A 57,671-nucleotide genomic window follows, 5' to 3' on the forward strand; every position below is an offset into this window, starting at 1 on the left:
TACAACAAATACTAGAAACAGCAATAGGAGGAATGCCTTTGACTAATACAGTAGAGGGTCGCGAGAGGTATGCTGTTCGAGTGCGTTACCCACGAGAATTGCGCAATGATCCTAAAGCATTGAGAAATATTTTAATTCCTACTCCCACCGGAGCACAGATTCCCTTAGGCCAATTGGCTGAATTGAAATACACCCGAGGTCCTCAAATGATTAAAAGTGAGGATACTTTTTTGGTAGGCTATGTTTTATTTGACAAAAGAGATGACTTTGCAGAAGTGAATGTGGTAAATGATGCACAGGCCTATATTCAGGAGAAGATTGATAACGGAGAACTTAAAGTTCCTGCAGGTGTCAGTTATAAATTTTCAGGTAATTATGAAAATCAAGTGCGAGCGGTAAAACGATTGGCTATTGTTATCCCAATCAGTTTACTCATTATTTTCCTCTTATTGTATTTTCAATTTAAAACGGTGATTGCATCAACTATTCACTTTTCAGGCGTATTTGTAGCCTTTGCAGGTGGATTTATCATGATTTGGCTTTATGGGCAACCATGGTTTATGGATTTTGCGGTATTTGGAGTAAACCTGCGGGATTTATTTCAAATGGGCACCATCAACTTAAGTGTGGCAGTTTGGGTCGGATTTATTGCTTTGTTTGGAATTGCCACAGATGATGGTGTTTTGATGGGTACTTATATACATCAGGTTTTTGAAAAGAATAATCCTCAGACAGTCAGCGAAGTGAAATCTTCGGTAATGGAAGCGGGTTTAAAAAGGGTAAGGCCAGCCATGATGACCACAGCAGTTACTATAATTGCTTTATTTCCTGTATTAACATCTACAGGTAAAGGTTCAGATATTATGGTGCCAATGGCAATCCCAATTGTGGGTGGTATGATCATACAGATCATGACCATTTTTGTAGTACCCATTTTGCAGGCGCAATGGAGAGAATCTGTTGTAAAAAGAAATATGAAAATAAAAGACGATGAGAATTGATATCATAAAGATTCGATATATGAAAAGACTAGGGATTTTCATTTTGTTAGCCATATTTTCAATCATTAAAAATGATGAAATAAAAGCGCAATCTATTGAGGTTTATTTGCAGATGGCAGCAGAAAACAATCCTCAATTACAATCTGCTTATGCAGAATTTGAAGCGGCATTACAGCAATCGCCACAAGTGGCATCATTGCCTGATCCTACCTTAACCATAAGTGCCTTTGGACGCATGATAGAAACTCGTGTGGGCAGGCAAGAAGCTCGTTTTAGTTTTATGCAGATGTTTCCTTGGTTTGGGACCTTAAATGCAAAGAAGAATGCAGCTGATCTGATGGCAGAATCTGAATTTTATAAATACTTGGATCAAAGAAACGAGCTGTTTTATCAAATAAAATCGGCATATGCAGAAATATATGCTTTGGATAAAACCATTGATTTGCAAAATGAACAGCTTAAAATTCTAGATTCCTACAAAGAATTAACGCTTAGCCAGTATAAAAGTGCCAATGCTCCAATGGTCAATGTGGTGAAGATTGACATTAAGCAAGATGAATTACAGACTGAAATTGAATTGTTGAATGAAATGAAACATACAATTCAATCACAATTTAATTTATTGCTTAATAGAGATGTGTTAGAAGAAATCCAGATACAGGATACTATAATTTTTGAGACGACAGCTATTTTAAACAGTGGAAATTTTATGGATCACCCTGCTGTGGAAGCTTTTTCGATGCGTCAGGCTTCCTATGAAAGTCAACAGACTATAGCAAAAAAAGAAGGTTTGCCGATGATTGGCTTAGGTTTAGATTATTCCATTATTTCTCGCAGAGATGTTGCCAACCTGGAAGGTAATGGTCGTGACGCAATTATGCCCATGCTGACACTCACTTTACCTATTTATCGAAAAAAATATAAAGCATCAATAAAACAAGCGGAGCTAATGGGTGAAAGTGTTGAAAAGGCACAAGCCGGGCTTTTAAACGAATTAAAAAGTGATTATGAAGCGGCTAAATATGATTTATTGAAAGCCGAAAAGAGGTTGAATTTATATGACAGACAGACCCAAAGTGCTGAAAGGGCATTGAATCTTTTATTATCAGGTTTTAGCAATTCAATCAATACTTTTGATGAGGTATTGCAAATGAATCAGGATTTACTCGATTATCAGATACAAAAAATTGAAGCAATAAAGGCTGGCTTAACAGCTGAGGCAAGAATTGATTATTTATTTTCTAAGAAAGAAGATTATGCAAACTAAATATAAAAACATATTGAAAATTATTGGTGTACTGGCTTTAGGTATTTTATTGGGCTGGTTGCTATTTGGTGGTTCATCATCGAACGAAAAAAAAGAGCATACTCATTCCGAAGTTGAAGAAAACACAACCTGGACATGCTCTATGCACCCTCAAATTAAAAGGAATGAGCCAGGAGATTGTCCTATTTGTGGTATGGACTTGATTCCAATGTATGAGATGGGTAACGAAATGGATCCAGCAAGTTTTGAAATGAGCGAAAACGCTATGAAATTGGCTAATATTCAAACCATTACCGTGGCTAAAGGAGAGTTAAGTCGAAAAATCAGGCTCAATGGTACAATTGAGATAGATGAGCGAAATTCTTATACACAGTCTACCCATATTCCGGGCAGAATTGAAAGATTAAACATAAATTTCACAGGAGAAAAGGTGAGAAAAGGTCAAAACTTAGCTATTGTTTATTCTCCTGAACTAGTAACAGCGCAAGAAGAATTATTACAAGCGCAGAGCATGAAAGATACATATCCTGAGTTATTAGATGCAGCCATAGAAAAGCTTAGACGCTGGAAAATTGGTCAAGATCAAATCGATAGAATTTTACAGAATGGAAAGGCTTTGGAAAATTTTCCAATCCAGGCAGATATTAATGGAATAGTAACTGAAAAAATGGTTGAACTAGGAGACTATGTAGAAAGAGGTATGCCTATATATGAAATATCAGATCTTTCCACAGTATGGATTATGTTTGATTTGTATGAAGAGGAATTGAAATGGGTAAAAGAGGGTAGTGAAATTGAATACAGTGTAAATGGATTACCTGGACAGACTTTTCAGGGTACCATTAGTTTTATTGATCCTTTGCTGGATGCTCAAACCAGAGTAGCTTCTGCCAGGGTGGAGGTAGCCAATAAAGATGGCGTTTTAAAGCCTGAAATGTTTGTTTCAGGTGTAGTGCAAGCCAAACAAGCTGCGGACAAAGAGAATATTGTAATCCCTAAATCATCTGTACTGTGGACAGGTGAAAGATCAGTTATCTACGTAAAAGAAGATGGAGCTTTTAAAATGCGTGAAGTTACGTTGGGTGCATCATTAGGTGATTCTTATGCTATAAAAGAAGGTCTTGAAATAGGAGAGGAGATAGTTTCGAATGGTACTTTCACCTTAGATGCTGCTGTACAGCTTTCTGGAAGACCAAGTATGATGAATAAGGGAAGAGAAGTGGAGGAACGATTTGAGATTTCTAATGAAGCAAAATCCGAATTGAATCCGCTGTATACAAAATATTTTGAACTTAAAGATGCCTTAACGCAAGACGATTTTCAAACTGCTATGACAAAAGCAAAAGAGTTGAAAACGGTCTTTGAGGAAATTGATATGACAGCATTTCAGGAAGATGCTCACGAAAAATGGATGGACTCTCATGAAACGATGAAGAAAGTGCTGGAACATATTCATCACCATAATAATATTGAAGATTTACGGAAAAATTTTATTGCCTTATCGGATTGGATGATTCAATTGACAGAAATTTTCCATCCGATTTCCGAGACCCTTTATTTACAACATTGCCCGATGGCAGATAATGATCAAGGAGCGGATTGGCTGAGCAAAGAGGAGGAAATTGTGAATCCGTATTTTGGGGAAAGCATGTTGGGTTGTGGAGAGGTAGTGGAAAAAATTGAAAAATAGAATGTTTCTTTATTTTATATAGATGAAGTGTTTTTTTGTAAAAAAAATAGTTAAATGGATAATTTTTTAAATAACTGGGGAGAGGCGGCTTATACTTCTATCGGATTTTTTTGGATGGCTTTATGGGCCTTTGTATTAGGATATGCCATTAGTAGCTTAATTCAAATTTTTGTTACTGAAGAAAGAATGCAGAAAAGTATGGGCGCAGATAATAGCAAAAGTGTATTTTTAGGGACTTTCTTTGGCTTCATCAGCAGCTCCTGTAGCTTTTCTGCCTTAGCTACTTCAAAATCATTATTTCAAAAAGGAGCTAGCTTTATTTCTTCCATTGCCTTTTTATTAGCATCAACAAACTTAGTTATAGAGTTAGGAATCATTATTACTGTATTTCTGGGCTGGCAATTTGTTGTGGGCGAATATGTAGGAGGAATATTACTGATTTTAATCTCCTGGCTTTTAATACGAATTATCAATCCTAAAAAGCTTATTGAGAAAGCCAGAAAAAATTTAGATAATTCTAGCGATGATGATGATTCAGAAGTGAAGCCACTTCAGAAAAAGCTAAAGTCAGCAGAAAGCTGGGCTAAAGTAGGAAAGCAATATGGGATGGAATGGAAAATGGTGTGGAAAGATGTAACCGTTGGATTTACCATTGCTGGTATTGTTGCAGCATTTGTTCCAGATTCTTTTTTTCAAACCTTATTTATTAATTCTGGTGAAGGACAAAGTTCATTTTCATTTTTTACATTATTAGAGCACGTTATTGCAGGACCAATTGCAGCATTTTTAACCTTTATTGGGTCTATGGGAAATATTCCATTGGCTGCATTACTTTATGGAAAAGGAGTGAGTTTTGCAGGAGTTATTGCATTCATTTTTAGTGATTTAGTGGTGTTTCCGGTGCTAAGAATCAATGCAAAATATTACGGTTGGAAAATGTCCTTCTTTATTTTGTTTTTACTTTTCACCTCGCTGGTTGTTACATCATTAGTATTACATTATGGTTTCAATCTTTTTGATATGTTACCTGATCCTGCTGCAGGGAAAAGCATTACGGATAAAGACCATTTCCAATTGGATTACTCTTTTTATTTGAATATAGTATTTTTAATTATTTCAGGTGTTCTGGTTTATTTGGGATTCTTCAAGGGAAAAGATATTATGCATCACAAAGAGATGGCCCCTAAAAGTCCTCTTTTAGAAAAAGTCCTTAAATGGGTTGCATTCGCTAGTTATTTATGGTTAACGGGTGGTATTATAGTAAAATACTTTGTACTGTAAATGAGTTAATATAAACCAATTAGTTTTTAGTAAACTAAAAATGATACCTGATTTAGAATATTTATTGACCAATTAGTAGTAACTTTGTAACTATTGTAAATAAAAATAAAATGAAAAATTTAATCTTAAGTTTAGTAGTGTTTGCAGTCTTAACTGCAGGCTGTTCACAAGGCGAGAAATCAGAAAATCAAACTGCAAAAGACGAACCCAAAGAAGAAAAAGTAATGCAAGCTTCAACTTCTGATATAAGTTCAGAGCAATTGAAAAGTATTTTATCTTCTTATTTTAGTGTGAAAGATGCATTGGTTAAGACAGATGCAATGGAAGCTAAATCTGCATTGGCTAAACTTTTAGAAAGTTTGGATGCTGGAATGGAACAAATGAAATCCTTAACTAAGCAAATGCACGAAAAAGAAAATGTAGAGGAGATTCGTTCCGACTTTGATGATTTGAGTCAACAAATTTACGTTTTGGCAAAAGAGAATGCGAACAGCAGGGATCAAAAAATATATAAGCAATATTGTCCGATGGCATTTAACAATGAAGGTGCTTTTTGGTTAAGCGCTCAAGAAGAAATTCGTAATCCTTATTTTGGGGATAAAATGCTGAAATGCGGTAAAGTTCAGGAAGAGCTTTAATAATTACTTTGGAACCTGATAGGTTAAGGAAGTATTAGAAAAACGAAAGTTGCAGATGTGACTTTTGTTACGAAAATAGAAATAGATGTAGCAACATTTTTTTCTATCTTTACGTTTTAAATTCAGAAATAGATAAATAAAAAATAAGATGGCAAGTACTGTAGAAATAACTGATAGTAATTTTGAAGAAATATTGAAATCAGATCAGCCAGTTTTGGTTGATTTCTGGGCAGAATGGTGCGGACCTTGTAAAATGATTGGTCCATTAGTGGAAGAGTTAGCTGGAGATTATGACGGCAAAGCAGTAATCGGAAAAGTAAATGTTGATGAAAATCCAAATATGTCTGCTAAATTCGGTATCAGAAGTATCCCAACTTTATTAGTATTTAAAGGGGGAGAAGTAGTTGATAAACAAATTGGAGCAGTTCCTAAGCAAGTTTTAGCTGATAAGATTAATGCTCAAATGGCATAATTTATCTTAAACATTAAAAAGTTATGAAGACTGTCTTAGAAATAGGGCAGTCTTTTTTATTTTATTGAGTTTTAAAGTATCGCTATAAGGTTTTTAAATTAGATTATTTTTATTTGTCAGCGTATTAACATCAAATTTGCTTTAAAATCTAGCTCTCATTTTTGTGAAAACGGAAATGTTTGCATTAAATTCGTCCATCATTTTTAAGAAGAAAAACATGGAGTTAAAAGATATAGCATCAGTAACAGGTAAAGGTGGTTTATATAATGTTGTAAAACCTTCCAGAACAGGCGTAATTTTAGAATCACTAGATGAAAAGAAGCAAAAGTTAGTAGCTCATGCTCATGATAAGGTTTCTATTCTGGATGAGATATCAATTTATACCACTGATTCTGAGGGAAATGTGCCCTTGCAGAAGATTTTCAATACTATGCACGAAGAATTTGGAGATGATTTAGGTATCGATAATAAATCTTCAAAAGAAGAAATAATGTCTTTTTTGAAGCATATTTTACCTAATTATGATGAAAATCAAGTTTATCCATCGGATGTGAAAAAGTTAGTCACTTGGTATAATGCAATTTTAAAAGAAGCCCCCGAAGTCTTAACTGCGAAAAAGGAAGAAGAGAAAAAGTAAATAGATATTAAGCAAATTAGATCCGTTCAGATAATAAAGTCTGGACGGATTTATTGATTAAAATGAACTTAAACAAATAGCTTTTCATTCAATTTTCTAACTTCTTTCCATTCTAGTGTTTCTCCTTTTGAAAGTGCTTTATAATGTGTTTTGAAGTAATCGATACAGATTTCTTGAAAAACTTCTGGGGCAATAGTTGAAGAATATATTGGGCGGAAACAAGGACTTTGATAACGCTCTTTTTTGTTCAGCTTTTCACCTTTTAAGCGTAAAATCGGAGCGGTGTCTGTAAAATTTTCAGCTTCCCATTTCTTACCGCTTTCTTCTATTTCATTTAGTTGATTACAAAGCTTTTCCATACTGATTCTTGGAAAGTGCCTGCGGGTAGTATTTATCCACGTGGTGTATTTAAACTCCAATTCATATCGGTTTTCAGGATAAATACTCATAACAATATCTGCTGTCGGACTTTCACTGTAAAGCGCATAATAATGTATTGGTTGTTCAGCATATACAATGTGAAGCCTAATATTATCAAACGTTTTTTGCTCACTGATTTTATCAAAATGACTTAATACTAAATTGTACTCCTCGGTTTCTGGAATTTCCTCCATTGATAAGTCTATTAATTGACTGAAAGCCTCTAAAAAATGAAGATACTTTGGTACGCATGCTTCCATTTCTTTTTCTGCAATATCTGGTGCGCCAAATGGAGGATAAAATAATTTGGCTTCCTCTTCATTTAACCAGCAAACGAGTTTTAGCGCTTTTTTCCAATCAGAAAAATTAAAATTGATTTCTCTAAAATCACCTATTTGAGCCATTTCAACTAATAGATCATAATGCTCTAATGCTTCCTTTGGATTAAAAATAGCCCAAACACCTAGAAAACCATCAATATCATAATGATTATTGCTGACATAATTTTTATTCAATTCGGGTAGATTTTTACGAATAGCTTTTAAGACAATTTCTGTGCTTGTGTCTGCCTTACAGTTGTCAGGAACTGGAGCTCCTCTCCAGTGAGATAAATCAAATCCTTGCGGATGATGGGCATCTACTACCAAAACCTCATCAGGATATTTCTTGATATCGTAAAAAGGGATGAATGTTTTATTAGCCATAATTGATATTTTTTTAAGTAAATAGCATTTCCAAAATATAAGACTTTGGAAATGCTATAATGAGTCCTTAGAACTTTGCAGTAAATCTACAGTAAACATGGGCAGGAGCTTGCACAAAATAGGCCATTTCATTACCAGCAGGAGCACCATCGGTATAATATTGTTCATCAAAAATATTGTTGTATTCTACCTCAAAAGTGTAATGCTTGGCAAAAGAAGTAGTCGCTCTTAAATTGGTTACAAAATAAGCTGGAAGTACAAAATCTTCATTATTAGTAAGTTCTGTATAGCTTTTGCCTGCATATCTTCCATGAACTCCTAGTCTTAACCAATTTGTAGCCTCAAATTGTACATTGGTATTAAACAATACTTCCGGACTGTAAGGTGTTTTAATATCGGTGTAAGTTTCAGATCCGCCTTCTGGAGTGTAACTGGAAATAATACTTTGCATAAAAGTGGCATTACCTGTTATATTCCATTTTTCGGCAGGAAGAATTCTCCAATCTAATTCAATTCCAGTTCTATAAGAATCCTCCTGATTTTCGTAAAGCTGCAGGAAATATTGTGGAATAAATTCACCGATTGGAGCAATTTCATTTTCGAAATCCATATAGAAACCATTAATGTTGGCTTGAAAATGATCTTGATTTAGTCGATATCCTAATTCATAATCATTGACAAATTCTGCCTGCACGGAATTTTGGTCCTGTAATAAGTCTATATTTCCCTGATTGATTTGCGTATCTCCTAAGTAATCTCCTCTGTTAGGCTCGCGACCACTTCTACCAAATGAAACATAAGCATTACTGTTGCTATTGATTTGATAGGTTACCCCCAACTTTGGATTGATGAATTGCCAGTTGTAAGTAGGGATAGTTCTGTTTTCCCCTAGAAAATCAACATCCGGTTCCATTTGCAAGCTCACAAATCGCACTTGAACATCAGCAAAAGCCGTAAAATTACCCAATTCATAAGAGCCTTTTGCAAAAGCACTTAATTCATTTTTTACAGATTTATCCTGATAATAAGGGGTTGTATAGTTAGGTATAATTTGCTCAATATTCTCTCTTAAAAATGTATAAGCATGAATACCAGTACTCCAGTTTAAGTTGCCTACTTCTTCATTGTAGTAACTCATAGCTCCGTAGTGATCATTATAAAGTGGGTAGTTAATTTGAGTAAAGGTTCCTGCATCATCATATCCATAAGGAAAATCACCACCTGCTCCTCCGTAATATACCGAACTCGTTAAGCTTTTTTCTGGACTGAAGAAGTGAGAATATTCAACTTGTAATAATGACTGTCCAAAATCGTCAATATCATTCGGATTATTTACATTGGTTTTAGGGTCTTGTCGTATTAAAGAAATAGGTACAGGACTGTATGCTAAATCATTTTTTGTTTTGCCAAGAAAGCCAGTTACTTTCACCACATCCTTATCACCAAAATAGCCTCCGCTGAAAAACATTGAATAGGAGTCTGTTCCTGAATGGTATCTATAACCGTCACTGTATGTTTTACTCATACGAGCATAAAAGGCAGTTTTGTTATCTAGTAAACCAGTTTTCACCTCTGCGCTACCCTGCCAGGTATTAAATGACCCACCTAGAATCGAAACAGTGCTTTCTGCTTCTTTTTGATTAATATTCATGGATTCGTAACTTATTGAACCTGCATAGGATGCCGTTCCATTTGTGGAAGTTCCAACTCCCCTTTGAATCTGCACAGATTCAATGCTATTGGTGAAATCAGTGAAATTTGAAAAATACACTCCTTGGTCCATCATATCATTTAAAGGCACGCCATTCAAGGTAATATTGATTCTCTTTTGACTTATACCTCTCAATCGCATACTTCCGTAGTTGGTGAAACGTGTTCCAGCATCAGAATTTACCTGAATAGAGGGAGATAAAGTTTCTAGAACGAACGCTCCGTCTTGCCCGTTAAACACTTGGTTAATTTCAGCTTTATTGAGTGTTTTTTGGGTAATGGGAGCTTTTGATTCTGCCCTTATGGCTTTTACAGTAACTTCCTCTGAAAGCATTGCACTTTCCTCTAGCGTGAAATTTATATTGAGGTTTTGATCTATTGTTACTTCTCTACTGATTTCCTGATAGCCTACATAGCTTATATTGACCTCATAAGTTCCGTCAGGCACTTCAGTAATTAGATAATCGCCATTGACATCAGTTGCTGAACCTTTGTTAATAGAAGGTATAAACACATTGGCTCCCAAGAGCGGATTATTTTGCTGATCCGTAATCTTACCTGAAATTGTGTTTTGAGCAAGAACACTACTGGTTAGAGCTAAACTAAGTAATAGTAAAGCAGTGCATTTGAATAAATTGTAAAACATGATTTTTGTAAATTGTAAGTTTAACATGTGAGAAGTGGGGTATTTACTTCTCTTAGTTTTCCTTAACCTAAATCCCTTCGACCGCATTATCGGCATCAGGTTCATTGGGTATAATCTCAGCCCGTTGTATTAAGGCACCCCTGCTCCGAAGAGCAATATTTTTATAAATACTTATTACTGTATAATGAATTGTGATTTGATAAAGTTTCTTCTTCTATCAGTTTTTGAGCTTTCAGCCAATTTGTGAAATCTGCCCATCGTTCGTCTTCCATTAGTCCCCATGTTCCATTTTTATTGGTGTAATAAGGATTAATGGCTTTTTGACTTTCTAATAGAAAAATTTCGTCTTTTAATTCTTCTTGCGCTCCAGCAGCAGCTAAAATCTTTACTGCGTCTTTGGGATTTTTCTGAGCAAAAAGAAAGCCTTTTGCTGATGCTTTTAAGAAATTTGAAATGGCCGTTTGTTTACCTTCCAACACTTCAGGATGCACAACCAAAACAGGAGAGTATCCATAAGGGATATCATATTCATCTAAGCGAAAAGCATTCAGTTTGATACCTGCTCTTTCGGCAAGAATTCCTTCCCAGGGCATAAAAACCCAGGTTGCAGCTGCTTTTTTGGCAAGTAAGGTATTCCAAATTCCTAATTTGTCAGGATTGCTTTTAGTAAACCGACCTTTCCCTCCATCTTTTTTGACCATGGCTTCTACAATGTGATCTTCGAATCTGGCATTGTAAGAGGCGTAAATTTTACCATCTAAATCTTTCATTTGCTGGATTTCACTATTAGCTAAACTTACAATTGCGCTTGCATCTGTCTGGAGAATAGCTGCTACAGCTTGTAGATTTGGTTTGTTTTCAAGCGTTTGATAGCTGATGACAGATTCTGATGGCGTAATTCCTAGTTCAACGGCCTTTTCTTCTACTAATTTGGCTGGTGTTTTTTCATAGTTGTCTTCTTCCGGTGAACGGATTTCAACTTTTATACCTGCTTCATCATAAAAACCCTTTGCTTGGGCTACAAAGAAGCCAGTATGATTGGTATTGGGAGTCCAATCCAATGCTAATCTGATTAATTCCATTGTAATTTGATTAAAGTTCAAAATTCCTACGCTCGCATTACCGAGATCAGGTTCAGGGTATACTCTCAGCCCGTTATGTTAAGGCACCCCTTATTGATGATGCAAGTATAAGGTGGAATAATTAGGAATGCAAATGATTATCTTAAACTAATTTGTTTTTCAACTATTTTAACTGCCGCTTCCAATCTCTTTTCTTTTCCAGAAATGATGGAATATGCAAATCCATAATCCTCCAATTCTTTTTGATAGCGTCCAAAGAGTTCTTCTCTCAAATTTGGATTCTCTCGTAAGGGGTCTTCTTCCCAGGGTAGGTCAGGGGCACAAAGTAAATAGTAATCATAGGGTTTTTGAGATAATTTTTCCAGAACGAATGGATGACAATCTCCATATTTTACTTCATACCAGACTTTCATCATGATTAAATCTGTATCGCAGAAAAGAAATTGAGTGGCTTCTCTAGCTTTTTCTTCCTCTGCTTTCATCATACCTTTGCTGATTTTCAGCAAATCAGCTTTCTGATACTGAATTCCATTTTCTTCCAGATATTTTCTCCCATATTCAGGAACGTAGGGTTCGTTAAAAGACTTAGCCAAACCTATTGTTAAGGTGCTTTTTCCGGTGCTTTCTGGCCCTATAATGGCAATTTTTTTCACGCGTATTTAGTATGATATAGTTTACGCCAATTGATATATCCTAGTGCGGCAATAATTACATAAGCAGCCATAAGCAAAGAGGTTAAATATAATTCTCTCTGAAAATAAATGTAAATAGCTACCGCATCAATTACTATCCAATAGAGCCAATTTTCTAGCACCTTACGAGTTACCAATAAAGTAGTTAAGACACTAAAAATAGTGGTGAAAGAATCCAAATAGGGGAGTTGGGCATTGGTATTCTCAATTAAAAAATAGCCTAATCCAAAGGTGAAAAGTATACCCGTAACAATGAAAAGGCCGTGTTCTTTCCCTTTCATCCTAGAGATTGGTAAATCTTTTCCTTTTCTATTGGGATTTCGCCAATGCCACCAACCGTAAATAGTAGTGCCTAGGTAATAAATATTCAAGCCCATTTCGGCATAAAGCTGTACCTGATAACAAATTACGAGATAGATGCTGACACTTACCAAGCTGGCGTACCAGCACCAAATCATTTCTTTGGCTGCAAAATAAATATATAATATGCCAAAAAAAACGCCAAATCCTTCTAGCCAACCCATATTAAGAAGGCCATAGTACAATTCCTTTAAAATGTCCATTTGTTATATTCTATGAGTATTCTAAAACTCATACCACAACTTACTATTTGGTATTGATTATCAATCCAGAAAGTAATTGGGATGAAATTTTCTTAATTAAGCATCTAGTTAGCTCTATTTAATTCCTACGCCTGCATTATCAGGATCAGGTCCAGAGTATATTCTCAGCCCGTTATTTTGAGGCACCCCTTAATTGATGGCTTAAAGTTAAGAGAATAAGCGAAGAAGAAAAAACGTTTTAATTTACTCTTTTAAACGTTTCTTTAATTTAACAGGGTTTTTGTTTTTTTTCATTCTTAAATTCAGCATTTCAACAACCAAAGAGAAAAATATAGCAAAATAGATATATCCTTTTGGCACATGCGTATGAAGCCCTTCAGCAAATAATAAAACACCAATTAGTAATAAAAATGATAGTGCTAGCATTTTAACTGTTGGATGACTATTCACAAAATTGCTGATTCTAGTAGCAGCTAGTAACATAATTCCGATGCTGATCACTACCGCTATAATCATAATAATGATTTCATCGACTAAACCAACTGCAGTTAAAATGGAATCAAATGAGAATACAGCATCTAACAATATGATTTGTAAAATTACGGAAGTAAAGCTGTTGACTTTGGTTTTTGATTTTACATCGACTTCCTCTCCTTCTAATTTATGGTGGATTTCAATTGTACTTTTATAGATAAGGAACAATCCTCCTGCCATCAGGATGATGTCTCGATATGTTAGTTCAAATCCATAAATTGTAGTAAGCGGTTCGGTGAGGCCGATTAGCCATGATACTGCAAATAACAAAGCAACTCTCATCACTAAAGCTAAGACCAATCCTAACGTTCTAGCTTTTCCTTGTTGACTTTCAGGGAGCTGATTACAGAGTATAGATATGAAAATAATATTATCTATACCTAATACCACTTCCATGAGGGTTAAGGATAATAAACTGATTAGTCCGTCTGCTGTTAAAAGTGCTTCCATGTTGATTTAAAAAATTTATGTAAATATAATAAAAAGAAGATGGTTATTCGTTATAACATTCTAATTCAATGGAATTTTGACCTGAAACTTGCTTCCTTCATCTAGTTGGCTTTCAACTGAGACCTCTCCTTTCAAACGTTCAATTGCTCTTTTTAATATAAATAAACCTAATCCAGTTCCACTTGCATTTTCGTTGGCTTTGTAAAACATATCAAAAATTTTGGATTGATGTTCAATTGCAATCCCTTGTCCATTATCATGAACTATGATGAAAATGAAATCTTTACGTTTAAAAATTGAAATATCAATCTTGGACTGTTCTTTTTTTGGATCCAAATATTTGATACTATTCTCTATTAGATTTTGAAGAATGGTGTTGATAATATACCATTCGGATTTAAAGTAGAGATTACTTTCTATGTCAACTGTAAATTTAATTCTATTGTAATTAGGTAAATAAGAATAAGCAGAGATACAATTATCTACTATTTCATAAAAATTAATGAGGGAAAGCTTAATTTCTCGATAATTTAATTCTGTAATGTTGATAAGCTCCATCACGATCATATTTAATCGTTTAATTTGATGGTCGTACATTTTGAAGAAATTTCTGGCTTCTGGGTCTTTTATATCCTTATTTGCCAGATCGCTTAAGCCCAAAAGAGAAGCAATTGGCCCTTTTAAATCATGAGATACACGATAGAAAAAAGAGTCTAATTCAGTGTTTTTCTTTTCAATGATGAAAGCCTTTTCTTTTTCAATTACAGCATCTTTCTCTAAATCATCCATTTGAGAGATTACTTCATATCCATTCACTAGCGTTTGAATATATTTATTATTTTCCTCCTCTTTAAATCTTACGTATTCTTCTAAATGGAAAAGGGCCTTCGAGGTGTTAACGGGTTTATAGCATTGAAAAAGCAATTGATGGCATTCGAAAAGGCTATTTTTAAAGTTGTTTTTTGTCGCTATTTCAATTGCTTTCTCAAGCAAATCTATTGCTTCCTGGATCTTACCTATCTGAAAATAAACTTTTCCAAGTTTTTCCATACACTCAACTTTACCCGATTTGATATCGGTGTGAGAAAATAGATTTAATGCTTTGGTGAAATTTTCTTCAGCGGTTAAATACTTTCTAGCTTTTAATTTAATTTTTCCAGCTAAGAAATAAGCTTTAGCTAATTTTTCTTTTTGTAGTAATTCTTCTTTGAGTTTTATACATTTCGTAATCCAATGGGCTGCTTTAGAAACCTTATCAGTTTTTAAATTGATGCCTGCTAAGCTCAAATAAATATCGCTAATTAGGTTTTTGTTTTTATAAGCTGTCGCTTCTTCTAGAGCCTTTTCATATACTGAGAAGGCATTTTTGTAGTCTTGAAATTCTTCATAGATATTTCCAAGTAAACACAGCGCCTTAGAATGATTGCCAAAATTTTGAATATTTTCGTAGTGCTGTACAGCATCCACTAGAAAGGGAAGTGCTTCACTAAACTTCTCTTGGTCTTTAAAAATAGTCCCTAAATTATAGCTTGAATCCGCAATTCCACGTTTATAGCTAATTTTATTAGAAATTGATTGAGCACGCTCAGCTAATGATTTGGCAGTTGCAAATTCAGTATTCTTCCTTTGCAATAAAGAAAGTTGATTTAAAGCATCAGCGTGAATAGCATTTTTCTCCTTAATTTTCTGAGATTTAAAGAGTGCTTTTTCAGTTAAACTAATAGCACTAGGAATATTTTCATTTGAAATTGTACGAGCCTCACTCAGTATTTTTTCAATTTCTTCAATAAGGTTATTAGTTATTTTCAAGCATCTTTATTTAGTGGTTCTATTCTAAATATACTATCTAATATTGAAATCGTCATCATTTTCAGATGAATCTTCGAAATTGATCATACTGCTTAACAGGTCTTTAAAGCTATGACCTTTAGCTAATGCGTGTTTGCTCAATAAACTATATTCAGCCATTCCATGTAAAGCAAATTCCATCATAAAGTACGTTTCTTTTTCATTTAATTTTTTATGATTGCCTTTTACCAGATCCTTCAGTCCTGGAATGCTGTCTAGCTTTTTACGATATTCGTTTTCAGTATCATCATGCAACAGGTCTATTTTCTTGCCATCATTAAACCATTTACTTATAGGTTTATATGGGTTTTTCTTTTCTCTATCTTTTCTAAGTTCTTCAGGATTAGAAAAATATTGGTCAAATTGTGAACGAATTGCCTTTCCCACTAAAGTTTGTGCAACAATGCCTGGACCTTCTTGCTCTCCTTCATAAACAAGTTCTACTTTACCCGTAATGGCAGGCACAACGCCTGAGAAATCAGACATTCGAACATATACTTTAGCTTCATTATTGATTAAAGATCTGCGCTCTGCAGCACTGACCAAGCTTTCGTATGCAGAGATAGTTAATCTTGCCGAAACACCACTCTTCTCATCTATATATTCACTATTTCTAGCTTCTATTGCTATTTGCTCGATTAAATCTTTTGAAAGCTCATTTAGTTCTACTGCCTCATTTTGCTCATCTTTTATGGCAGCTTCTTGAGTAGTAATTTTTCTTCCAATCTCGATGGATTCTGGATAATGTGTTATGATTTGTGCATCAATTCTATCCTTCAATGGAGTAATGATACTTCCTCTATTTGTATAATCTTCAGGATTGGCAGTGAACACAAATTGTAAATCAAGTGGCAATCTCAATTTAAAACCTCTGATTTGAATATCTCCTTCTTGTAAAATATTAAAAAGTGCCACTTGTATTCTGGCTTGCAAATCTGGTAATTCATTGATGACAAAAATACCTCTGTGAGATCGAGGAATCAAACCATAGTGAATTACGCGTTCATCAGAATAAGGTAATTTTAAAGTGGCTGCTTTAATCGGATCAACATCCCCAATCAAATCCGCTACAGAAACATCTGGCGTAGCTAATTTTTCAGTGTAGCGCTCATCACGATGCATCCAGGCAACAGGTGCCTCATTTCCTTTCTCTTCTAGAATGTCTGTAGCTTGCCTAGAAAGTGGTTGCGTAGGATCGTCATTCAATTCTGTTCCTTTCAGAACAGGTATGTATTCATCAAGCAAAAGGGTCATCATTCGTGCGATTCTTGTTTTTGCCTGCCCTCTTAATCCTAATAAATTGATATTATGACGAGAAAGAATTGCTCTTTGAATATCAGGAATTACAGTATCTTCATATCCCCAGATGCCTTCGAACACATTTTCTCCAGCTTTCATTTTCTTGATGAGGTTTTCTCTTAATTCCTCTTTTACAGCTTTAGGCTGATAACCGCTTTCCATTAATTGTTTAAGCGTAGTAATTTTTAATTTATCTTGAGAAGTGAGTTTTTCGTAGCTCATAAATCTATTTTCAGTATCTTTTTTTTCTGTTTCTTTTATAGTCTTCAAACACCAAATTGCCTAATCCTTGTAAGCTGCTATAATATGCATTTCCATTATTTACAGTGGTGAATTCCTTTACAAATTCTTGTAAATAAGGGTCAGAGGCAATCATAAATGTGGTGATAGGAATTTTCAATCTTTTGCACTGTGCTCCCAGATTGAGTGTTTTATTTAATATTTTCGGGTCAAGCCCAAAGCTGTTTTTATAATATTTTATGCCTTGCTTCATACAAGTTGGTTTTCCATCTGTAATCATAAAAATCTGTTTGTTTTTATTTTTACGTCTTCTCAACAAATCCATTGCCAATTCTAAACCAGCTATGGTATTGGTGTGGTAAGGGCCAACTTGTAAATAAGGCAAATCTTTAATTTGAATTTGCCAAGCATCGTTTCCAAATACGATAATATCGAGTGTATCTTTTTTATATTTTTTGGTAATGAGCTCAGCCAGAGCCATAGCCACTTTTTTTGCAGGAGTAATTCTGTCTTCTCCGTACAATATCATGGAATGAGAAATATCTATCATCAAAACCGTAGAAGTCTGAGTTTTGTACTCACTTTCTACAACTTCCAAATCATCTTCCGTGAGCATAAAATCACCTAATCCATGATTGATTTGGGCATTCCTTAAAGAATCCGTCATAGAAATTTGATGCAATAAGTCACCAAACTCATAATTTCTTTTGTCAGTGCCGGTTTCTTCCCCTAGTCCTGTGAAATTGGTTTTATGTTCGCCTTTGCCTGATTTTTTGAGTTTACCAAATATCTCTTCCAAAGCACTTTGTCGAATATTTTGTTCTGCTTTCGCAGTAATTTCAAATGATCCGTCTGGTGTTTTATCCGAAATAAACCCTTTATTTTTCAAATCCTCTATGAAATCGCCCATTCCATATTGTCCATCTGTGATGTTATATTGTTTATCAATATTAGTCAACCAGCTTAGCGCTTCGCTGACATTACCTCCCGTAATGATCAATAATTCATTAAATACTTTAAATAATTGATCGAAGGTAGTATCCGATAAATCTTTATGGGCTAAATATTTTGTAAATCTGTAACCTAACATATGAGTCCTTAACTAAATAGAGAAGCCGAATGTTACCGTAATGCGCTTATATTTGTAACATTAAATATAAGGGTATTTTTATGACTTCAGTTAGAAGATTTTTTAATCTGTAGGGTAGCGATGAATAAATCTCTACAAAATATGATGTGAAAACTCTTGATTTAAATGTTGTGAGAGGCTAATTTCTTGAAAGCCTTTTTCCATTAAATTATGGTGAGCCATCGTAACTACTCCTTTTAACGAGCAAATACTTGTGATGCTAACGGTTTTCACTTCACCTCTATCCATCACCATATCATTGTTCAAATCGCCAGAACCTGCACTTTGATGAAATTCTCTAATTGCTTCAACCGAATAATTTTTATTTTCATTTAACCATATTTGAAACCATTCATTTCGATTTTGAATAGATTTTTTGGTGTAAAGTTGAGCTGAAGCCCAAATATGGGGTTTTTTAGGATCCATTTCTTCCAGAAAAGTTTTTTGGCCATCCCATTTGAATTGCAGAATTTTCAATTCAGGATCATGAAAAAGCACAACCATTGTGAAAGGTTCAATATTTGTGAAATCGTAATTTTTAAAGAATTCATCTGGTTTTATGCATTCTATGGCTTCCATCACCACTAAACCTCTGCTTATTTTATAAGGAGGATTAAAATCATGAGGTTTATTTACTCCGTTTAACAAACAAACACTTATTCCATTGTCAGATGTGGCTATCCAAGTTCCGCCAGCTTTAGGGTCTTGTGGGAATACAATATTTTTTCCTTCAACATGATGGTAAGAAGGGAAACCTGAGAGTGCTCTGTCAGGACTTTCATCGCGGTTAGTGGTTAAAATATATTGATCTTCGGAAAGTGGTAAATATGTTAATGTACACATAATTTTAAATAAGCTTTCGAATGATACTAAATAATCAAATTTTTAAAAAGCCATTTCTTCACTTAATATAAAAAAAATGTAATGGGTCAGGATAAATGAATGAATAATCTAAAATAGATTCAATTTTATCGCTTTTAATCATTCGATTTTTTAATTCTTGCTCAATATTTTCAAAAATGGGAGGATTGAAATTGAAATCTTCTGCATTTTTTAGAAATACCTCCTTTTTAGTAGGATGATTAGGAGCTATCCCATTTATTGTAAAACCCCAGTTTTCTTGTTTTATCACGGTTTGGATTAATCCAATGGCATCGTCTCTATGAATGTAATTCACTTTTTGTTGATGCTGCTCAAGTTTTCGATTAGAAAAGTACTTACCAGGGATTCTATCATAGCCTAAAAGACCTCCGAATCTGATAATTGTCAGACGCTCCTTAAAATTTCTTAATAAAAGTTTTTCAGCTTGAATTAGGGCTTTTGCTCTTTCTGAAGAATGATCTAATTCATGTTCTTCCGTAATTGGATAGTCTACTTTTGGGTAAACAGAAGTAGCACTTACATATATTATTCTTTGAGTAGAAGGAATATATTTTAGAATTGGTTTTAAACTTTCTACATGATGATTAACTCCTTTTTTGGAAGTTTGTGGAGGTATATTTATGATAAGATAATCCGAATTGAAAAATTCAAAACTCAAATTATCATTTGGCAATTGAATACTGAACGGTAAAATACCTGCATTTTCCAATTCAAGCATTTTTGAGTCGGTAGTGGTGCTTCCCTTTACTTTAAAACCTTGAGCCAGTAATTGCTTAGCAAGGGGAAGTCCTAACCAACCACAACCTAAAACGCTTACTGAAGCCATTATTTTTTCTTTTTGGGGATAGTATTAAAAACATAATCCCATAATGGAGTTGAAACTCCAAAATATTGATCTGGGTGTTTGTAATGATGAATACTATGATAAATCCATAGCCATTTCAGGAAATTTTTAGGTGGTTGATAGGCATGGATGGCATAATGAACGAAAGCATAAGCTAAATAACCAATCAAAAAGCCAGGCACAAAAGCAAAAGCATAATCTTGAAGAATTAGCCAAAAACCTCCAAAAATTATACTACTGATTATAATCGCTCCTGCAGGTGGCATTACAATTCTGTCTTTATCCTTAGGGTATTCATGATGAATTCCATGAAAAGTATAGGTGACCCATCTTTTCCATCTTTTATCATTGTCCATATGAAAAACATACCGATGAATAAGATATTCTCCTAATGTCCAACTAAAAAAACCTAACGTAAATAAACCTACGAAAATGAGGGTATCAATTTTAAAAAAAGTAAAAGATAAATAAGCAAGATAGGTTGCAATAACTGCTAATATACTTAGTGGTATGGAAAAATGACTTCTAGTTAATTTTTCCAGTAATGGATTTTCAAAAAGGTTTTTTGTTCCTGATTCTTTGATTTTTTTGTCTTGTGCTAATTCCATAGTTTATAAAGTGACAAATTTTAAAAAATTGTGCATCAATTAACTATGGGATTTGAACGACTAAGTGGAGGAATTGTTCCTCAAAATTAATTATGATGACCTTTCAGCTAGCTCTTTTCTCATGATTTTATCGTAGAAATTCTCATATAAAGGTAGAATATTAGTGATATCGAATTTTTTTGCTCTTTCTAATGCAGCGGCTTTAAACTTATCCAGATTTTCATCTGCTAAAATGTGTAAAGCTTTTTCTGTCATGTCTTTAACATCACCAATATTACAAACGAAACCAGTCTCTCCATTAATATTCAATTCTGGAATTCCACCAGCATTTGAGGAAAGAACAGGAACTTCGCAAGACATGGCTTCTAGTGCGGCTAATCCAAAACTTTCTTTTTCGGAGGGCATCAAAAATAAATCACATACCGATAAAACTTCTTCAACCGCCTCTAATTTACCTAAGAATCTAATATCTTCACAAATGCCCAAATCACGGCATAATTTTTCCATTTTGATTCTTTCAGGACCATCGCCTACCAAGAGTAATTTTGCGGGTATAATTTTACGTACATTATTAAAAACTTGAATTACATCTTCAACTCTTTTTACTTTTCTGAAGTTGGAAGTATGTACCAATAATTTCTCCCCATTAGGACAAATAGCAGTTTTAAAATGGTCTTTCTTCTGTCTTTTAAATCTTCCTAAATCTATAAAATTGGGGATTACTTCTATATGCTGATAAATATCAAAATGCTCTAAAGTATCTTTTCTTAAATCTTCAGAAACGGCTGTTACACCATCCGATTTATTAATACTAAAGGTAACAACGGGTTCGTATGAAGGGTCTTTTCCTACCAATGTAATATCTGTTCCGTGTAGTGTAGTCACCACTGGAATGTCAATATTTTTTTCCTTTAGTATTTGTTTTGCCATGTAGGCTGCCGAAGCATGCGGAATAGCATAATGAACATGCAATAAATCTAATTTTTCATGTTGAACTACATCAACCATCTTACTAGCCAAAGCAAGCTCATAAGGAGGATATTGAAATAATGGGTATGTTCTAATATCTACCTCATGATAGAATAAATTTTCATTAAAAAAATCTAATCGAGTTGGTTGAGAATACGTGATAAAATGGACATTATGACCATTTTTAGCTAGTGCTTTTCCTAATTCAGTTGCAACAACCCCGCTTCCGCCAAAAGTAGGATAACAAACAATACCTATATTCATTTATTTGATGTTAAAATAATTACTTATTAATAAGTTGGAAACTAAAACGTAATGCCAGGTAATTATGTTTAAAATATTCTAGCCCGGTCGTAAGAATTGAATTACACTATTTAATTGACATATGCTTCTTGCTGTGATTCATACTCGAAAATTGATTGATATATAATATCCATTATTCGAGTCCGGATGTTGGAGGTAATAAGTTTTCTATTATTGGCATCAGGATATACTCTGTTAGAAAGGAATATATATACTAAGCCGAATTCAGGGTCAGCCCATGCTGCAGTTCCTGTAAATCCGGTATGACCAAAGGTTAATGGTGAAGCATAATGAGAGGTAGGGGAGGGACCTTCTTCTTCCACTGGTTTATCCCAACCTAACCCTCTTCTGTTTTCATCAAATTGCTTCTTCGTGAAATATGGAACAGTCCCTTTACTAAAGTATCGCACACCTCCGTAAGCACCATCCCATAAATTCATTTGCATTAAAATAGCTAAATCCTTCGCGTTACTAAAAAGACCTGCATGTCCTGCAACACCCCCAACCATTGCTGCTCCCTGGTCATGCACCCATCCTTTTATTAAATCATTTCTGAAAGTGAGATCGTTTTCCGTCGGGGCGATTCTATCTTGAGGAAATCGGCAGAGTGGCAAAAAGCCCATGGTACTCATGCCCATCGGCTTATAAAAATTCTCATATAAAAGTTCTTCATAATTCAAATTGGTCATACGTTCACTAATTTTATGCATAATGTAGTATCCCATATCTGAATAGCGGTAATCATAGTTTTTCTGCCATCTTGGTTTTTCAAGCAATTCTGAATCTATTACCCATTGCCAGATTGAATCTCCCAAAACTTGATGGCCATAAAGCCCAGAAGCTAACTGGTTTGGATAAAGAGAGGCTTCATGATTTTGGTATAAGGGTGTTTTTAATCCAAACATATCATGAGTTTGCCTCCAAAATGGAACATATGGAATTAAACCTGCCTGGTGAGTCAGGATATTACGCAAAGTCATGTTCTGCTTGTTACTTTTCTTAAGTTCTGGTAGATAATGACTTATTTTCTTATCTAAATCAATAATTCCTCTGTCATACAGAAACATAATGCTTTGCAATGTCGCAGCCACTTTTGTGATGGAGGCTAAATCATAAATAGTTTCATCTTCTACTTTAGAATATTTATGATAAGTTTGATACCCGAAGTTGTTTTCGTAGATTATTTGTCCGTCTTTAGCTACTAATATTTGACCTCCTGGGGTCGCCTCTGTCTTCATGGCTTCTTCTGCAATGGCATCAATTTCAGCTAAAATTTTAGGGTCCATTCCCACATCTAATGGGTTACTATAACCAAATCTATTGAGAGTTTTGGTAATGATTCCTGTCCCAACTTTCATGTTAGGAGCAACGGAAACTGGCAACTTTCCTTTAGCAGATTTTGCACCAAAAAGTATTTGAGGGGCTAATTTTTGGGTCATATCATTATCTTCATACATCATTAGTATATGTTGAAATGATTGTAGGTATTTTAAACTGTAAGCATTCCCGAAAACAGTTAGAACCACATTAGACTCTTCTGATAAGTTTTGTAAGAAAAGCAAGTCCTCTGATTTTAAACCAAATCTTTTAGAAGCAGAGTTATTCATTCCATGTAAGCCTACTACTACTGTTTCATATTGGCTAAGTTGATTCATAAGCTGGCTATAATCACCTAGGTCCATATTTTCTGCTGGTAAATGGTAATGGGTAAAATCAGCATATTTGTTTAAATATTGTTGGAATGTACTATTGCTGTTTCCTCTTAGCGAAAGAGAAGCAAAGTTAGTGGTATCTAAAATATGAATAGGAAGAAAATCTTTTTCATTTTTCACTAAAGTGGCGGCTGCAGCATATAATTTTTCATTTAGATTTTTTGCTTCATCTGAATTGAGCTTTTGATGAATGTTTTTGGAATCTAATTTTTCATATCCATTGTGCAGCCCCAATTTATATTTGGCATAAAGGATTTTCTTAACGCTCTCCTCTAATCTTTCCTGAGGGATTTCCTTTTTATTAATGGCCTCTTTAATCATTTTGATTGCATTAGGAACATCCATAGGGAAAAGTAAAACATCATTTCCAGCTTTAAAGGCTAATAAATCCGTTTCTCCAGGGGCATAAAAATCACTTACACCTTTCATATTCAAAGCATCAGTAAAGATCAAGCCATCAAAACCCAATTCTTCTTTTAATAAGTCGGTTACAACACTTTTAGATAGAGTGGTTGCTTTGTTAGGTGTATTATCATAAGCAGGAATATGCAAATGTGCCACCATTATGCTATTCACTTTATTTTCAATCAACTTTTTAAATGGATACAATTCTAGTTCATCCAATCTTTCAACACTGTGATTGATTACAGGTAATGTCATATGAGAATCTGAGTCTGTATCTCCATGTCCAGGAAAGTGCTTTGCATTAGCTAAAAGTCCATTGTCTTGCATTCCTTTCATATAGGCTACTCCTTTTTGCGCTACATTTTCTTTATCCTCACCAAAAGAGCGGTTTCCAATTACTGGGTTTTTAACATTATTGTTGACATCTACCACTGGAGCAAAATTGATATGGACCCCAATAAGCTTTGCTTGTCGGGCAATTTCTGCCCCCATTTTATATATATAATCATTATTTTGAATGGCTCCCAAGGTCATTTGTTTTGGAAAATTCATGGTACTATCTAATCGCATACCTAAGCCCCATTCTGCATCCATTCCTATCCAAAGTGGAATTTTAGATTTGGCTTGCAATTGATTGGTCAAATTAATTTCTCTTCCTGGCCCACCTTGGAAAAAGATTAAACCTCCTATGTGATAATTTTCTATAAGAAGAGATAGGTTTTTAGTATGTTCCTGACCTTTATTAGAATAAGCAGCCACCATAAAAAGTTGGCCAATTTTTTCATTTTGGCTCATTTCTTTATATGTTTTTTCAACCCATTGTGGATACTCATTTTGTTGAGAAAAAAGGGAACTTGTAATTGAAAAAATCAACAGAAATGAAAGGGATAAAACTTTTTTGAACATGTGGCAGTTTTGAATTTATGATAAAAGCTAAATTAACACTAAGTTTGTTTCTTAGAAAGATTATTGTCTATAGAATGCTAAATTGTTGAATTTAATCGAAAGCATATCAACAGTTTGCTAAATAAACTTACATAACGGTAGCTTCGTTCTTTTATTCATCTATTTTAAATAAATGATTATGAAAATTCCATCCATTTTTAGACTTCCTGGTCATCAACGTTTTGAAATTAAGCCAAGATATTACGACCCAGTAAAAGAAGACATTGAAAAAAGAACCGACCGCATAAGAAAGGAAGTGCAAAATGAACGAGAGGGACATAGCGTTGAAAGTATCAGAGATGCCTACAAAACCAGAAGAGGGTCAAATCGTTCTGCAGATTTGTTTCAATTTTTAATGATAGTCATTGTTGGAGTTTCAATCGGTGGATACTTGATGTACGGTGCTAATGTGTATTTCGCTTTATTCTTATTGATTCCACTTTACATTATTTTAAGACGAAGAAAAAAGTAATAGTTTAGTTATTTATTTTTATAATAATTTTTTGAAAAACGAAATTTCAGAATCCACACCATAAATTAAATGTCCGATATAATACAGTTATTGCCTGATGCAATCGCTAACCAAATTGCTGCGGGAGAGGTAGTACAAAGACCCGCTGCAGTAGTGAAGGAATTATTAGAAAATTCTATTGATGCCGGAAGTAGTAAGATAAAATTGGTGGTGAAAGATGCTGGCAAGCAACTTATTCAGGTGATTGATGATGGCTTAGGAATGTCGGAAACGGATGCTCGCATGTGTTTTGAAAGGCACGCTACTTCCAAGATCAGAAAGTCAGATGATTTATTCACCTTGAAAACAATGGGCTTTAGAGGAGAAGCGATGGCTTCGATTGCGGCAGTTTCGCAAGTAGAATTGAAAACCAAAAAAGCAGATGCGGAACTTGGCGTTTTAATTCAAGTGGAGGCTTCGGAGGTAAAAAATCAATCCCATACGGCACATACTGGAGGTACTACCATATCGGTAAAAAATCTTTTTTATAATGTGCCAGCTAGACGTAATTTTTTGAAATCAAATCCAGTGGAAATGCGCCATATTATTGATGAATTTCATAGAGTGGCACTGGCAAATCCTCAAGTAGCATTTAGTTTACATCAAAACGATATGGATGTTTACCAATTAAATGCGGGCAAGCTGAGTCAACGAATTGTTGGTTTATTTGGGAAAAATTATCAAGAGCAGTTGGTAGCTTGTGAAGAAACTACCGACCAATTGAAAATATACGGCTATATTGGTAAGCCTGAGTTTGCAAAGAAAACACGTGGGGAACAATTTTTCTTTGTAAATAATCGCTATATCAAAAGTGGTTATTTGCATCACGCAGTTGTTAATGGCTTTGAGGGTTTATTAGGCAAGGAAGCCCATCCTTTTTATGTGCTGTGTTTAGAGATTGATCCTAAAAGAATTGATGTAAATGTTCATCCTACCAAAACGGAAATCAAATTTGATGATGAGCGAATGGTCTATGGGATTTTGGCTGCAGCTATCCGTCAAGCACTTGGAGCCCATAATGTGGCGCCAGCCTTAGATTTCGATAGTGATGTAAATTTCAGTTTTAATGCTCCAAGAAGAGATAGAATAGATGATTTTGCTACTAAAACTTCTAACTATCAAAAGTTTAAACAGCCTAAAGATAATGATGGCGAGTGGGATAAAATTCTGTCTAGCTTCCAGGAATTAAGTGATAAAATAAGTAAAGAGGACGAAACAGAAGACTTTTCAAATAAAAATCAGCAATCCATGACTTTTGGAAGTGCAATTAATGAAGAAAGTCATAGTTCGGCACCAAAGAATGAATGGGTTGAAGCAAAAACAAGTATTTTTCAAATTCATCAAAAATATATTGCTACTCAAGTAAAATCAGGCTTAATGCTGGTGGACCAGCAAGCGGCTCATGAGCGAATTTTATTTGAAAAATTCAACCGTCATTTGCAGAATAGTGACGGCAGCTCACAACAATTTCTCTTCCCTGAACAAGTGCAATTATCAGCACCCGATTATACTTTGGTAATGGATATGGAGGAGGAATTAAAAGCTTTAGGTTTTGTGATTTCATCATTCGGAAAAGATACAGTGGTAATAAATGGTGCACCAACAGAATTAACCGATACTTCGGTGAAATCAGTGTTTGAAGGGTTGATCGACCAGTTTAAACATAATAAAAATGTGTTGAGTATTTCGAAAAATGAAAATATTGCTCGTTCTTTGGCAAAAAGGTCAGCCATAAGGGCAGGACATAAGTTGAATTCGGAAGAGATGAATGCATTGATTGACAAACTTTTTGCCTGTCAGAACCCTAATTATGCGCCTTCTGGTAATTCAACTTTTATTATTTTTGACCTTCATAAAATAGCAAGTTTTTTTAATTGAAGGTACTTTGTTAGGCTTTTAGGAAAGAAACAATACTAGTTAACTTTAGAATTTATATAATAGAATTTTATGTTCGCAAGACTTACTCCAGTTGTAAAGAATCTTCTTTTAATAAATATAGCATTATTGCTTATTCCCTCTTTTCTGAATTTTGAATTGGCTCAATATTTTGGATTACGCTATATTTTTGCGGAAACCTTCCAGCCGTTTCAATTTATAACCTATATGTTTTTGCATGCAGGATTTGGGCATTTGTTAGGGAATATGTTTGCCTTATTCATATTTGGTCCAATGTTGGAGCGATTTTGGGGCTCAAAAAGATTCTTCATTTTTTATATGGTTACAGGTGTTGGTGCAGGTATTCTTTTTGGAGTAGTAAATTTCATTGAAATGAAACAACTAGAAAGTGCAGCAGAACAATATATTGAAAATCCGAATTATGAAGCTTTTGTCTCCTTTATTCAAGAAAATGCTGGTTATGCTTACAGTCAATGGTATGAGTTTACAGATGCCTATGGAGAAAATCCTGGTAAACAAGAATATATTGATGGAAGTATTCAAAGAGTAAAGGAAGTGGTTCGCTTTCAAGGAAATGTCCCACTTATAGGAGCATCGGGAGCAGTTTTTGGTATTTTGCTGGCATTTGGTATGCTCTTTCCTAATACAGAATTATTTTTACTATTTCCACCTATTCCTATCAAAGCAAAATACCTTGTAACCTTCTACGGATTATATGAGTTATATGCAGGCATACAAAATGTACCAGGCGATAATGTGGCGCATTACGCCCACCTTGGAGGCATGCTGATAGCGTTTATTCTGTTAAAGATTTGGCAGAAAGATAATTCAAGATTTTATTAAAGAAAATGGCAGGATTTTTCGATGAATTAAAGCAAAATTTTAAAAGACCTAATAATGCATTAAACCAGCTGATTATTATCAATGCGGTGGTTTTTGTAGGATTAGGTTTATTGAAAGTTATAGGAGCATTTGCTGGTATAGAAGGGCTTTATGCAATAGTTGATGCCCAATTTACAATTCCACCAGATTTAGTTAAATTCCTTTACAGACCCTGGACCATAATCACTTATGCTTTTTCTCACGCAGGGTTCTTTCATATTTTAATGAATATGCTAGTGCTCTACTGGTTTGGAATGTTGATTTCTCAATATTTGGGAAGTGCCAAACTGGTAAATTTATACATTTTAGGTGCTTTAGCAGGCGCAGTTGTATTTATATTAGCTTATAATTTAATTCCATTTTTGGCTGAAAGAACAACCAGCGGTATGGTAGGGGCATCGGCAGCAGTTTATGCTGTAGCAACAGCAGCAGCGACTTTACTGCCTGACCACAGGTTCCATTTAATATTTATTGGCCCAGTTAAAATCAAATATATAGTTGCTGTCTACATTGTTTTATCATTACTTCAGTCAGCTGGACCAAATGCAGGTGGAAATATAGCGCACTTAGGTGGGGCAGGCATTGGGTTTTTATACGTTAGAGGTTTGCAAGCAGGAACGGACTTTGGCTTATGGATTCAAATGACTTTAGGGTTTATTCAAAGCATATTTAAGTCTAAACCAAAGATTAAAGTGACTTATAAAAAGAAACAGACTGCTGGATCAACTCCTAAAAGCAGTAGCAATTCATCTTCAACTACTTCAACTGTTGAACAAGAAGAAATTGATAGAATTTTAGATAAAATTTCTGATAAAGGTTATGAAAGCTTAAGTAAAGACGAAAAACAGAAGCTTTTCAATGCTAGTAAAAAATAATATTTTATAAAGAGATAATTTATATATTTTACTTGCTCACTTTATAAATAATTTCTCCTTTTGGTAAAGCATATTTTTCCACTCTGTAAGCAGGAAGTTCATTTATATAATTTTCTTCTGTTACCTTAAAACCTGCTTTTCTTAATCTATCTGGGTAGTCCTTACCGTAAAGCCTTACATGGTCATCTTGACCAAATATTCGTTCTCTTTCTTTTGGATCAGTAATACTGTTATCTTCAAAAGTTTCATTAGGAATAGGTTCAAAAAAAGGAATTTGCATGATACCCCATCCCCCTGGCTTAAGTACTCTTTGAAGTTCACTCATGGCTTTTATGTCATCTTCCACATGTTCCATCACATGATTACAGAAGACGACATCAAAAGTATTTGCAGGAAAAGGGATATCGTGTATATCCATCTTCACTTTAGCCAATGGAGATTCTATGTCTGCAGTGATGTAATCAGCACCATGTAGTTTTTCAAAATGATCCATAAAACATTGCTCTGGGGCAACATGTAAAACTTTTAGTTTATCGTTAAAAAAGTTGGTTTTTTCTTTCAAATAAAGCCAAATCAACCGATGTCGCTCCAGAGAAAGTGTATCTGGACACAACGCATTATCTCTGGGATTTACTCTACCATAAGGTAGAAATTTTCTATATCCTTTTCCATTAATAGGACAATAAACATTATCCCCTCTGTAAAAGATGCCGATTATTTTCATACTAATTCCACTTATCCTCTGGATATATTTTCTTGGGACATTTCGTAGTAAGAAACTTATTAATTTTTTCATGAGCATATTTTGGTAAGCAAAGGTAATAAATATAGCTAATCTTAAAATACAGAAACCTAAGTTAGATGCTCATGTTAATTTTGTTGACAAACATTTTGCTTAAGTTAAGCTTAGATTGGTTAATGGGCATTTCTGAAAAGACTTTCTCAATATAAAAGAGAACTATTTACTTAGTAGGCATGATTAATTGATAGGTGGTGGTAACATTTTTGTTAATTATCAATAATTTTACCCTTATTACGTTCAAAGTTATTATTTGAATTCCATTACTTATGAATAAAAAATTAATTATATCATTATTAGCTTTAGTTGTAATTGCGATTGCTTTTTTCACTTTTAGAGGGAGTGGCACAACTGAAAGCGTAGAAATTATGACCGAAGCTCAAACTGGAGAGTTTGTAATTGCTATTACAACCACTGGTGAATTAGAAGCGAAAAATGCAATTAAAATTACGGGGCCTTCAGGACTTCGTGCTGCAAGATTGTGGAATGTAAAAATTGATAAATTAGTAGATGAAGGCACAGTAGTTTCTAAAGGTGATTTTGTAGCTAATTTAGATGCATCAGAATTATCGGATAGAATTAGAAATGTAGATAATGAATATCAACAAAGTTTATCTCAGTACACACAAACTAAACTAGACACGGCTCTTACCCTTCGCCAATCAAGAGACGAGCTGGTTAATCTTGAATTTGCTGTAGAAGAACGAAAATTAGTTTTGGAGCAATCTCAATTTGAACCGCCAGCAACTATCAAGCAAGCGGAAATTGATTTGAGCAAAGCGGAAAGAGCTTTTAAACAAGCAAAGCAAAATTACATTTTGAAAAAACAAAAAGCAGTTGCCCAAATGCAAGAAGCAGCAGCTGAATTATCTGAAGATAGAGTTGAGAAAGATTTCCTGATTGAACTAAGACAAAAATTTACAATTACAGCTCCCGAAGATGGAATGGTCATCTATGTGAGAGAATATGATGGTTCGAAAAAAGCAGAGGGTGCTTCCATTGGAGCTTGGGATCCAACTGTGGCAACGCTTCCAGATCTTTCAACCATGATATCAACCACATTTGTGAATGAGGTAGATATTAGAAAAGTAGCGAAAGGACAACATGTCAATATAGGATTAGACGCATTTCCAGATAAAAAATTAACAGGAGAAGTAATTTATGTTGCGAATGTTGGAGAGCAGAGACCCAATTCTGATGCTAAAGTATTTGAAGTAAAAGTAGAAATTAATGAAAGTGATACCACTTTAAGACCTGCCATGAGTACAGTAAATGAAATCATCACAGATGTTGTACCAAATGCAATTTATGTCCCATTGGAATCAGTATTCAATCAGGGCGATTCAATTTCATATGTTTACAAAAAGACAGCTTTGGAAACAATAAAGCAAGAAGTAATTTTAGGCAAAGCTAATGTAAATGAGGTTGTAATAGAAAAAGGAGTAGAGGCTGGTGAAAAAGTATTTCTGATTGCACCAGAAGGAATGAGTAGTGAAGATGTAACACTTTTAAAATCCTCTCAGCTCTAGATGAAAGAAAAAATAATAGCAAACCTTAATATTGCTTTCGAAGCAGTAGTGAATAACGGGACTCGCTCTTTCTTAACCGCATTAGGTATCATCTTTGGTGTTGCAGCGGTAATAGCAATGCTTGCTATAGGGAATGGTGCTCAACAAGAAATTTTAAATCAAATAAAATTAGTCGGGGTTAATAATATTGTAATAGAACCTGTTGTGGAACAGACGGAGGAAGATTTGCAGCAGCAGGGCAGCGGTAAAAAAGAAAGGAATAAGTTTAGCCCAGGTTTAACTTTAGCTGATGCACAAAGTATCACCAATATTATTCCAGGTATTACTGCAGTAAGCCCTGAAATAATACTTGAAACTTATGTGATCCGAAACGGAATTAGACGTTCAGCTAAATTAGTTGGAGTAGACCCCTCTTATTTTAATTTATCTGCTTTTGAACTCGATGAGGGATCTATGTTCATTGAAGAGCAAATTGAGAAAGGAAGCAGAGTGTGTATCATTGGTAAATCAGTTAAATCACGATTTTTCCCAAATACTAATCCAGTAGGAAAAATGATTAAAGTTGGCCCTAATTGGCTTCAAGTAATAGGTGTACTCAAAGAAAGAATTTACAGTCAGAAGAGTTTAGATAATTTAGGTCTGAGAGATTTCAATATGGATATATACACCCCTGTGCAAACTGTGTTGGTGAATTATAGAAATAGGGCAGCTCTTACTCAAGCGCAGCTGAAAAAAGCAAATGCAAATAATGGCGATGAGAATGGAGTCAATCAAAGTACAGGAAACAATAATTACCATCAAATTGATAAATTGACGGTACAAGTATCAGAGTCAGAAAATCTGAGTGCTACAGCTGAAATTATCTCCAGAATGCTTAGAAGAAGGCATTATGATAAAGTCGATTTTGAAGTTACCATTCCCGAGCTTCTGTTAAAACAGCAACAAAAAACTAAAAATATTTTTAATATAGTGCTGGGAGCCATAGCGGGAATTTCACTTCTGGTAGGAGGTATAGGTATTATGAACATTATGCTTGCCTCCGTAATGGAGCGTATTAAAGAAATAGGATTACGATTATCGCTTGGTGCTAAAAAGTCAGATGTCATCTTACAATTTTTGTTAGAAGCAGTTATGATCAGTATAAGTGGAGGCGTAATAGGAGTAATTTTAGGAATTATCTTCGCTTATTTAGTTGCTTCTTTTGCGGAAATCCCAACCATAGTAAGTGGAATTTCTATTGTAATTTCATTCGGAGTTGCAGCAACAGTAGGTTTAATATTTGGCATTGCACCAGCAAGGAAAGCCGCAAACCAAGACCCCATAACATCTTTAAGATATGAATAGAAAATATAGTTACTTTACGATTACATTTTTTGGTCTGATATTTTTGAATTTTAATATTGTAGCACAACAAAATTACACCTTAAAAGATGTTATAGAGATTGCTAAAACTCAGTCACCAGCCTATAAACGTGCTGAAACTATTTTAGAAAATAGATATTGGCAGTATAGAGTATTTAAGTCTAATTACGTTCCTCAACTAGCTTTGAGTGGTACAATTCCATCTTTTGATAATTCTGTAAAGCCTGTGGAACAGCCAGATGGATCTACAGAGTTTAGACCTGTGTTTATCAGTAACTCTAATGTGTCTTTAAATCTGGAGCAAAAGATTGGATTAACAGGCGGTACAATCTTTGTCAGTTCTTCTTTGAATAGATTTGATGATTTCACAAGAGGCTTCAACCAATACGGTGGAGATCCCCTTTCAATAGGATTTCGCCAGCCATTATTTAGTTTTAACCCATTAAAATGGGATAAAAAAATAGAGCCTTTAAGATATGAGGAGTCCAAAAGAGAATATGTTGAAGAATTTGAACAAATTTCTAAAGATGTAGCTGCACGATTCTTTAACCTATTAACAGCTCAAATAAGCTTAGAAATAGCTAAGAAAAATTTGGGCAATAATGACACTATTTATAAAATAGCACAGGGGAGATATAGGTTAGGTAAAATTCCAGAAAATGAATTGCTGCAACTAGAGCTGAGTTTAATGAACTCCAGACAGTCAGTAGCTCAAGCTAATTTGGACCTAGAAACTACTCAATTGGCTTTGAAAGCCTATTTAGGATTAAAAAATAATGAAGAGTTAAATTTAATTATTCCTGATGAAATCCCAGTATTTCCAATAGACCCTGATTTGGCCTTGCAGGAAGCTCTAAATAATAGGCAGGAGGCTATAGGATTTAAAAGAAGGCTATTAGAAGCCAATAAAGAAGTGGACAGGGCACAAGGGGAAACGGGTTTAAACATGAATTTATTTGGTAGTTTTGGTTTGACTAATCAGGCTGAACAGCTACCAACTATTTATCAAACTCCAGATGATCAGCAACGTGTTGAATTAGGATTTACAATTCCTATAGTGGACTGGGGTAGACAAAAATCAAGAGTAAAGACAGCTCAGGCTAATTACCAGTTAGTGCAGTATACTATTGAACAGGAGAAGGTGAACTTTGAACAAGAGGTTTACACCCAAGTTAGAACTCTAGAGATGTTAAGAGATCAGGTAGCAATTACTCAAAAAGCGGATGATATTTCTCAAAGGAGATATAATATTGCAAAAAATCGTTATTTAATTGGTAAAATTAGCATCACTGATTTGTCTATAGCGCTAACAGAAAAAGATCAGGCTAAAAGAGATTATATTAGTTCTTTAGGGAACTTTTGGCAAGCTTACTATAATCTGAGACAATTGACTCTTTATGATTTTGAAAATAATACTCGATTAATTAAATAAAACTTCAAAACTCCATTCTTTTTAAAATATTTCCTGATTATTGTAATATGAATAAAGTTATTCTTATTATCATTTTAATCAGTGTATTAGTATGCAGTACATCCTATGGTCAGATTGATTATGGTCATAAATCTACAGGAAAGATAAAAGAAAACCCTGAGCTTAAACCTGTTAATCAAAATCCTAGGCGGAGACTATTAAGCATTTATATCAAGGATACTCAAGATATTTTATACGGAAATCCGTGTATGGATAAAGTTACCAATCGGTTTGGTTATGAGTTTGTAGTTATGCCTAAAAATGCCTCAAAGTTTTATTCCGGATTTCAAAGAGTGATGCACAACACCCTGGTTAAAACTGCTTTATTTTTTCGGAATCCTTTTTGGAAAATTATATCAAATAAGAAAGCGAAAGAGTGTAGGCAAAAAACTGGGGATTATATGGGGTAGCAAATCAAATAATATTCTGATCTATAAAAAGATATATGATAAAAATAGCTGATAAATTTTTTATTTAGTAGTTATTGTTTTGCATATTTTTAAATTCATATAATTTTATTTTTTGATGATTTTAAATTTTCCTAAATTGATTGTACAATAAACTTAAGAAAATTTATGGGGTTAAGTAAGAACGATCTGGTCGATTTATTAAATCATACGATTAAGGAAAGAAGAGATATTAGTTGGAAGATGGGGACTGGCTATCACAATGGCGTAGATATATCAATCTATGAGATTTTAATATACGAGATTAAAAATAATCGAACAATTGGGAGATTCGCATTTAATGGTGAATCAGGTGTGCTTATCAATCAAAGAATAATTGGATATCGACAAAAAATGGCAGATAATATAGTCGATGCATTATTGGATGTACATAATTACCTGACAAAGAAATTACTAATTTAAAACTATGGATCTTTGGTGAAAAAAGTGAAAACTATGATTTACCTAATGATGATAATAGGTTTCTACTTTAAATTATTTGAAATATAAGTCCCCTAAATTCTTTCTAATAATTTTTTAAATATTTTAGTCATTTTGGGTTCTGCATTAATAGCAGCACCAATTATTTCTGGAATAGAGGCTGGTTTTAATTTTTCAGGATAGCATAAATCTGTAATGACAGAAACGGCAAATACTGGAATTTGAATGTGCCGAGCTGCAATGTTTTCGGGAATGGTGCTCATTCCTACAGCATCTGCTCCAATTTTATCAAGATAACGATATTCTGCAGGAGTTTCTAAGTTTGGACCTTGAACGCCAGCATAAACACCCTCTTTGACATCTATGTCTTCCTCCTTTGCAATTTCTTTAGCTAATTGAATCAGTTTTGGCTCGTAAGCGTCATACATATCTGGAAATCGTCCACCAAATTCATTTAAATTTTCACCACGCAATGGATTTTCCGGAAAAAGATTGATGTGATCTTTAATAATCATTATATCGCTTAAGGTTAAATTTTTATTAAGTCCACCTGCAGCATTAGAAATAAATAAGTATTTGATACCTAATAAATACATGATGCGGACAGGCATTACTACTTGTTGCATGCTATATCCTTCATAGTAGTGGAATCTGCCTTGCATAGCGATGACGTTTTTTCCATTTAATTCGCCTAAAATAAGTTTGCCACTATGAGTTTCCACTGTCGATACTGGAAAATGGGGAATATCTTTATAAGAAAAGCTATATATTATTTTGATGTCATCTACTAGTGCTCCTAAGCCGGTTCCTAAAATTATACCTACCTCAGGAGCGAAATCTACTTTAGACTGTATAAAATCAGTTGCTTCTTTTATTTCTTTTGAGCTGCTCATATTTTTTTTAAACAATTTTATGCCAATTTGATTGAAGTACTCATATCATCAAAATTATTTTTTAAAAAGTTAAAACCTTTTTAACGATTTTATGTATATGTATCAACATTAAATGTAATAACATCAAAAATTAGAAATGAAAACAAGAATTTTATCAATCGCAATGGTAGCCTTAATTATGGCTGCAGCTTTTACAATTTTAAGAAAAGAAGTAAAAGTAGACACTAACTCAAGTCAAATCGCTTGGGTAGGTAAAAAAGTGACAGGCCAGCACAATGGAACTGTTAACATTAAAGAAGGTGCATTGGAAATGGAAGATGGCCAGGTTACTGGTGGGTCATTCATTATTGATATGACCTCTATAGATGTTTTGGATTTGGAAGGAGAGTACAAAGGAAAATTAATGGGTCATTTGAAGTCAGATGATTTCTTTAGCGTTGAGAAGCATCCAACTGCCAAATTTGTAATTACTTCTATTAATAAAAGCGAAGCAACTGATGCTACTCATTTTGTTGCAGGTGATTTGACAATCAAAGGAATTACCAATAAAATTACATTTCCAGCAAATGTTTCTATTGAAAACGGTAAAGCAAACGCTAAAGCATCTTTTGCACTGGATAGAACAAAATGGCAAATCAGATATGGTTCTGGTTCATTCTTTGATGGATTAGGTGACAATATGATTTATGATGATTTCGAATTGACAGTTAACTTATCGTCTTTATAATTCGAAACTGATTTGAATATTTATTGAATAGGGACTTAATGTCCCTATTTTTGTTTTTAAAATAGCTAAAAATCATGATAACCATAATTTCAGGAACAAATCGTAAAAATTCAGTATCCGCCAAAGTAGCTCATTTATATCAAAGTTTGTTAAAGAAGCATCAAGAGGATTCCAATATTATCGATTTAGCTGAATTGCCTAATGATTTTGTATTTACGGCTTTATATGATAACAATGGTAAGAATACAGAATTCAATAAGTATCTATCTCAATTGCGTGCTTCCGACAAATATGTTTTTATAATTCCAGAATATAATGGCTCATTTCCGGGTGTTTTGAAAGCTTTTATTGATGGGATGGAATATCCTAATAGTTTTCAGAATAAGAAGTGTGCCTTGGTTGGAATATCATCTGGGATGCAAGGAGCAGGTTTAGCACTTAGCCATATGACTGATATTTTCAACTATTTAGGGATGAATGTTTTAGCCTTAAAACCAAAACTTGCTCGAATAGAGAAAAATTTTGATGGGCAGGAAGTTACAGATAAGCTGTACAGCCAGTTATTAGAGGAACAAGTGAAAAAATTATTGCAGTTCTAATCTTAGTAAATAATAAAATTTACATTTTCCAAAAATTTAGAAATTTTAGCTTTATTACGGAATACTAAAACAAAAAGGCAGAATAGAATGCTCTATTGCTGCCTTTTATTTTATTAGATCACTAATCTCTTGACGAGATTTATGATTTTAAACTGTCATAATTTCTTTTTCCTTGTGTTCTAAGATTTCATCTAGCTTTTTGGTGAAGTCATTAGTTAAAGTCTGAACTTTATCTTCTCCTCTTTTAACATCATCTTCAGAAATGCCTTCTTTTTGTAATTGTTTTAGCTGGTCATTAGCATCTTTTCTGGCATTTCGTATAGAGATTTTCCCATCTTCTGCTTCATTTTTAGCTTGCTTAGTTAATGCAATCCTTCTTTCTTCAGTCAATGGTGGAATGTTAATTCTCACAATTTCACCGTCATTTTGAGGCGTAAATCCTAAATCACTATTAATAATGGCTCTTTCTATTTCACCAATAATATTTTTTTCCCATGGTTTAATGATGATAGATCGTGCATCTGGTGTGCTGATTGAAGCAACTTGACTAATTGGTGTGTCATTACCATAATAATTAACCATCAAACCTTCAAGCATAGCGGGTGAGGCTTTACCTGCCCTAATTTTTTGTAAGTTACTTTTGGTATGCTTAACAGCCTTATCCATCAGCTCTTTTGCTTCTTCCAATACTAAATCTATTTCTTCCATTGCTTTTTTATTTTTCCGAATTTATAAGTGTTCCAACTTTTTCTCCATTTATGAGGTCGTATAAATTACCTGCTTTATTCATGTCAAATACAATAATAGGCAAATTGTTTTCTTGGCAAAGTGTAAAAGCCGTCATGTCCATCACATTCAATCCTTTTTCATATACTTCTTGGAATGAGATATTAGTGTATCGGACAGCATCAGCATTTTTCTCGGGATCGGATGTGTAGACACCATCCACTCTAGTACCTTTTAATACAACATCAGCTTCTATTTCAATCGCTCTTAAGCTCGCGGTTGAATCAGTTGTGAAATATGGATTTCCTATTCCGGCACCGAAAATTACTACACGCCCTTTTTCTAAATGTCGAATAGCTCTTCTTCTTATGAATGGTTCGCAAACTTGCTCCATATTAATGCCTGACATTAACCTTGTAAACATGCCATGGTTTTCTAAAACACCTTGAACAGCCATTCCATTAATTACAGTGGCAAGCATCCCCATATAATCCCCTTGTACTCTATCAATTCCGGCACCTTCGGCTTGAATTCCTCTAAAAATATTTCCACCACCAATAACGATTGCAATCTCTATACCCTGGTCATGTATTCTTTTAATTTCTTTTGCATATTGATTCAATCGTTTGGGATCAATACCATACCCTTCATCACCCATAAGGGCTTCACCACTTAATTTCAATAGAATGCGTTTGAATTTCATAAGTTCAATTGTTGCTGTCCCTTTTTAAAAAATATATTTTCTTATTAATAAAATCAATTCCACTTTTTAATATAAATCAATTTATTAAAATTGAATAATCAATTGATTTTTCTCTACACTGTCACCTTTTTTGGCTTTTATTTCTGAGATAGTACCATCACCAGCTGCTTTAATAACATTTTCCATTTTCATAGCTTCCAATATTAGCAACGGATCTCCTTTTTTAACCTCATCGCCTGGGGCTACCATTATATCGATAATAAGCCCTGGCATTGGAGCCTTCAAATCATTAAGTTGATTTTGATCTAAGTCACTAATTCCCATTTCCTCTAAAAGTAAATCCATTTTATCTTTTAGCTCCAATTCAATTATTTTACCATTTAGTTGTAATTTGAAAGTTTTGCTTTCGTAGTCTACTTCAACTAAATGGGCATTAAAAGTTTGGTTTTGATGAATAATATGAAAGGATTGGTTGTCGGTTTTACTTATGTCCCAATCAACTAGTTTATCATCTATGAATATGTTGCCGCCTTTTGTGGAAAGCTGATATTCTTTTTCGGATTGACTGAATTTTATTTCGTACATAATTAAAATTTAACACGAAGATAGGAACACATATTAAATTTTACACATTTCACTTTAAAATTAGTGGTTAGGAGGAGATTTTTTTCAACTTTGTTGTTAAGAATTATGGTAAAAGTTGATACTTGATAAATAGTACACTTAATTTGTCTGTTATTTGAAATTATTCTCAAATTAAAAATAATCATAAAGGACTGATTACCAGTAGTTAGTAATTACAATAAAATTAAGATTGAAAAAAACTAATCTTTTTTGGCAGTAAAGTTTGATAAAATATAAAATCCATATAATTTTGCACTTCCTAAAACGAAAAGGATTTAGGGAATGCTTATTGAAACCAATGGGGGAATACCAAAGCGGCCAACTGGGACGGACTGTAAATCCGTTGTCTTCGACTTCACAGGTTCGAATCCTGTTTCCCCCACATTGTAATTTTCAGCTTTGTTGAAAATTGCACTTTGAAGAGAGCAAGCTTATTTTAAGCGTTGTCCTTCATGAAAAGCGGGAGTAGCTCAGTTGGTAGAGCGGCAGCCTTCCAAGCTGCAGGTCGCGGGTTCGAGCCTCGTCTCCCGCTCTATAATACAATAAGCATTTCGGTGATAAAAAAAGGCAGAACGGAAACGTCACTGCCTTTGTTAGGATGTGCTTGTAAAGGGCACTGAATGATTTCAAGCCGATGTAGCTCAGGGGTAGAGTGCTTCCTTGGTAAGGAAGAGGTCGGGGGTTCAATTCCCCTCGTTGGCTCAATCAGTGTTATTGAATAAATATATTATATAAATTTTAACTAAACTGAGGATTTTTCAAATATGGCTAAAGCAACCTTTGACCGTTCGAAACCACACGTGAATATCGGGACAATCGGTCACGTGGATCATGGTAAAACTACATTAACTGCTGCAATCTGTAAAGTATTGTTTGATAAAGGATTTGCAGAGATGAGAGACTTCTCATCAATTGATAACGCTCCTGAAGAGAAAGAAAGGGGTATTACAATTAACTCATCTCACGTTGAGTATGCAACTGCTAACCGTCACTACGCACACGTTGACTGTCCAGGTCACGCGGATTACGTAAAGAACATGGTTACTGGTGCTGCCCAAATGGATGGCGCTATCTTGGTAGTTGCGGCTACTGATGGTCCAATGCCACAAACTCGTGAGCACATTCTTTTGGCTCGTCAGGTAGGTGTTCCTGCTGTTGTCGCTTTCTTAAATAAAGTAGATTTGGTTGACGATGAGGAGTTATTAGAATTAGTTGAAATGGAAGTAAGAGAATTACTTTCTTTCTATGACTTCCCTGGTGATGACCTTCCAGTTGTTCAAGGTTCTGCCTTGGGTGCTCTTAACGGTGAAGCTGAATGGGTAGCAAAAATTGATGAGTTAATGCAAGCTGTTGATGATTATATTCCATTACCAGAGCGTTTAACTGATAAAGATTTCTTAATGCCAGTTGAGGATGTATTCTCTATTACTGGTCGTGGTACTGTTGCTACAGGTAGAATCGAAAGAGGTGTTATTAACTCTGGAGACCCTGTTGACTTAATCGGTATGGGAGCTGAAAACTTAAAGTCTACTGTGACTGGTGTTGAAATGTTCCGTAAAATATTAGATAGAGGTGAAGCTGGTGATAACGTTGGTCTTTTGTTAAGAGGTATTGAGAAAGCTCAAATCAAAAGAGGTATGATTATCTGTAAGCCAGGTTCTGTAACTCCACATGCTCATTTCAAAGCTGAGGTTTACGTTCTATCAAAAGATGAAGGTGGACGTCACACTCCATTCTTTAACAAGTATCGTCCACAGTTCTATTTAAGAACTACTGACGTAACTGGTGAAATCAAACTTCCTGAAAACGTAGAAATGGTTATGCCTGGTGATAACGTTACTATTGAAGTAAACTTGATTAGCAAAATTGCTTGTGAAAAAGGTTTACGTTTCGCTATCCGTGAAGGTGGTAGAACAGTAGGAGCTGGTCAGGTAACTGAAATCTTAGACTAGTACATAAAGTATTTATAATATTAAACGATGCGCTCTCGAATATTTCGGAGCGCATTTGTTTCTTATAAAACTTTTATCTACCTTTGCAGACCGTTTTGGGTTGCATTGGTAAATACGGGTGTAGCTCAATTGGTAGAGTAGTGGTCTCCAAAACCATTGGCTGGGGGTTCGAGTCCCTCCACCCGTGCAATATTAACACATTAAAAAGATGCAAAAATTAAGCTTATTCTTAAAAGATTCGTGGTCAGAAATGCGATACAAAGTAACATGGCCACCTTACAGCAAACTCCAAAATAGTTCTATTTTGGTGTTGGTCGGTGCTTTAATTTTCGCCCTTTTAATAGGTGTTATTGATTTGGCATTTGATAATGCAATGGAATGGTTTTATAATGCATTTTAGCATTTAAGATATATTGAGATAATGTCAGAATTTAAATGGTACGTTTTAAGAGTAATTAGTGGACAAGAGAAGAAAATTAGAACTTATCTTGAAAACGAAATTGCGCGACAAAAAATAGAAGAATTTATTCCTCAAATTCTTATACCTACAGAAAAGGTATATGAGATGAGGAATGGTAAAAAACGTGTTAGGGAAAAGAATTTCTTTCCTGGATATGTTTTCGTATCAGCAGATATATCTCAAGGAGAAGCGCATCACGTAATCACAAGTATTCCAGGAGTAATTGGATTTCTTGGTGGACAGGGTGATGAAAAAGAACCGGTTCCTTTAAGACAAAACGAAGTGAATCGCATACTAGGGAAGGTTGACGAAACTGAAGAGATGGATGAGAAACTGACTACTCCTTACATTATAGGAGAATCAGTGAAAGTGATGGATGGACCGTTCAGTGGTTTTACCGGCTCTGTAGAGGAAGTATTTGAAGAAAGAAAAAAACTAAACGTAATGGTGAAAATCTTCGGAAGAAATACTCCAGTGGAATTAAATTACATGCAAGTAGAAAAAACAGAATAGCAAGATGGCTAAGGAAATAAGTGGATATCTGAAATTACAGATTAAAGGAGGGGCAGCAAACCCGTCACCTCCAGTAGGTCCTGCGTTAGGTAGTAAAGGACTTAACATTATGGAGTTCTGCAAGCAATTTAATGGAAGAACTCAAGATAAAGCTGGGCAAGTATTGCCAGTGGTAATTACAATATATAAAGATAAATCTTTTGATTTTGTAATTAAAACTCCTCCAGCTCCAGTACTTTTATTAGATGCTTCAAAAAAGAAGAAAGGTTCTGCTGAGCCGAATCGTATTAAGGTAGGTACTGTAACTTGGGATCAGGTTAAAGAAATTGCTGAGACCAAAATGACTGATTTAAATGCTTTTAAAATTGAATCAGCTATGCGTCAGGTTGCAGGTACTGCTAGAAGCATGGGTATAAAAGTTACAGGGACTGCTCCTTGGAAATCTTAAAAAATAGGTATAATGGCAAAGCTTACTAAAAATCAAAAAATTGCAGCTGGGAAATTTGATGCTACTAAAGTGTATGCTTTAGATGAAGCTTCTTCTCTAGTTAAAGAAATTACAACTACCAAGTTTGATGCTTCAGTTGACCTAGATATAAGATTAGGAGTTGACCCAAGAAAAGCTGACCAAATGGTTAGAGGTGTTGTGGCACTTCCTCACGGAACTGGTAAAGATGTTAAAGTTTTAGCATTAGTAACTCCTGACAAAGAGCAGGAAGCTAAAGATGCAGGAGCTGATTATGTTGGTTTAGATGACTACATCAAGAAAATTGAAGGTGGTTGGACAGATATCGATGTTATCGTAACTATGCCTACTGTTATGGCAAAAGTAGGTAGGTTAGGTAAGGTGTTAGGACCAAGAGGTCTTATGCCGAATCCGAAATCAGGAACTGTTACACTTGATGTAGGAAAAGCGGTCCAAGAAGTAAAGTCAGGTAAAATTGATTTTAAAGTGGACAAGTTCGGAATTATTCATGCTAGTATTGGTAAGGCTTCCTTCTCGAAAGAGAAAATTACTGAGAATGCTAATGAATTAATTCAAACTTTAGCGAAGTTGAAACCAGCTTCTTCTAAAGGTACGTATTTCATGAGTATGACCATGTCATCTACGATGAGCAAGGGAATCTCAATTGATAAAAACTCTATAGCTGGAATTTAATATGAATAAAAACGAAAAAGGACAACTTATAGAGGAACTTACAGAGAAATTTGCTGAATATCCGCATTTTTATCTGGCTGATGGTTCAGGAATGACTGTTTCTCAAACTAACACCTTTCGTCAACTTTGTTACGAAAAAGGTCTTGAGTATAAAGTAGTTAAAAACTCTTTAATTCAAAAAGCATTAGAGAAACAAGAAGGAGATTACTCTCAAATTTTTGAGGCATTGAAAGGTTTCTCTGGAATTCTATTTTCTCCAGAAGTGGGTAATGTACCTGCTAAGGTTATTAAAGAATTTCATAAGAAAAACAATATTGATAAGCCTTTATTCAAAGCGGCTGCTATAGATACTGATATTTATGTAGGTGCCCAACACTTAACGCCATTAAGCGAGCTTAAATCTAAGAAAGATATGCTTGGCGATATAGTTGGTCTATTACAATCACCTGCTAAAAATGTTATTTCTGCGTTACAAAGCGGAGGTCACACTGTTTCAGGCTTAGTAAAAGCGCTTGGAGAAAGAACACAATAATTAACAAATTACAAGAACAAAAATCATTAAAATTTAAATAAAACAATCATGGCTGATATCAAAGCAATTGGAGATCAATTAGTAGAATTAACAGTAAAAGAAGTTAATGAACTTGCTGATTACCTTAAAGAAACACACGGTATCGAACCTGCTGCAGCAGCAGCGCCTGTAATGGCAGCTGGTGGTGGCGGAGGAGATGCAGTAGAAGAAAAAACATCTTTTGATGTTATTTTAACTTCTGCTGGTGCTGCTAAATTACAAGTTGTTAAAGCTGTTAAAGAATTGACAGGTTTAGGCTTGAAAGAAGCAAAAGAATTAGTTGACGGTGCTCCAAAAGCAGTAAAAGAAGGAGTAACTAAAGACGAAGCAGAGGCGCTTAAAAAGCAACTTGAAGAAGCTGGAGCAGAAGTAGAATTGAAGTAATAAGTTGATCCTGAAAGGGTTAACTGATTTCTGCCCAAGAAATTAGGCCTGGTCCCCATGAATGAAAAATCATTTTTGGGGTCAGGTCTTTTCCTGTTTGTACTAATTTATCACGCAGGATAGTGCAAAATAGCACACTATAGATTTACAAAACTTTAAATATTCAGAGCCTTGGCTAATATAAATCAATCTGAAAGAATCAATTTCTCGTCTATTAAAGCAGTAATTGATTACCCTGATTTCCTTGATGTTCAACTCCAATCTTTCCAGGATTTTTTCCAATTGGAAACTCCTGCTGAAAAAAGAGCTGAAGAAGGAATTTTTAAAGTATTTCAAGAAAATTTCCCAATCTCAGATTCCAGAGAGAATTTCGTTTTGGAATTTGTTGATTATCTAGTTGACCCACCAAAATATGATATTGATGGTTGTATCGACAGGGGACTTACTTATTCTGTTCCTCTTAAAGCAAAGCTTCGTTTGATTTGCAATGACGAGGATAATGAAGACTTTGAAACAATTGAGCAAGAAGTGTTTTTAGGAAACATTCCTTATATGACAGAAAAAGGTTCATTTATTATTAATGGAGCTGAACGTGTCATTGTATCTCAATTACATAGATCACCTGGTGTTTTCTTTGCTCAAAGTAAACACACCAACGGAACCAAACTTTATTCAGCAAGAATTATTCCTTTTAAAGGTTCTTGGATTGAATTTGCGACTGATGTGAATAACGTCATGTATGCATATATTGATAGAAAGAAGAAATTCCCTGTTACAACTTTGTTACGTGCTATCGGATATGGTTCTGATAAAGACATATTAGATCTCTTTAATCTTTCTGAAGAAGTCGATGGTACAAAAGCAGCTCTTAAAAAAGTGATCGGAAGAAAACTTGCAGCTAGAGTACTAAAAACTTGGACTGAAGATTTCGTGGATGAAGATACAGGTGAAGTGGTATCTATCGATAGAAATGAAGTTCTTTTAGAGAGAGATTCTGTAATAGAAGAAGAAGATATTGACTTAATTATTGATGCCGGTGTTAAATCCATCATTCTTCATAGAACTGATGTGAATATCACTGATTACAGCATTGTTTATAATACATTACAAAAAGATAACTCTAACTCAGAGAAAGAGGCTGTTGAACAGATTTATCGTCAACTTCGTAACACGGAGGCTCCTGATGAAGCAACAGCTAGAGAAATTATCCAAAATTTATTCTTTTCAGAAAAAAGATATGATTTAGGTGAAGTTGGTAGATATAGAATCAACAAAAAATTAGGTTTAGATATTGATGCTGAAACTATGGTGTTAACTAAAGTGGATATCATCCACATCGTAAAATACCTAATTGGTTTGATCAACTCTAAAGCTATTGTAGATGATATTGACCACTTAAGTAATAGAAGAGTTAGAACAGTAGGGGAGCAGTTATATGCTCAGTTTGGTGTTGGTTTAGCCAGAATGGCTAGAACAATCCGTGAAAGAATGAACGTTAGAGATAATGAAGATTTCAAGCCTGTTGATTTGATCAACGCTAGAACATTATCTTCGGTTATTAACTCATTCTTTGGGACCAATCAGCTATCTCAATTTATGGATCAAACGAATCCATTATCTGAGGTAACTCATAAAAGAAGAATGTCAGCCTTGGGACCTGGTGGTCTTTCTAGAGAAAGAGCTGGTTTTGAGGTACGTGATGTTCATTACACTCACTATGGTAGATTATGTACCATTGAAACTCCTGAAGGTCCAAACATTGGTTTGATTTCTTCATTGTGTGTTCATGCTAAAGTAAACGGTATGGGATTCATTGAAACTCCATACAGAAAAGTTGAAAATGGCAAAGTGGATATGAGCGGTAATGTTTTATATCTTACTGCAGAAGAAGAAGATGACCATAACATTGCTCAGGCAAATGCACCTATCGATGATTCAGGTAAATATCTGAACGATAGAGTTAAAGCAAGATTTGAGGGTGATTTCCCTGTTTTAGAGCCAAAAGAGCTTTCTTACATGGATATTGCACCTAACCAAATTGTTTCGGTTGCTGCTTCCATGATTCCTTTCTTAGAACATGATGATGCGAACAGAGCTTTGATGGGTTCAAACATGCAGCGTCAGGCAGTTCCATTATTGAGACCTGAAGCTCCAATTGTGGGTACAGGTCTTGAAGGTCGAGTTGCTAGAGATTCTAGGTCAATGATTGTGGCAGAAAAAGACGGAGTTGTAACTTTCGTTGATGCTACAAAAATTGTCATCAAGTATGAAATGAACGAAATGGAAGAGTTGGTTTCCTTTGAAGATGATGAGAGAGTTTATGACTTGATCAAATTCAGAAGAACTAACCAAAATACAACTATCAATCTTAGACCGCTTGTTTACAAAGGGGATAAAGTTAAAAAGAACCAGATTCTTTGCGATGGTTATGCGACTGAAAAAGGTGAATTAGCAATTGGTCGTAACATGAAGGTAGCCTTTATGCCATGGCAAGGTTACAACTTTGAGGATGCGATTGTAATTTCTGAAAGAGTAGTTAGAGAAGATATATTTACTTCTATTCATATTGAAGAATTTGAATTAGAAGTGAGAGATACTAAGCGTGGCGAGGAAGAATTAACATCTGAGATTCCAAACGTTAGTGAAGAAGCAGTGAAGAACCTGGATGAGAACGGTATCATAAGAACTGGTACTGAAATCAAAGAAGGTGATATCCTTATTGGTAAAATCACGCCTAAAGGTGAAACAGATCCAACTCCTGAGGAAAAACTTTTAAGAGCAATCTTTGGAGATAAAGCAGGTGATGTTAAGGATGCTTCAATGAAAGCTTCTCCTTCTTTAAGAGGTGTTGTGATTGACACTAAACTTTTTGCAAGACACAAAAAGGATAAGGACGGAAGAGCTGATGCTAAGAAGGAAGTAGTAACCTTGGCGAAAGAATATAGCCGTCAGTTGCTAAAATTAAGAAATCTTAAGATTGATAAATTAGCTACTTTGCTTGAGGGTAAAACCAGTCAGGGAATCAAACATAAGTTTGGTGACGAGATCATGAGCAAGGGTGTGAAATTTACAAGAAACAACATTGAAAAGAACTTATTCCCTGAGAAAAATATTTACAGAGATGAAAGTAACTACAATGTTCCTGAAGAGGTAAACTTGATTTCTGATTTAATCCTTGACAACTGGACTAATGATGAGAACACTAATAATCTCATTGTTGATTTAGTTAGAAACTACAATAAGAGAAGAAACGAGATAGCAGGTAAATTCAAAAGAGAAAGATTCACTATTGAGGTAGGGGATGAATTGCCGGCAGGTATTGTTCAGCTTGCAAAAGTTTATGTTGCTAAGAAACGTAAACTGAAAGTAGGGGATAAAATGGCGGGTCGTCACGGAAACAAAGGTGTTGTAGCCAAAATCGTTCGTGATGAAGATATGCCATTCCTAGAAGATGGAACACCGGTTGATATTGTATTGAATCCGTTAGGTGTACCTTCAAGGATGAACATTGGTCAGATTTATGAGACCGTGTTAGGATGGGCTGGACTGAAGTTAGGTAGAAAATATGCTACACCAATTTTTGATGGAGCTACTTCTGATGAAGTTTCTGCAGAGCTAGCGGAAGCTGGATTACCTGAATTTGGTAGAACTCACCTATATGATGGTTTAACAGGAGATATGTTTGACCAAAAAGTAACAGTAGGTGTTATTTACATGCTGAAATTAGGTCACTTAATTGATGACAAGATGCATGCTCGTTCTATAGGACCATATTCATTAATCACACAACAACCATTGGGTGGTAAAGCTCAATTTGGTGGTCAGCGATTTGGTGAAATGGAGGTTTGGGCATTAGAGGCATTTGGTGCTTCTCACGTTCTTCAAGAGATTCTTACAATCAAATCTGATGATGTGATTGGTAGAGCTAAAGCCTATGAAGCTATTGTTAAAGGTGAAAATATGGGTAAACCAAATATTCCTGAATCATTCAACGTATTGGTTCACGAATTAAGAGGTTTAGCATTAGAAATCACTTTAGACTAATTTCAATTGTTTTATCGGGGCTTTAACCGGCCCCATTTAGATACATTTATTATGGCGTTCAAAAAAAATAAAAAAATTAACACTGACTTTTCCAAAATCACCATTAGTTTGGCTTCTCCAGAATCTATTCTGGAAAGCTCTCATGGTGAAGTCACTCAGCCTGAAACCATCAACTACCGAACTTATAAGCCGGAAATGGGTGGTCTATTCTGTGAAAGAATATTTGGACCTGTTAAAGACTGGGAATGTCATTGTGGAAAATATAAAAGAATCAGATACAAAGGCATCATCTGCGATAGATGTGGTGTTGAAGTAACTGAGAAAAAAGTTCGTAGAGAGAGAATGGGCCACATCGAATTGGTTGTTCCTGTTGCTCATATTTGGTATTTCAAATCTTTACCGAACAAAATCGGATATCTTTTAGGCTTACCAACTAAGAAGCTTGATCAGATTATCTATTACGAAAGATATGTTGTAATCCAGCCGGGAACCAAAGAGGAAGACGGTATTGCATACATGGATTTCTTAACAGAAGATGAATATTTAGATATTTTAGATAAACTTCCTGCAGAAAATCAGAAGTTAGACGATGACGATCCAAATAAATTCATTGCCAAAATGGGTGCTGAAGCATTGGATATGTTATTAAGCAGAATCCAGCTGGATGAACTTTCTTACGAATTAAGACACCAGGCAGCTACAGATACTTCTCAGCAAAGAAAAGCAGAAGCTTTAAAAAGACTGAGAGTTGTAGAAGCATTCCGTGATGCTAGAACAAGAATTGAAAACCGTCCAGAATGGATGATCATCAGAATGGTACCTGTTATTCCACCTGAATTGAGACCTTTAGTGCCTCTTGATGGTGGTAGATTTGCTACTTCTGATTTAAATGATTTATACAGAAGAGTTATTATCAGAAATAACCGTTTGAAGAGGTTGATCGATATCAAAGCTCCTGAAGTTATCCTTAGAAATGAGAAAAGGATGTTGCAGGAAGCGGTAGATTCATTATTCGATAACTCAAGAAAAGTAAATGCTGTAAGATCTGATGGAAACAGAGCCTTAAAATCACTTTCAGATATGTTGAAAGGAAAGCAAGGTAGATTCCGTCAAAACTTATTAGGTAAGAGGGTTGATTATTCTGGTCGTTCAGTTATTGTAGTAGGGCCTGAGTTGAAAATGCATGAATGCGGCTTGCCTAAAAATATGGCAGCCGAGCTTTTCAAGCCTTTTATTATTAGAAAATTAATCGAAAGGGGAATTGTTAAAACGGTTAAATCTGCTAAGAAGATTGTTGACAGAAAAGACCCTGTGGTTTGGGATATTTTGGAGAACGTGATGAAAGGACATCCTGTATTATTGAACAGGGCTCCAACACTTCACCGTTTAGGTATTCAAGCTTTCCAACCAAAATTGATTGAAGGTAAAGCAATTCAGTTACACCCATTAGCGTGTACTGCATTTAATGCCGATTTTGATGGTGACCAGATGGCGGTTCACGTTCCTTTAGGACATGAAGCTATTTTGGAAGCATCTACTTTAATGCTTTCTTCTCATAATATTTTGAACCCTGCAAACGGGGCACCAATTACTGTACCTTCTCAGGATATGGTTTTAGGTTTGTATTATGTATCTAAGGGTAGAAAATCTACAAAAGAAGAACCAGTTTTAGGGGAAGGTAAAAGCTTCTACAGCTCAGAAGAAGTGATTATTGCCATCAATGAGAAAAAAGTTTCGAAACATGCCAATATCAAATTAAGAACTAAAGTTCGAAATTCTGATGGCGAACTTGAAACTAAGTTAATTGATACAGTTGCTGGTCGTGTTATTTTCAATGAGTGTGTACCTGAAGAGGTAGGTTATATTGATCAGTTATTGACCAAGAAAAACCTGCAAGGTATCATTGCGCACGTTTACAAAATTGCAGGTTCTGCCAAAACAGCCAACTTCTTAGATAATATAAAAGAATTAGGTTTCCAGAGTGCCTACAAAGGTGGTTTATCAATGGGACTTGGTGATATTATGGTTCCTGAAGTTAAAGATACTTTAGTGGAGCAGGCCAAAGAAGAAGTTGATGCAGTTTGGAATAACTACTTGATGGGTCTTATTACAGATAATGAGCGTTACAATCAGGTAATTGATATTTGGACTAGAATTAACTCTCAATTGACAAATACTCTAATGCAACAATTAGAGGAAGATAATCAAGGATTTAACTCTATCTATATGATGATGCACTCTGGAGCTCGTGGTTCAAGAGAGCAGATACGTCAGTTAGGTGGAATGAGAGGTCTGATGGCTAAGCCACAGAAAAATTTAGCTGGTTCAGTAGGTGGTATTATTGAAAACCCAATTTTATCAAACTTCCGTGAAGGATTAGATGTAATTGAATATTTCATCTCCACTCACGGTGCTAGAAAAGGTCTTGCAGATACAGCACTGAAAACTGCCGATGCAGGTTATTTAACTAGAAGATTGGTGGATGTTGCACAGGATGTTGTCGTAAATGAAGTTGATTGTGGAACTTTAAGGGGATTGAATGTTTCTGCATTGAAAGATAATGATGAAGTTGTTGAATCACTTTATGAACGTATTCTTGGTAGAGTAAGTGTACACGATGTTTATCATCCACAAACAGAAGAATTAATCGTAGAATCAGGTGAAACTATCACCGATGATATTTGCGATAAAATTGATGAAGCTTTAATTGAAGAAGTTGAAATTAGATCTGTATTAACTTGTGAAACTCGTCAAGGAGTTTGTAGTAAGTGTTACGGAAGAAACTTAGCAACTTCTAAAATTGCTCAGAAAGGTGATTCAGTTGGTGTTATTGCAGCACAATCTATTGGTGAGCCTGGTACACAGCTGACACTTAGGACCTTCCACGTTGGGGGTACTGCTTCTAACATTGCTGTTGAAGCTACAATCAAAGCTAAGACTGGCGGTATAGTAGAGTTTGAAGATTTAAGAGCCATTCAATCTACTGATGATGAAGGCGAATCTAGAACAGTGGTAATGGGTAGGTCAGGTGAGATTAAAATAATCGATCCGAAAAGCAAAAAGGTGTTGATGAGTAATCACGTACCTTACAGTGCGACACTTAAAGTTAAAGAAGGAGAGAAAGTTGAAAAAGATCAAGAATTATGTTTCTGGGATCCATATAATGCTGTAATTCTTTCAGAATTTGAGGGTGTAACTGAATTCGATAGTATTGAAGAAGGTATCACTTACAAAGAAGAATCTGATGAGCAAACAGGTCACAGAGAGAAAGTTATTATCGATACTAAAGATAAAACTAAAAACCCTGCTGTAATTGTTAATACCAAAGGGCAAGATCCTAAAACGTATAACATTCCAGTTGGAGCTCACTTGTCAGTAGATGAAAATGCTAAGATTAAACCTGGTCAGATTTTGGCTAAAATTCCAAGATCTACAAGTAAATCTAAGGATATTACAGGGGGTCTTCCTAGAGTAACAGAGTTGTTTGAAGCAAGAAATCCTTCAAACCCTGCTGTAGTTTCTGAGATTGACGGTGTTGTAACTTTTGGAGGAATTAAAAGAGGAAACAGAGAGATATATATTGAGTCTAAAGATGGTGTAAAGAAAAGATACTTGGTATCACTTTCTAAACATATTTTGGTTCAAGATAATGACTTTGTGAAAGCGGGTTATGCCCTTTCTGATGGCGCAACAACCCCTTCTGATATTTTGTCAATTAAAGGACCAACTGCTGTTCAGGAATATATTGTGAACGAAATTCAGGAAGTTTACCGACTACAAGGTGTGAAAATTAATGATAAACACATTGAAGTGATCGTTAGACAAATGATGCAAAAGGTTCAAGTATTGGAGTCAGGAGACACCACTTTCTTACCTAATCAAGTAGTAGATAGATTTGTTTTCAGAGAAGAAAATGATAGAGTATTGAACATGAAAGTGGTTACTGATGCAGGTGAATCACCTAATTTGAAACCAGGTCAAATCATTTCAGCTAGAAAACTAAGAGATGAAAATTCTACACTGAAAAGAAAAGACTTGAAATTGGTGAAAACTAGAGATGCAGAACCTGCAGTTTCTAAACCAACACTTCAAGGTATCACCCAATCTTCATTAGGAACTGAAAGCTTTATTTCAGCTGCTTCCTTCCAGGAAACTACTAAAGTTCTTAGTGAAGCATCTATTAGAGGTAAGGCAGATCATTTATTAGGTCTGAAAGAGAATGTGATTGTAGGACATTTAATCCCTGCAGGAACAGGCTTAATCGATTGGACTGAAATGATTGTAGGTTCTAAAGAAGAACTTGATAATATCAAAGAAAGTAAAGTAACTGAAGAGAAGACTGAAGCTTAATTCAGTCTTTCTTCTAAAAATAAATCCAACATATAAAATGGAGGAAAAAAAAGGAAATAAGAAACAGCAAAACCAAATTAATATTGAACTTCCTGAAGATGTTGCGGAAGGAGTTTATGCTAATTTGGCAATGGTTGCTCATTCTAATAGCGAATTTGTGATTGATTTCATCAGGTTGATGCCGGGTGTGCCAAAAGCAAAAGTGAAATCTAGAGTTGTAGTCACTCCAGAGCATGCAAAAAGGTTGCTGAATGCATTGAAGGACAATATTAACAAGTACGAAAGTAATTTTGGACCTATAAAGCAGTCAGAGGAAGCACCAAAATTCCCTATGAATTTTGGGTCAAATGTTGGAGAAGCTTAAGCTTATTCCTTATAAATTAGGACTTTGTGAAAATAATTAATCAGATGTGTTTGGATAATGCATCTGATTTTTTACCTTTGCAGTCCTAAAAATCTCAAGTAGTAATAGAAGATAAAGTTATAATAAATGCCTACTATACAACAATTAGTTAAAAAGGGTAGAAAGAAATTGACTTCAAAGTCAAAGTCTCCTGCTTTGGATTCTTGCCCACAAAGAAGGGGTGTATGTACTCGTGTTTATACCACCACTCCAAAAAAGCCTAACTCAGCAATGAGAAAAGTGGCTAGGGTTAGGTTGACCAATCAAAAAGAAGTAAACGCATATATCCCTGGTGAAGGCCATAACCTACAAGAACACTCTATAGTGTTAATTAGGGGTGGTAGAGTTAAGGATTTACCTGGTGTGAGATATCACATCATTAGAGGTGCGTTGGATACTGCTGGTGTAAACGGCCGTACTCAGAGAAGATCAAAATATGGAGCAAAAAGACCTAAGAAATAAAAGACGATGAGGAAAGCAAAACCTAAAAAACGATACATTCTTCCAGATCCTAAATTTGGAGATACTTTAGTTACAAAATTTGTTAACTATTTAATGGTTGACGGTAAGAAAAGTATTGCTTACGGCATTTTTTATGATGCATTGGCTTTAGTTGAAGAAAAAACAAAGGAGAATGGCTTAGAAATTTGGAAAAAAGCTTTAGCTAATATTTCTCCAGCAGTTGAGGTGAAAAGTAGAAGAGTAGGTGGAGCAACATTCCAGGTGCCGTTAGAAGTACGTCCTGAAAGAAAGGTTTCTCTTGGTATCAAATGGATGATTACATTTGCTCGTAAAAGAGGTGAAAAAACAATGATGGAGCGTTTAGCTGGTGAAGTCATTGCTGCTTCTAAGGGTGAAGGAGCTGCTATCAAAAAGAAGGATGATACGCACCGTATGGCTGAAGCAAATAAAGCATTTTCACATTTTAGATTTTAAAAGCTAATATAATGGCAAGAGATCTCAGACTAACACGTAATATAGGAATTGCAGCACATATTGATGCTGGGAAAACTACTACTACTGAAAGAATTTTGTACTATACAGGTGCAAGTCATAAAATAGGAGAAGTTCATGATGGTGCAGCCACTATGGACTGGATGGAACAGGAACAGGAAAGAGGGATCACTATTACTTCTGCCGCAACTACTGTTTTTTGGCCTTATAAAGACGAAAAATATCACATTAATATTATTGATACTCCAGGTCACGTTGATTTTACTGTTGAAGTAAATAGATCTTTGAGAGTATTGGATGGTTTAGTTTTCTTATTTAGTGCTGTTGATGGTGTTGAACCTCAATCAGAAACTAACTGGAGATTAGCTGATAATTATAAAGTTTCTAGAATCGGATTCGTTAATAAAATGGATCGTGACGGTGCTGACTTCTTAAATGTTTGCCGTCAGGTAAAAGAAATGTTAGGTACTAAGTCAGTTCCACTTCAATTGCCTATCGGTGCTGAAGGAAACTTCAAAGGAGTTGTTGATTTAGTAGAAATGAAAGCCTTCGTTTGGAACGAAGAGGATAGCGGTATGACTTGGGAAGAGGTAGAAATACCTGCTGACATGTCTGATGAAGTAAAAGAATATCGTGAGCATTTGTTAGAATCAGTAGCAGAGTATGATGAATCCTTAATGGAAAAATACTTTGAAGATCCTGAATTAATTACAAGAGATGAAGTTATTGCTGCGTTAAGAGCTGCAACTTTAGATTTAGCTTTTGTTCCGATGTTGTGTGGTTCAGCTTTTAAGAATAAAGGTGTTCAAACATTATTAAACTATGTAATGGAATTATTACCATCTCCATTAGATAGAGATAATATAGTTGGAATCAATCCTGATACTGATGAGAAAACTAGTAGAAAGCCAACTTCTGAAGATCCTTTCGCTGCATTAGCATTTAAAATCGCTACTGACCCTTTTGTTGGTCGTTTATGCTTTGTAAGGTCATATTCAGGAACATTAGATTCTGGTTCTTATGTATTTAATACTAGAACCAATAAAAAAGAAAGAATTTCAAGAATCTTTCAAATGCACGCCAATAAACAAAACCAAATTGATACGCTTCATGCTGGTGATATTGCTGCAGTTGTAGGTTTTAAAGATATTAAAACAGGTGATACGCTTTGTAACGAGAAACATAAAATTATTCTTGAATCAATGACTTTCCCTGAGCCAGTTATCGGATATGCTATTGAGCCAAAAACTCAAGCTGATGTTGATAAAATGGGTATGGCAATTGCCAAACTTGTAGAAGAAGATCCTACCCTTCAGGTAAATACTGATGAGGAAACTGGTCAGACAATTCTACGAGGTATGGGAGAGTTACACTTGGATATCATCATGGACCGTCTGAAAAGAGAGTTTAAGGTAGATATCAATCAAGGTGCTCCTCAGGTTGCATACAAAGAGGCTATCACAAATTTAGTTGACCACAAAGAGGTTTATAAGAAACAGTCAGGTGGTAAAGGTAAGTTTGCTGATATCGTATTTAAATTGTCTCCTGCTGAACCAGATGAAAAAGGTGAAATTCAACCAGGTTTACAATTCAACAACAAGATTACTGGTGGTGTAATTCCAAAAGAATTTATCCCAGCAATTCAAAAAGGATTTACTGAAGCAATGTCTAATGGACCTCTTGCAGGATATCCAATTGAAGCAATGGCAGTTGAATTATATCATGGTAGTTTCCACGATGTCGATTCTGATGCGTTATCATTTGAATTAGCAGCTAGAATCGGTTTCAAAGAAGCAGCTAAAAAAGCAGGTCCTCAGTTACTTGAGCCAGTGATGAAAGTTGAGGTTTTAACACCAGAAGAATATACTGGTCCTGTTACAGGTGATTTGAATAAAAGAAGAGGTTTAATGAAGGGCATGGATCCTAAGGGTACTGCCCAGGTAATTAGAGCAGATGTTCCTTTATCAGAATTGTTCGGATATGTTACTGACTTAAGAACAATCAGTTCAGGTAGAGCAACTGCGTCTTTAACTTTTTCACACTATGACCCAGTTCCTCGTAATATCGCGGATGAGGTAATTGCAAAATCTAAAGGGGAGTCTGTTAAAAAATAAGGAATCATGAATCAGAAAATAAGAATAAAGTTAAAATCATACGATCATAATTTAGTAGATAAGTCTTCTGAAAAGATTGTAAGAGCTGTAAAGACAACAGGAGCAGTAGTAAGTGGTCCAATTCCTTTGCCTACTGAGAAAGAAATTTTCACAGTATTACGTTCTCCGCACGTGAATAAAAAATCTCGTGAGCAATATCAATTATGTACATTCAAAAGATTAGTTGATATTTATTCAAATAGTGCAAAAACAGTTGATGCTTTAATGAAACTTGAACTTCCTAGTGGGGTTGATGTTGAGATTAAGGTGTAAATGAATACTATATAAAATTTGATAAACCAATGGTCTTTGAATCATTGGTTTTTCTTTTTTAGAATTTTGTATTTTTTAATGTTGTAAGTTTTGTTGCTTGTAATATTTTACTAACTTTGCAGTCCTTTCGGGAAAAGCTACGCTTAAGCCCGCTAAAAGGTTGTTAATCAAATTAATAATGTCAGGAATAATAGGAAAAAAAATCGGAATGACTAGTATCTACGGTGTCGATGGACGAAATGTCGCATGCACGGTGATAGAAGCTGGTCCTTGTGTGGTTACACAAGTAAAAAAAGAGGAAACCGATGGTTATTCTGCTATTCAATTGGGCTATGATGAGCGCAAGGAGAAGAATACACCAAAAGCATTGCAGGGGCATTTTAAAAATGCTCAAACAACGCCTAAGAAAAAACTTGTTGAATTTCGTGAATATGAAGGTTATGAAGCTTTCGTTGATAAATTCAGCTTAGGTCAAACAGTGACTATAAGTGATGTTTTTGCTGAAGGTGATTATGTAGATGTTGCAGGTTCTTCCAAAGGTAAAGGATTCCAAGGTGTTGTAAAACGTCATGGTTTCGGTGGAGTTGGTCAAGCAACTCATGGTCAGCATAACAGGCAAAGAGCCCCAGGTTCAATTGGTGGTGCTTCTTATCCGGCGAGAGTATTTCCGGGTATGCGTATGGCTGGTAGAACAGGTGGGAATAGAGTTAAAAACACTAATTTAAGAGTGTTGAAATTGATTCCTGAGAAAAACTTACTTCTAGTGAGTGGTTCTATACCAGGTGCTAAAAATTCATTTGTAATAATAGAGAAATAAAGATGGAGCTTTCAATTATAAAACATACAGGCGAAGACACCGGAAGAAAAATTTCTTTATCGGATGCCATCTTTGATATAGTGCCAAATGATCACGCTATTTATTTAGATGTGAAACAAAAAATGGCAAATGCGAGACAAGGAACGCATAAATCTAAAGAAAGAGCTGAAATCTCTGGGTCAA

53 protein-coding genes, 4 tRNA genes and 1 riboswitch (2 of these 58 cut by a window edge) are annotated in these 57,671 nt (G+C 34.9%); of the genes, 38 read left to right on the forward strand and 19 right to left on the reverse strand.

The features are described 5' to 3' along the window. From VFM92_RS11945 to VFM92_RS11975, 7 genes are all read left to right on the forward strand, one after another. On the forward strand, positions 1–1,001 hold the end of the coding sequence (locus VFM92_RS11945; protein WP_325122457.1) for an efflux RND transporter permease subunit. The gene continues 2,833 nt to the left of window position 1, outside the view; only the last 1,001 of its 3,834 coding nucleotides appear in the window; its start codon lies beyond the left edge, outside the window; the stop codon is at positions 999–1,001. Further along, positions 991–2,268 carry a TolC family protein gene (locus VFM92_RS11950; protein ID WP_325122458.1) on the forward strand — a complete coding sequence of 426 codons (1,278 nt, stop codon included), beginning with the start codon at positions 991–993 and terminating at the stop codon, positions 2,266–2,268. The genes VFM92_RS11945 and VFM92_RS11950 overlap by 11 nt, the downstream gene beginning before the upstream one ends. After that, a complete protein-coding gene (locus tag VFM92_RS11955; RefSeq protein WP_325122459.1) occupies positions 2,258–3,958 on the forward strand; it encodes an efflux RND transporter periplasmic adaptor subunit in 1,701 nt (566 codons plus the stop codon). Before VFM92_RS11950 ends, VFM92_RS11955 begins: the two co-directional genes overlap by 11 nt. A gap of 54 nt (positions 3,959–4,012) precedes the next feature. Then, a complete protein-coding gene (locus tag VFM92_RS11960) occupies positions 4,013–5,239 on the forward strand; it encodes a permease (RefSeq protein ID WP_325122460.1) in 1,227 nt (408 codons plus the stop codon). 110 nt (positions 5,240–5,349) lie between these two features. Further along, positions 5,350–5,877, forward strand: a complete 528-nt coding sequence (locus VFM92_RS11965) for a DUF3347 domain-containing protein (RefSeq protein WP_325122461.1) — start codon at positions 5,350–5,352, stop codon at positions 5,875–5,877. 148 nt (positions 5,878–6,025) lie between these two features. Further along, entirely contained in the window at positions 6,026–6,349 is a 324-nt protein-coding gene (gene trxA, locus VFM92_RS11970; protein ID WP_325122462.1) for a thioredoxin, read from the forward strand. A gap of 217 nt (positions 6,350–6,566) precedes the next feature. Beyond that, positions 6,567–6,986, forward strand: coding sequence for a DUF5606 domain-containing protein (locus VFM92_RS11975; protein ID WP_325122463.1), 420 nt, complete (start codon positions 6,567–6,569; stop codon positions 6,984–6,986). A 68-nt stretch (positions 6,987–7,054) separates the two neighbouring features. On the opposite strand, the gene VFM92_RS11980 is transcribed toward VFM92_RS11975, so the two are convergent. The 14 genes from VFM92_RS11980 to VFM92_RS12045 form a co-directional block, all read right to left on the reverse strand. Then, positions 7,055–8,110, reverse strand: a complete 1,056-nt coding sequence (locus VFM92_RS11980) for a DUF6687 family protein (RefSeq protein ID WP_325122464.1) — start codon at positions 8,108–8,110, stop codon at positions 7,055–7,057. A 67-nt stretch (positions 8,111–8,177) separates the two neighbouring features. After that, positions 8,178–10,466, reverse strand: a complete 2,289-nt coding sequence (locus tag VFM92_RS11985) for a TonB-dependent receptor (RefSeq protein ID WP_325122465.1) — start codon at positions 10,464–10,466, stop codon at positions 8,178–8,180. A 161-nt stretch (positions 10,467–10,627) separates the two neighbouring features. Beyond that, complete coding sequence (locus VFM92_RS11990; protein WP_325122466.1) at positions 10,628–11,548, reverse strand: ABC transporter substrate-binding protein; 921 nt, start codon at positions 11,546–11,548, stop codon at positions 10,628–10,630. 6 nt (positions 11,549–11,554) lie between these two features. Then, a riboswitch (TPP riboswitch) is annotated at positions 11,555–11,649 on the reverse strand. Between the two features lie 36 nt (positions 11,650–11,685). Then, positions 11,686–12,201, reverse strand: a complete 516-nt coding sequence (locus tag VFM92_RS11995) for an ATP-binding protein (RefSeq protein WP_325122467.1) — start codon at positions 12,199–12,201, stop codon at positions 11,686–11,688. Further along, positions 12,198–12,803, reverse strand: a complete 606-nt coding sequence (gene pnuC, locus VFM92_RS12000; protein ID WP_325122468.1) for a nicotinamide riboside transporter PnuC — start codon at positions 12,801–12,803, stop codon at positions 12,198–12,200. Before pnuC ends, VFM92_RS11995 begins: the two co-directional genes overlap by 4 nt. Positions 12,804–13,046: 243 nt before the next feature. After that, complete coding sequence (locus VFM92_RS12005) at positions 13,047–13,787, reverse strand: TerC family protein (protein ID WP_325122469.1); 741 nt, start codon at positions 13,785–13,787, stop codon at positions 13,047–13,049. Between the two features lie 60 nt (positions 13,788–13,847). Next, the gene (locus tag VFM92_RS12010; RefSeq protein ID WP_325122470.1) at positions 13,848–15,596 is read right to left on the reverse strand and encodes a tetratricopeptide repeat-containing sensor histidine kinase; all 1,749 of its coding nucleotides are present in this window, start codon (positions 15,594–15,596) and stop codon (positions 13,848–13,850) included. A gap of 33 nt (positions 15,597–15,629) precedes the next feature. Then, a complete protein-coding gene (locus VFM92_RS12015) occupies positions 15,630–17,156 on the reverse strand; it encodes a magnesium chelatase (RefSeq protein WP_325122471.1) in 1,527 nt (508 codons plus the stop codon). Between the two features lie 10 nt (positions 17,157–17,166). Beyond that, the gene (locus VFM92_RS12020; protein WP_325122472.1) at positions 17,167–18,264 is read right to left on the reverse strand and encodes a vWA domain-containing protein; all 1,098 of its coding nucleotides are present in this window, start codon (positions 18,262–18,264) and stop codon (positions 17,167–17,169) included. Positions 18,265–18,396: 132 nt separating this feature from the next. Next, positions 18,397–19,146, reverse strand: a complete 750-nt coding sequence (locus VFM92_RS12025) for an NRDE family protein (RefSeq protein ID WP_325122473.1) — start codon at positions 19,144–19,146, stop codon at positions 18,397–18,399. Positions 19,147–19,204: 58 nt separating this feature from the next. Then, positions 19,205–20,011, reverse strand: a complete 807-nt coding sequence (locus VFM92_RS12030; protein ID WP_325122474.1) for an SDR family NAD(P)-dependent oxidoreductase — start codon at positions 20,009–20,011, stop codon at positions 19,205–19,207. After that, positions 20,011–20,637 carry a sterol desaturase family protein gene (locus tag VFM92_RS12035; RefSeq protein ID WP_325122475.1) on the reverse strand — a complete coding sequence of 209 codons (627 nt, stop codon included), beginning with the start codon at positions 20,635–20,637 and terminating at the stop codon, positions 20,011–20,013. The genes VFM92_RS12030 and VFM92_RS12035 overlap by 1 nt, the downstream gene beginning before the upstream one ends. Before the next feature lie 90 nt (positions 20,638–20,727). Beyond that, positions 20,728–21,870 (reverse strand): N-acetyl-alpha-D-glucosaminyl L-malate synthase BshA, encoded by a 1,143-nt coding sequence (gene bshA, locus VFM92_RS12040; RefSeq protein WP_325122476.1) that lies wholly within the window; start codon positions 21,868–21,870, stop codon positions 20,728–20,730. A 110-nt stretch (positions 21,871–21,980) separates the two neighbouring features. Next, complete coding sequence (locus VFM92_RS12045; protein WP_325122477.1) at positions 21,981–24,932, reverse strand: glycoside hydrolase family 3 N-terminal domain-containing protein; 2,952 nt, start codon at positions 24,930–24,932, stop codon at positions 21,981–21,983. Positions 24,933–25,110: 178 nt separating this feature from the next. Here VFM92_RS12045 and VFM92_RS12050 point away from each other — a divergent pair, with 178 nt between their 5' ends. From VFM92_RS12050 to VFM92_RS12065, 4 genes are all read left to right on the forward strand, one after another. Continuing rightward, entirely contained in the window at positions 25,111–25,443 is a 333-nt protein-coding gene (locus tag VFM92_RS12050; protein WP_325122478.1) for a hypothetical protein, read from the forward strand. A gap of 69 nt (positions 25,444–25,512) precedes the next feature. Beyond that, on the forward strand, positions 25,513–27,360 hold the full coding sequence (mutL, locus tag VFM92_RS12055; protein WP_325122479.1) for a DNA mismatch repair endonuclease MutL: 1,848 nt from the start codon (positions 25,513–25,515) through the stop codon (positions 27,358–27,360). Positions 27,361–27,429: 69 nt separating this feature from the next. After that, positions 27,430–28,221, forward strand: a complete 792-nt coding sequence (locus tag VFM92_RS12060; protein ID WP_325122480.1) for a rhomboid family intramembrane serine protease — start codon at positions 27,430–27,432, stop codon at positions 28,219–28,221. Between the two features lie 5 nt (positions 28,222–28,226). After that, positions 28,227–29,135 carry a rhomboid family intramembrane serine protease gene (locus VFM92_RS12065; protein ID WP_325122481.1) on the forward strand — a complete coding sequence of 303 codons (909 nt, stop codon included), beginning with the start codon at positions 28,227–28,229 and terminating at the stop codon, positions 29,133–29,135. A gap of 28 nt (positions 29,136–29,163) precedes the next feature. On the opposite strand, the gene VFM92_RS12070 is transcribed toward VFM92_RS12065, so the two are convergent. Continuing rightward, positions 29,164–29,931: a class I SAM-dependent methyltransferase gene (locus VFM92_RS12070; RefSeq protein WP_325122482.1), complete on the reverse strand. Its 768-nt coding sequence runs from the start codon at positions 29,929–29,931 to the stop codon at positions 29,164–29,166. Between the two features lie 272 nt (positions 29,932–30,203). Between VFM92_RS12070 and VFM92_RS12075 the strand changes: the two genes are divergently transcribed. From VFM92_RS12075 to VFM92_RS12095, 5 genes are all read left to right on the forward strand, one after another. Beyond that, positions 30,204–31,463 carry an efflux RND transporter periplasmic adaptor subunit gene (locus VFM92_RS12075; RefSeq protein WP_325122483.1) on the forward strand — a complete coding sequence of 420 codons (1,260 nt, stop codon included), beginning with the start codon at positions 30,204–30,206 and terminating at the stop codon, positions 31,461–31,463. Then, positions 31,464–32,807 (forward strand): ABC transporter permease, encoded by a 1,344-nt coding sequence (locus tag VFM92_RS12080; RefSeq protein ID WP_325122484.1) that lies wholly within the window; start codon positions 31,464–31,466, stop codon positions 32,805–32,807. Then, positions 32,800–34,257 (forward strand): TolC family protein, encoded by a 1,458-nt coding sequence (locus VFM92_RS12085; RefSeq protein WP_325122485.1) that lies wholly within the window; start codon positions 32,800–32,802, stop codon positions 34,255–34,257. The genes VFM92_RS12080 and VFM92_RS12085 overlap by 8 nt, the downstream gene beginning before the upstream one ends. A 47-nt stretch (positions 34,258–34,304) precedes the next feature. Continuing rightward, on the forward strand, positions 34,305–34,706 hold the full coding sequence (locus VFM92_RS12090; protein WP_325122486.1) for a hypothetical protein: 402 nt from the start codon (positions 34,305–34,307) through the stop codon (positions 34,704–34,706). 165 nt (positions 34,707–34,871) lie between these two features. After that, positions 34,872–35,165, forward strand: a complete 294-nt coding sequence (locus tag VFM92_RS12095) for a hypothetical protein (protein ID WP_325122487.1) — start codon at positions 34,872–34,874, stop codon at positions 35,163–35,165. Positions 35,166–35,257: 92 nt separating this feature from the next. Here the strand turns inward: VFM92_RS12095 and VFM92_RS12100 are convergent, their stop codons facing one another. Continuing rightward, entirely contained in the window at positions 35,258–36,076 is an 819-nt protein-coding gene (locus VFM92_RS12100) for a purine-nucleoside phosphorylase (RefSeq protein ID WP_325122488.1), read from the reverse strand. A gap of 136 nt (positions 36,077–36,212) precedes the next feature. On the opposite strand from VFM92_RS12100, the gene VFM92_RS12105 reads away from it, so the two are divergent. Next, a complete protein-coding gene (locus tag VFM92_RS12105; RefSeq protein ID WP_325122489.1) occupies positions 36,213–36,803 on the forward strand; it encodes a YceI family protein in 591 nt (196 codons plus the stop codon). 74 nt (positions 36,804–36,877) lie between these two features. Next, the gene (locus tag VFM92_RS12110) at positions 36,878–37,402 is read left to right on the forward strand and encodes an NAD(P)H-dependent oxidoreductase (RefSeq protein WP_325122490.1); all 525 of its coding nucleotides are present in this window, start codon (positions 36,878–36,880) and stop codon (positions 37,400–37,402) included. Between the two features lie 147 nt (positions 37,403–37,549). Here VFM92_RS12110 and frr read toward each other — a convergent pair whose 3' ends face one another. The 3 genes from frr to VFM92_RS12125 form a co-directional block, all read right to left on the reverse strand. Continuing rightward, a complete protein-coding gene (gene frr, locus VFM92_RS12115) occupies positions 37,550–38,110 on the reverse strand; it encodes a ribosome recycling factor (protein WP_325122491.1) in 561 nt (186 codons plus the stop codon). A 7-nt stretch (positions 38,111–38,117) separates the two neighbouring features. Further along, complete coding sequence (gene pyrH, locus VFM92_RS12120) at positions 38,118–38,831, reverse strand: UMP kinase (protein ID WP_325122492.1); 714 nt, start codon at positions 38,829–38,831, stop codon at positions 38,118–38,120. Between the two features lie 84 nt (positions 38,832–38,915). Continuing rightward, positions 38,916–39,416 carry an acetyl-CoA carboxylase biotin carboxyl carrier protein subunit gene (locus tag VFM92_RS12125; RefSeq protein WP_325122493.1) on the reverse strand — a complete coding sequence of 167 codons (501 nt, stop codon included), beginning with the start codon at positions 39,414–39,416 and terminating at the stop codon, positions 38,916–38,918. A gap of 339 nt (positions 39,417–39,755) precedes the next feature. Between VFM92_RS12125 and VFM92_RS12130 the strand changes: the two genes are divergently transcribed. The 20 genes from VFM92_RS12130 to rplD form a co-directional block, all read left to right on the forward strand. Next, positions 39,756–39,837, forward strand: a tRNA-Tyr gene (locus tag VFM92_RS12130). Positions 39,838–39,914: 77 nt separating this feature from the next. Further along, positions 39,915–39,987, forward strand: a tRNA-Gly gene (locus VFM92_RS12135). 98 nt (positions 39,988–40,085) lie between these two features. Continuing rightward, positions 40,086–40,157, forward strand: a tRNA-Thr gene (locus tag VFM92_RS12140). A 62-nt stretch (positions 40,158–40,219) separates the two neighbouring features. Next, positions 40,220–41,407: an elongation factor Tu gene (gene tuf, locus VFM92_RS12145; RefSeq protein ID WP_325122494.1), complete on the forward strand. Its 1,188-nt coding sequence runs from the start codon at positions 40,220–40,222 to the stop codon at positions 41,405–41,407. A gap of 114 nt (positions 41,408–41,521) precedes the next feature. After that, a tRNA-Trp gene (locus VFM92_RS12150) sits at positions 41,522–41,594 on the forward strand. Between the two features lie 21 nt (positions 41,595–41,615). Further along, on the forward strand, positions 41,616–41,807 hold the full coding sequence (gene secE, locus VFM92_RS12155) for a preprotein translocase subunit SecE (protein WP_325122495.1): 192 nt from the start codon (positions 41,616–41,618) through the stop codon (positions 41,805–41,807). Positions 41,808–41,828: 21 nt separating this feature from the next. Next, positions 41,829–42,380 carry a transcription termination/antitermination protein NusG gene (gene nusG / locus VFM92_RS12160; protein WP_325122496.1) on the forward strand — a complete coding sequence of 184 codons (552 nt, stop codon included), beginning with the start codon at positions 41,829–41,831 and terminating at the stop codon, positions 42,378–42,380. Positions 42,381–42,384: 4 nt separating this feature from the next. Continuing rightward, positions 42,385–42,828, forward strand: a complete 444-nt coding sequence (rplK, locus tag VFM92_RS12165) for a 50S ribosomal protein L11 (protein WP_325122497.1) — start codon at positions 42,385–42,387, stop codon at positions 42,826–42,828. A 12-nt stretch (positions 42,829–42,840) separates the two neighbouring features. Beyond that, positions 42,841–43,539 carry a 50S ribosomal protein L1 gene (gene rplA / locus VFM92_RS12170; protein ID WP_325122498.1) on the forward strand — a complete coding sequence of 233 codons (699 nt, stop codon included), beginning with the start codon at positions 42,841–42,843 and terminating at the stop codon, positions 43,537–43,539. 1 nt (position 43,540) lies between these two features. Continuing rightward, positions 43,541–44,071: a 50S ribosomal protein L10 gene (gene rplJ / locus VFM92_RS12175; RefSeq protein ID WP_325122499.1), complete on the forward strand. Its 531-nt coding sequence runs from the start codon at positions 43,541–43,543 to the stop codon at positions 44,069–44,071. Between the two features lie 48 nt (positions 44,072–44,119). Beyond that, positions 44,120–44,494, forward strand: a complete 375-nt coding sequence (gene rplL, locus VFM92_RS12180) for a 50S ribosomal protein L7/L12 (protein WP_325122500.1) — start codon at positions 44,120–44,122, stop codon at positions 44,492–44,494. A gap of 171 nt (positions 44,495–44,665) precedes the next feature. Further along, positions 44,666–48,538 carry a DNA-directed RNA polymerase subunit beta gene (rpoB, locus tag VFM92_RS12185; protein WP_325122501.1) on the forward strand — a complete coding sequence of 1,291 codons (3,873 nt, stop codon included), beginning with the start codon at positions 44,666–44,668 and terminating at the stop codon, positions 48,536–48,538. 51 nt (positions 48,539–48,589) lie between these two features. Further along, entirely contained in the window at positions 48,590–52,888 is a 4,299-nt protein-coding gene (rpoC, locus tag VFM92_RS12190) for a DNA-directed RNA polymerase subunit beta' (RefSeq protein WP_325122502.1), read from the forward strand. Between the two features lie 37 nt (positions 52,889–52,925). Beyond that, complete coding sequence (locus tag VFM92_RS12195; RefSeq protein WP_325122503.1) at positions 52,926–53,252, forward strand: DUF3467 domain-containing protein; 327 nt, start codon at positions 52,926–52,928, stop codon at positions 53,250–53,252. Between the two features lie 126 nt (positions 53,253–53,378). After that, entirely contained in the window at positions 53,379–53,753 is a 375-nt protein-coding gene (gene rpsL, locus VFM92_RS12200) for a 30S ribosomal protein S12 (protein WP_013455147.1), read from the forward strand. A 6-nt stretch (positions 53,754–53,759) separates the two neighbouring features. Continuing rightward, positions 53,760–54,227 carry a 30S ribosomal protein S7 gene (gene rpsG / locus VFM92_RS12205; protein WP_325122504.1) on the forward strand — a complete coding sequence of 156 codons (468 nt, stop codon included), beginning with the start codon at positions 53,760–53,762 and terminating at the stop codon, positions 54,225–54,227. Between the two features lie 11 nt (positions 54,228–54,238). Next, positions 54,239–56,359 carry an elongation factor G gene (fusA, locus tag VFM92_RS12210; RefSeq protein ID WP_325122505.1) on the forward strand — a complete coding sequence of 707 codons (2,121 nt, stop codon included), beginning with the start codon at positions 54,239–54,241 and terminating at the stop codon, positions 56,357–56,359. 6 nt (positions 56,360–56,365) lie between these two features. Next, a complete protein-coding gene (gene rpsJ, locus VFM92_RS12215; protein WP_013455150.1) occupies positions 56,366–56,671 on the forward strand; it encodes a 30S ribosomal protein S10 in 306 nt (101 codons plus the stop codon). 178 nt (positions 56,672–56,849) lie between these two features. Then, entirely contained in the window at positions 56,850–57,488 is a 639-nt protein-coding gene (gene rplC, locus VFM92_RS12220) for a 50S ribosomal protein L3 (protein WP_325122506.1), read from the forward strand. A gap of 2 nt (positions 57,489–57,490) precedes the next feature. After that, positions 57,491–57,671, forward strand: the beginning of a protein-coding gene (gene rplD, locus VFM92_RS12225; RefSeq protein ID WP_325122507.1) for a 50S ribosomal protein L4. Its footprint extends 446 nt past the window's final position; only the first 181 of its 627 coding nucleotides appear in the window; it begins with the start codon at positions 57,491–57,493; its stop codon lies off the right edge, out of view.

It is taken from the genome of Marivirga sp. (assembly GCF_035704835.1).
In the GTDB taxonomy this organism is placed as follows: domain Bacteria; phylum Bacteroidota; class Bacteroidia; order Cytophagales; family Cyclobacteriaceae; genus Marivirga.

What these genes read in the sequence shown, in the direction of transcription:
- VFM92_RS11950 (WP_325122458.1), top strand. Translation starts at nt 991, where the DNA reads ATGAGAATTGATATCATAAAGATTCGATATATGAAAAGACTAGGGATT.
- VFM92_RS11955 (WP_325122459.1), top strand. Translation starts at nt 2,258, where the DNA reads ATGCAAACTAAATATAAAAACATATTGAAAATTATTGGTGTACTGGCT.
- VFM92_RS11960 (WP_325122460.1), top strand. Translation starts at nt 4,013, where the DNA reads ATGGATAATTTTTTAAATAACTGGGGAGAGGCGGCTTATACTTCTATC.
- VFM92_RS11965 (WP_325122461.1), top strand. Translation starts at nt 5,350, where the DNA reads ATGAAAAATTTAATCTTAAGTTTAGTAGTGTTTGCAGTCTTAACTGCA.
- trxA (WP_325122462.1), top strand. Translation starts at nt 6,026, where the DNA reads ATGGCAAGTACTGTAGAAATAACTGATAGTAATTTTGAAGAAATATTG.
- VFM92_RS11975 (WP_325122463.1), top strand. Translation starts at nt 6,567, where the DNA reads ATGGAGTTAAAAGATATAGCATCAGTAACAGGTAAAGGTGGTTTATAT.
- VFM92_RS11980 (WP_325122464.1), bottom strand. Translation starts at nt 8,110, where the DNA reads ATGGCTAATAAAACATTCATCCCTTTTTACGATATCAAGAAATATCCT.
- VFM92_RS11985 (WP_325122465.1), bottom strand. Translation starts at nt 10,466, where the DNA reads ATGTTTTACAATTTATTCAAATGCACTGCTTTACTATTACTTAGTTTA.
- VFM92_RS11990 (WP_325122466.1), bottom strand. Translation starts at nt 11,548, where the DNA reads ATGGAATTAATCAGATTAGCATTGGATTGGACTCCCAATACCAATCAT.
- pnuC (WP_325122468.1), bottom strand. Translation starts at nt 12,803, where the DNA reads ATGGACATTTTAAAGGAATTGTACTATGGCCTTCTTAATATGGGTTGG.
- VFM92_RS12005 (WP_325122469.1), bottom strand. Translation starts at nt 13,787, where the DNA reads ATGGAAGCACTTTTAACAGCAGACGGACTAATCAGTTTATTATCCTTA.
- VFM92_RS12015 (WP_325122471.1), bottom strand. Translation starts at nt 17,156, where the DNA reads ATGAGCTACGAAAAACTCACTTCTCAAGATAAATTAAAAATTACTACG.
- VFM92_RS12020 (WP_325122472.1), bottom strand. Translation starts at nt 18,264, where the DNA reads ATGTTAGGTTACAGATTTACAAAATATTTAGCCCATAAAGATTTATCG.
- VFM92_RS12025 (WP_325122473.1), bottom strand. Translation starts at nt 19,146, where the DNA reads ATGTGTACATTAACATATTTACCACTTTCCGAAGATCAATATATTTTA.
- VFM92_RS12030 (WP_325122474.1), bottom strand. Translation starts at nt 20,011, where the DNA reads ATGGCTTCAGTAAGCGTTTTAGGTTGTGGTTGGTTAGGACTTCCCCTT.
- VFM92_RS12035 (WP_325122475.1), bottom strand. Translation starts at nt 20,637, where the DNA reads ATGGAATTAGCACAAGACAAAAAAATCAAAGAATCAGGAACAAAAAAC.
- bshA (WP_325122476.1), bottom strand. Translation starts at nt 21,870, where the DNA reads ATGAATATAGGTATTGTTTGTTATCCTACTTTTGGCGGAAGCGGGGTT.
- VFM92_RS12045 (WP_325122477.1), bottom strand. Translation starts at nt 24,932, where the DNA reads ATGTTCAAAAAAGTTTTATCCCTTTCATTTCTGTTGATTTTTTCAATT.
- VFM92_RS12050 (WP_325122478.1), top strand. Translation starts at nt 25,111, where the DNA reads ATGAAAATTCCATCCATTTTTAGACTTCCTGGTCATCAACGTTTTGAA.
- mutL (WP_325122479.1), top strand. Translation starts at nt 25,513, where the DNA reads ATGTCCGATATAATACAGTTATTGCCTGATGCAATCGCTAACCAAATT.
- VFM92_RS12060 (WP_325122480.1), top strand. Translation starts at nt 27,430, where the DNA reads ATGTTCGCAAGACTTACTCCAGTTGTAAAGAATCTTCTTTTAATAAAT.
- VFM92_RS12065 (WP_325122481.1), top strand. Translation starts at nt 28,227, where the DNA reads ATGGCAGGATTTTTCGATGAATTAAAGCAAAATTTTAAAAGACCTAAT.
- VFM92_RS12070 (WP_325122482.1), bottom strand. Translation starts at nt 29,931, where the DNA reads ATGAAAAAATTAATAAGTTTCTTACTACGAAATGTCCCAAGAAAATAT.
- VFM92_RS12075 (WP_325122483.1), top strand. Translation starts at nt 30,204, where the DNA reads ATGAATAAAAAATTAATTATATCATTATTAGCTTTAGTTGTAATTGCG.
- VFM92_RS12080 (WP_325122484.1), top strand. Translation starts at nt 31,464, where the DNA reads ATGAAAGAAAAAATAATAGCAAACCTTAATATTGCTTTCGAAGCAGTA.
- VFM92_RS12085 (WP_325122485.1), top strand. Translation starts at nt 32,800, where the DNA reads ATGAATAGAAAATATAGTTACTTTACGATTACATTTTTTGGTCTGATA.
- VFM92_RS12090 (WP_325122486.1), top strand. Translation starts at nt 34,305, where the DNA reads ATGAATAAAGTTATTCTTATTATCATTTTAATCAGTGTATTAGTATGC.
- VFM92_RS12095 (WP_325122487.1), top strand. Translation starts at nt 34,872, where the DNA reads ATGGGGTTAAGTAAGAACGATCTGGTCGATTTATTAAATCATACGATT.
- VFM92_RS12100 (WP_325122488.1), bottom strand. Translation starts at nt 36,076, where the DNA reads ATGAGCAGCTCAAAAGAAATAAAAGAAGCAACTGATTTTATACAGTCT.
- VFM92_RS12105 (WP_325122489.1), top strand. Translation starts at nt 36,213, where the DNA reads ATGAAAACAAGAATTTTATCAATCGCAATGGTAGCCTTAATTATGGCT.
- VFM92_RS12110 (WP_325122490.1), top strand. Translation starts at nt 36,878, where the DNA reads ATGATAACCATAATTTCAGGAACAAATCGTAAAAATTCAGTATCCGCC.
- frr (WP_325122491.1), bottom strand. Translation starts at nt 38,110, where the DNA reads ATGGAAGAAATAGATTTAGTATTGGAAGAAGCAAAAGAGCTGATGGAT.
- pyrH (WP_325122492.1), bottom strand. Translation starts at nt 38,831, where the DNA reads ATGAAATTCAAACGCATTCTATTGAAATTAAGTGGTGAAGCCCTTATG.
- VFM92_RS12125 (WP_325122493.1), bottom strand. Translation starts at nt 39,416, where the DNA reads ATGTACGAAATAAAATTCAGTCAATCCGAAAAAGAATATCAGCTTTCC.
- tuf (WP_325122494.1), top strand. Translation starts at nt 40,220, where the DNA reads ATGGCTAAAGCAACCTTTGACCGTTCGAAACCACACGTGAATATCGGG.
- secE (WP_325122495.1), top strand. Translation starts at nt 41,616, where the DNA reads ATGCAAAAATTAAGCTTATTCTTAAAAGATTCGTGGTCAGAAATGCGA.
- nusG (WP_325122496.1), top strand. Translation starts at nt 41,829, where the DNA reads ATGTCAGAATTTAAATGGTACGTTTTAAGAGTAATTAGTGGACAAGAG.
- rplK (WP_325122497.1), top strand. Translation starts at nt 42,385, where the DNA reads ATGGCTAAGGAAATAAGTGGATATCTGAAATTACAGATTAAAGGAGGG.
- rplA (WP_325122498.1), top strand. Translation starts at nt 42,841, where the DNA reads ATGGCAAAGCTTACTAAAAATCAAAAAATTGCAGCTGGGAAATTTGAT.
- rplJ (WP_325122499.1), top strand. Translation starts at nt 43,541, where the DNA reads ATGAATAAAAACGAAAAAGGACAACTTATAGAGGAACTTACAGAGAAA.
- rplL (WP_325122500.1), top strand. Translation starts at nt 44,120, where the DNA reads ATGGCTGATATCAAAGCAATTGGAGATCAATTAGTAGAATTAACAGTA.
- rpoC (WP_325122502.1), top strand. Translation starts at nt 48,590, where the DNA reads ATGGCGTTCAAAAAAAATAAAAAAATTAACACTGACTTTTCCAAAATC.
- VFM92_RS12195 (WP_325122503.1), top strand. Translation starts at nt 52,926, where the DNA reads ATGGAGGAAAAAAAAGGAAATAAGAAACAGCAAAACCAAATTAATATT.
- rpsL (WP_013455147.1), top strand. Translation starts at nt 53,379, where the DNA reads ATGCCTACTATACAACAATTAGTTAAAAAGGGTAGAAAGAAATTGACT.
- rpsG (WP_325122504.1), top strand. Translation starts at nt 53,760, where the DNA reads ATGAGGAAAGCAAAACCTAAAAAACGATACATTCTTCCAGATCCTAAA.
- fusA (WP_325122505.1), top strand. Translation starts at nt 54,239, where the DNA reads ATGGCAAGAGATCTCAGACTAACACGTAATATAGGAATTGCAGCACAT.
- rpsJ (WP_013455150.1), top strand. Translation starts at nt 56,366, where the DNA reads ATGAATCAGAAAATAAGAATAAAGTTAAAATCATACGATCATAATTTA.
- rplC (WP_325122506.1), top strand. Translation starts at nt 56,850, where the DNA reads ATGTCAGGAATAATAGGAAAAAAAATCGGAATGACTAGTATCTACGGT.